This window comes from Rhizobium sp. R635 (assembly GCF_002211285.1).
Taxonomy (GTDB): domain Bacteria; phylum Pseudomonadota; class Alphaproteobacteria; order Rhizobiales; family Rhizobiaceae; genus Rhizobium.
The window spans coordinates 1-55,167 of sequence record NZ_LOKX01000035.1; the positions used below are offsets into that span (position 1 = coordinate 1).

At 61.2% G+C, this 55,167-nt stretch carries 58 protein-coding genes and 2 riboswitches (1 of these 60 only partly in view); of the genes, 28 read left to right on the forward strand and 30 right to left on the reverse strand.

The window, feature by feature from the left end; translation table 11 throughout:
- The coding region (locus tag ATY78_RS24490; protein ID WP_141105669.1) for a calcium-binding protein at window positions 1–1,052 on the forward strand (1,052 nt) is incomplete at its 5' end.
- Between the two features lie 308 nt (window positions 1,053–1,360).
- Here ATY78_RS24490 and ATY78_RS24495 read toward each other — a convergent pair.
- From ATY78_RS24495 to ATY78_RS24525, 7 genes are all read right to left on the reverse strand, one after another.
- Entirely contained in the window at window positions 1,361–1,759 is a 399-nt protein-coding gene (locus tag ATY78_RS24495; RefSeq protein ID WP_088684901.1) for a hypothetical protein, read from the reverse strand.
- Between the two features lie 79 nt (window positions 1,760–1,838).
- Complete coding sequence (gene purQ, locus ATY78_RS24500) at window positions 1,839–2,510, reverse strand: phosphoribosylformylglycinamidine synthase subunit PurQ (RefSeq protein WP_088684902.1); 672 nt, start codon at window positions 2,508–2,510, stop codon at window positions 1,839–1,841.
- Window positions 2,507–3,061: an RNA 2'-phosphotransferase gene (locus ATY78_RS24505; RefSeq protein ID WP_088684903.1), complete on the reverse strand. Its 555-nt coding sequence runs from the start codon at window positions 3,059–3,061 to the stop codon at window positions 2,507–2,509. The genes purQ and ATY78_RS24505 overlap by 4 nt, the downstream gene beginning before the upstream one ends.
- Window positions 3,062–3,104: 43 nt before the next feature.
- The gene (gene purS / locus ATY78_RS24510) at window positions 3,105–3,347 is read right to left on the reverse strand and encodes a phosphoribosylformylglycinamidine synthase subunit PurS (RefSeq protein ID WP_088684904.1); all 243 of its coding nucleotides are present in this window, start codon (window positions 3,345–3,347) and stop codon (window positions 3,105–3,107) included.
- A 15-nt stretch (window positions 3,348–3,362) separates the two neighbouring features.
- Complete coding sequence (purC, locus tag ATY78_RS24515) at window positions 3,363–4,127, reverse strand: phosphoribosylaminoimidazolesuccinocarboxamide synthase (protein ID WP_088684905.1); 765 nt, start codon at window positions 4,125–4,127, stop codon at window positions 3,363–3,365.
- A 252-nt stretch (window positions 4,128–4,379) separates the two neighbouring features.
- Window positions 4,380–6,680, reverse strand: coding sequence for an EAL domain-containing protein (locus ATY78_RS24520; protein WP_088684906.1), 2,301 nt, complete (start codon window positions 6,678–6,680; stop codon window positions 4,380–4,382).
- A 96-nt stretch (window positions 6,681–6,776) separates the two neighbouring features.
- Window positions 6,777–7,331 (reverse strand): alpha/beta hydrolase, encoded by a 555-nt coding sequence (locus ATY78_RS24525; RefSeq protein ID WP_088685134.1) that lies wholly within the window; start codon window positions 7,329–7,331, stop codon window positions 6,777–6,779.
- A gap of 173 nt (window positions 7,332–7,504) precedes the next feature.
- On the opposite strand from ATY78_RS24525, the gene ATY78_RS24530 reads away from it, so the two are divergent.
- Both ATY78_RS24530 and ATY78_RS24535 read left to right on the forward strand, forming a co-directional pair.
- A complete protein-coding gene (locus tag ATY78_RS24530) occupies window positions 7,505–8,308 on the forward strand; it encodes a DUF2189 domain-containing protein (protein WP_088684907.1) in 804 nt (267 codons plus the stop codon).
- Between the two features lie 108 nt (window positions 8,309–8,416).
- The gene (locus ATY78_RS24535; RefSeq protein ID WP_088684908.1) at window positions 8,417–8,842 is read left to right on the forward strand and encodes a low affinity iron permease family protein; all 426 of its coding nucleotides are present in this window, start codon (window positions 8,417–8,419) and stop codon (window positions 8,840–8,842) included.
- Window positions 8,843–8,851: 9 nt separating this feature from the next.
- On the opposite strand, the gene ATY78_RS28320 is transcribed toward ATY78_RS24535, so the two are convergent.
- The 6 genes from ATY78_RS28320 to ATY78_RS24560 form a co-directional block, all read right to left on the reverse strand.
- Window positions 8,852–9,148 carry a hypothetical protein gene (locus ATY78_RS28320; protein ID WP_141105670.1) on the reverse strand — a complete coding sequence of 99 codons (297 nt, stop codon included), beginning with the start codon at window positions 9,146–9,148 and terminating at the stop codon, window positions 8,852–8,854.
- 162 nt (window positions 9,149–9,310) lie between these two features.
- On the reverse strand, window positions 9,311–10,618 hold the full coding sequence (gene purB / locus ATY78_RS24540) for an adenylosuccinate lyase (protein ID WP_088684909.1): 1,308 nt from the start codon (window positions 10,616–10,618) through the stop codon (window positions 9,311–9,313).
- Window positions 10,619–10,747: 129 nt separating this feature from the next.
- A complete protein-coding gene (locus ATY78_RS24545) occupies window positions 10,748–11,233 on the reverse strand; it encodes a hypothetical protein (RefSeq protein WP_088684910.1) in 486 nt (161 codons plus the stop codon).
- Window positions 11,234–11,250: 17 nt separating this feature from the next.
- Window positions 11,251–11,976 (reverse strand): DUF2259 domain-containing protein, encoded by a 726-nt coding sequence (locus ATY78_RS24550; protein WP_088684911.1) that lies wholly within the window; start codon window positions 11,974–11,976, stop codon window positions 11,251–11,253.
- Complete coding sequence (gene rpe, locus ATY78_RS24555) at window positions 11,973–12,650, reverse strand: ribulose-phosphate 3-epimerase (protein ID WP_088684912.1); 678 nt, start codon at window positions 12,648–12,650, stop codon at window positions 11,973–11,975. The genes ATY78_RS24550 and rpe overlap by 4 nt, the downstream gene beginning before the upstream one ends.
- A gap of 63 nt (window positions 12,651–12,713) precedes the next feature.
- Window positions 12,714–13,796, reverse strand: coding sequence for an ABC transporter substrate-binding protein (locus ATY78_RS24560; RefSeq protein WP_088684913.1), 1,083 nt, complete (start codon window positions 13,794–13,796; stop codon window positions 12,714–12,716).
- Window positions 13,797–13,976: 180 nt separating this feature from the next.
- On the opposite strand from ATY78_RS24560, the gene ATY78_RS24565 reads away from it, so the two are divergent.
- The 5 genes from ATY78_RS24565 to ATY78_RS24585 all read left to right on the forward strand — a co-directional run bounded on the left by ATY78_RS24565 (window position 13,977) and on the right by ATY78_RS24585 (window position 17,381).
- Complete coding sequence (locus tag ATY78_RS24565) at window positions 13,977–14,471, forward strand: flavin reductase (RefSeq protein ID WP_088684914.1); 495 nt, start codon at window positions 13,977–13,979, stop codon at window positions 14,469–14,471.
- 32 nt (window positions 14,472–14,503) lie between these two features.
- Window positions 14,504–14,821 (forward strand): TfoX/Sxy family protein, encoded by a 318-nt coding sequence (locus ATY78_RS24570; RefSeq protein ID WP_088684915.1) that lies wholly within the window; start codon window positions 14,504–14,506, stop codon window positions 14,819–14,821.
- Between the two features lie 171 nt (window positions 14,822–14,992).
- Window positions 14,993–15,346: a hypothetical protein gene (locus ATY78_RS24575; RefSeq protein WP_141105671.1), complete on the forward strand. Its 354-nt coding sequence runs from the start codon at window positions 14,993–14,995 to the stop codon at window positions 15,344–15,346.
- Between the two features lie 119 nt (window positions 15,347–15,465).
- A complete protein-coding gene (locus ATY78_RS24580) occupies window positions 15,466–16,662 on the forward strand; it encodes a YcaO-like family protein (RefSeq protein ID WP_190237520.1) in 1,197 nt (398 codons plus the stop codon).
- On the forward strand, window positions 16,659–17,381 hold the full coding sequence (locus ATY78_RS24585; RefSeq protein ID WP_088684917.1) for a TfuA-like protein: 723 nt from the start codon (window positions 16,659–16,661) through the stop codon (window positions 17,379–17,381). The genes ATY78_RS24580 and ATY78_RS24585 overlap by 4 nt, the downstream gene beginning before the upstream one ends.
- Here ATY78_RS24585 and ATY78_RS24590 read toward each other — a convergent pair.
- From ATY78_RS24590 to ATY78_RS24610, 5 genes are all read right to left on the reverse strand, one after another.
- On the reverse strand, window positions 17,350–17,796 hold the full coding sequence (locus ATY78_RS24590; protein ID WP_088684918.1) for an NUDIX domain-containing protein: 447 nt from the start codon (window positions 17,794–17,796) through the stop codon (window positions 17,350–17,352). The genes ATY78_RS24585 and ATY78_RS24590 overlap by 32 nt on opposite strands.
- A gap of 7 nt (window positions 17,797–17,803) precedes the next feature.
- On the reverse strand, window positions 17,804–19,303 hold the full coding sequence (locus tag ATY78_RS24595) for a DEAD/DEAH box helicase (protein WP_088684919.1): 1,500 nt from the start codon (window positions 19,301–19,303) through the stop codon (window positions 17,804–17,806).
- A gap of 157 nt (window positions 19,304–19,460) precedes the next feature.
- Entirely contained in the window at window positions 19,461–20,777 is a 1,317-nt protein-coding gene (locus ATY78_RS24600; RefSeq protein ID WP_088684920.1) for a M23 family metallopeptidase, read from the reverse strand.
- Between the two features lie 105 nt (window positions 20,778–20,882).
- Window positions 20,883–21,710, reverse strand: coding sequence for a ferritin-like domain-containing protein (locus ATY78_RS24605; RefSeq protein ID WP_088684921.1), 828 nt, complete (start codon window positions 21,708–21,710; stop codon window positions 20,883–20,885).
- On the reverse strand, window positions 21,707–22,177 hold the full coding sequence (locus ATY78_RS24610) for a peroxiredoxin (RefSeq protein ID WP_088684922.1): 471 nt from the start codon (window positions 22,175–22,177) through the stop codon (window positions 21,707–21,709). The genes ATY78_RS24605 and ATY78_RS24610 overlap by 4 nt, the downstream gene beginning before the upstream one ends.
- A 124-nt stretch (window positions 22,178–22,301) precedes the next feature.
- Between ATY78_RS24610 and ATY78_RS24615 the strand changes: the two genes are divergently transcribed.
- Both ATY78_RS24615 and ATY78_RS24620 read left to right on the forward strand, forming a co-directional pair.
- Entirely contained in the window at window positions 22,302–25,706 is a 3,405-nt protein-coding gene (locus tag ATY78_RS24615; RefSeq protein WP_088684923.1) for a DUF3971 domain-containing protein, read from the forward strand.
- Window positions 25,707–25,834: 128 nt separating this feature from the next.
- A complete protein-coding gene (locus tag ATY78_RS24620; protein WP_088684924.1) occupies window positions 25,835–26,119 on the forward strand; it encodes a hypothetical protein in 285 nt (94 codons plus the stop codon).
- A 78-nt stretch (window positions 26,120–26,197) separates the two neighbouring features.
- Here the strand turns inward: ATY78_RS24620 and tyrS are convergent, their stop codons facing one another.
- Entirely contained in the window at window positions 26,198–27,454 is a 1,257-nt protein-coding gene (gene tyrS, locus ATY78_RS24625; protein ID WP_088684925.1) for a tyrosine--tRNA ligase, read from the reverse strand.
- A gap of 128 nt (window positions 27,455–27,582) precedes the next feature.
- On the opposite strand from tyrS, the gene ATY78_RS24630 reads away from it, so the two are divergent.
- Window positions 27,583–28,701, forward strand: a complete 1,119-nt coding sequence (locus ATY78_RS24630) for an anhydro-N-acetylmuramic acid kinase (protein WP_088684926.1) — start codon at window positions 27,583–27,585, stop codon at window positions 28,699–28,701.
- 167 nt (window positions 28,702–28,868) lie between these two features.
- Here ATY78_RS24630 and ATY78_RS24635 read toward each other — a convergent pair whose 3' ends face one another.
- The 3 genes from ATY78_RS24635 to ATY78_RS24645 all read right to left on the reverse strand — a co-directional run bounded on the left by ATY78_RS24635 (window position 28,869) and on the right by ATY78_RS24645 (window position 32,304).
- Window positions 28,869–30,143 carry a hypothetical protein gene (locus ATY78_RS24635; protein WP_088684927.1) on the reverse strand — a complete coding sequence of 425 codons (1,275 nt, stop codon included), beginning with the start codon at window positions 30,141–30,143 and terminating at the stop codon, window positions 28,869–28,871.
- Between the two features lie 171 nt (window positions 30,144–30,314).
- On the reverse strand, window positions 30,315–31,481 hold the full coding sequence (locus ATY78_RS24640; protein ID WP_088684928.1) for an acyltransferase: 1,167 nt from the start codon (window positions 31,479–31,481) through the stop codon (window positions 30,315–30,317).
- A 145-nt stretch (window positions 31,482–31,626) separates the two neighbouring features.
- Window positions 31,627–32,304, reverse strand: coding sequence for an alpha/beta hydrolase (locus ATY78_RS24645; RefSeq protein ID WP_088674274.1), 678 nt, complete (start codon window positions 32,302–32,304; stop codon window positions 31,627–31,629).
- A gap of 218 nt (window positions 32,305–32,522) precedes the next feature.
- Here ATY78_RS24645 and ATY78_RS24650 point away from each other — a divergent pair, with 218 nt between their 5' ends.
- From ATY78_RS24650 to sufA, 8 genes are all read left to right on the forward strand, one after another.
- The gene (locus ATY78_RS24650) at window positions 32,523–33,689 is read left to right on the forward strand and encodes a cysteine desulfurase family protein (protein WP_088684929.1); all 1,167 of its coding nucleotides are present in this window, start codon (window positions 32,523–32,525) and stop codon (window positions 33,687–33,689) included.
- A 167-nt stretch (window positions 33,690–33,856) separates the two neighbouring features.
- A complete protein-coding gene (sufB, locus tag ATY78_RS24655) occupies window positions 33,857–35,326 on the forward strand; it encodes a Fe-S cluster assembly protein SufB (RefSeq protein ID WP_088684930.1) in 1,470 nt (489 codons plus the stop codon).
- 60 nt (window positions 35,327–35,386) lie between these two features.
- Entirely contained in the window at window positions 35,387–35,728 is a 342-nt protein-coding gene (locus ATY78_RS24660; RefSeq protein ID WP_088684931.1) for a GIY-YIG nuclease family protein, read from the forward strand.
- 102 nt (window positions 35,729–35,830) lie between these two features.
- Window positions 35,831–36,586 carry a Fe-S cluster assembly ATPase SufC gene (sufC, locus tag ATY78_RS24665; protein WP_085737360.1) on the forward strand — a complete coding sequence of 252 codons (756 nt, stop codon included), beginning with the start codon at window positions 35,831–35,833 and terminating at the stop codon, window positions 36,584–36,586.
- Window positions 36,587–36,610: 24 nt separating this feature from the next.
- On the forward strand, window positions 36,611–37,885 hold the full coding sequence (sufD, locus tag ATY78_RS24670) for a Fe-S cluster assembly protein SufD (RefSeq protein WP_088684932.1): 1,275 nt from the start codon (window positions 36,611–36,613) through the stop codon (window positions 37,883–37,885).
- Between the two features lie 12 nt (window positions 37,886–37,897).
- Window positions 37,898–39,139 (forward strand): cysteine desulfurase, encoded by a 1,242-nt coding sequence (locus ATY78_RS24675; RefSeq protein ID WP_088684933.1) that lies wholly within the window; start codon window positions 37,898–37,900, stop codon window positions 39,137–39,139.
- A 12-nt stretch (window positions 39,140–39,151) separates the two neighbouring features.
- The gene (locus ATY78_RS24680) at window positions 39,152–39,532 is read left to right on the forward strand and encodes an SUF system Fe-S cluster assembly protein (RefSeq protein ID WP_088684934.1); all 381 of its coding nucleotides are present in this window, start codon (window positions 39,152–39,154) and stop codon (window positions 39,530–39,532) included.
- A 107-nt stretch (window positions 39,533–39,639) separates the two neighbouring features.
- Window positions 39,640–40,023 carry a Fe-S cluster assembly scaffold SufA gene (gene sufA / locus ATY78_RS24685; protein WP_088684935.1) on the forward strand — a complete coding sequence of 128 codons (384 nt, stop codon included), beginning with the start codon at window positions 39,640–39,642 and terminating at the stop codon, window positions 40,021–40,023.
- 60 nt (window positions 40,024–40,083) lie between these two features.
- Here the strand turns inward: sufA and ATY78_RS24690 are convergent, their stop codons facing one another.
- From ATY78_RS24690 to gcvT, 5 genes are all read right to left on the reverse strand, one after another.
- A complete protein-coding gene (locus ATY78_RS24690; RefSeq protein WP_088684936.1) occupies window positions 40,084–40,386 on the reverse strand; it encodes a flagellar basal body protein in 303 nt (100 codons plus the stop codon).
- Between the two features lie 154 nt (window positions 40,387–40,540).
- The gene (locus tag ATY78_RS24695; protein ID WP_088684937.1) at window positions 40,541–41,581 is read right to left on the reverse strand and encodes a GH25 family lysozyme; all 1,041 of its coding nucleotides are present in this window, start codon (window positions 41,579–41,581) and stop codon (window positions 40,541–40,543) included.
- A 293-nt stretch (window positions 41,582–41,874) separates the two neighbouring features.
- Window positions 41,875–44,739, reverse strand: a complete 2,865-nt coding sequence (gene gcvP, locus ATY78_RS24700; RefSeq protein WP_088684938.1) for an aminomethyl-transferring glycine dehydrogenase — start codon at window positions 44,737–44,739, stop codon at window positions 41,875–41,877.
- Window positions 44,739–45,101 carry a glycine cleavage system protein GcvH gene (gene gcvH, locus ATY78_RS24705; RefSeq protein WP_088684939.1) on the reverse strand — a complete coding sequence of 121 codons (363 nt, stop codon included), beginning with the start codon at window positions 45,099–45,101 and terminating at the stop codon, window positions 44,739–44,741. The genes gcvP and gcvH overlap by 1 nt, the downstream gene beginning before the upstream one ends.
- 27 nt (window positions 45,102–45,128) lie before the next feature.
- Window positions 45,129–46,265, reverse strand: coding sequence for a glycine cleavage system aminomethyltransferase GcvT (gene gcvT, locus ATY78_RS24710; RefSeq protein WP_088684940.1), 1,137 nt, complete (start codon window positions 46,263–46,265; stop codon window positions 45,129–45,131).
- A gap of 77 nt (window positions 46,266–46,342) precedes the next feature.
- Window positions 46,343–46,423: riboswitch (glycine riboswitch) on the reverse strand.
- A gap of 3 nt (window positions 46,424–46,426) precedes the next feature.
- Window positions 46,427–46,515: riboswitch (glycine riboswitch) on the reverse strand.
- Between the two features lie 158 nt (window positions 46,516–46,673).
- Here gcvT and ATY78_RS24715 point away from each other — a divergent pair.
- Both ATY78_RS24715 and ATY78_RS24720 read left to right on the forward strand, forming a co-directional pair.
- Window positions 46,674–47,054, forward strand: coding sequence for a hypothetical protein (locus ATY78_RS24715; RefSeq protein ID WP_088684941.1), 381 nt, complete (start codon window positions 46,674–46,676; stop codon window positions 47,052–47,054).
- Between the two features lie 73 nt (window positions 47,055–47,127).
- Complete coding sequence (locus tag ATY78_RS24720) at window positions 47,128–48,147, forward strand: DUF1775 domain-containing protein (protein ID WP_088684942.1); 1,020 nt, start codon at window positions 47,128–47,130, stop codon at window positions 48,145–48,147.
- 62 nt (window positions 48,148–48,209) lie between these two features.
- Here ATY78_RS24720 and ATY78_RS24725 read toward each other — a convergent pair whose 3' ends face one another.
- Window positions 48,210–48,476 carry a hypothetical protein gene (locus tag ATY78_RS24725; protein ID WP_088684943.1) on the reverse strand — a complete coding sequence of 89 codons (267 nt, stop codon included), beginning with the start codon at window positions 48,474–48,476 and terminating at the stop codon, window positions 48,210–48,212.
- A gap of 119 nt (window positions 48,477–48,595) precedes the next feature.
- Here ATY78_RS24725 and crcB point away from each other — a divergent pair, with 119 nt between their 5' ends.
- The 7 genes from crcB (at window position 48,596) to ATY78_RS24765 (ending at window position 54,335) form a co-directional block, all read left to right on the forward strand.
- Window positions 48,596–48,973, forward strand: coding sequence for a fluoride efflux transporter CrcB (gene crcB, locus ATY78_RS24730; RefSeq protein ID WP_088684944.1), 378 nt, complete (start codon window positions 48,596–48,598; stop codon window positions 48,971–48,973).
- An 87-nt stretch (window positions 48,974–49,060) separates the two neighbouring features.
- Complete coding sequence (locus tag ATY78_RS24735; RefSeq protein WP_088684945.1) at window positions 49,061–50,059, forward strand: RluA family pseudouridine synthase; 999 nt, start codon at window positions 49,061–49,063, stop codon at window positions 50,057–50,059.
- A 202-nt stretch (window positions 50,060–50,261) separates the two neighbouring features.
- The gene (locus ATY78_RS24745) at window positions 50,262–50,915 is read left to right on the forward strand and encodes an HAD-IA family hydrolase (protein WP_088684947.1); all 654 of its coding nucleotides are present in this window, start codon (window positions 50,262–50,264) and stop codon (window positions 50,913–50,915) included.
- A 9-nt stretch (window positions 50,916–50,924) separates the two neighbouring features.
- Window positions 50,925–51,710, forward strand: coding sequence for an ATP12 family chaperone protein (locus ATY78_RS24750; RefSeq protein WP_088684948.1), 786 nt, complete (start codon window positions 50,925–50,927; stop codon window positions 51,708–51,710).
- 66 nt (window positions 51,711–51,776) lie between these two features.
- The gene (locus tag ATY78_RS24755; RefSeq protein WP_088684949.1) at window positions 51,777–52,235 is read left to right on the forward strand and encodes a hypothetical protein; all 459 of its coding nucleotides are present in this window, start codon (window positions 51,777–51,779) and stop codon (window positions 52,233–52,235) included.
- Between the two features lie 34 nt (window positions 52,236–52,269).
- On the forward strand, window positions 52,270–53,802 hold the full coding sequence (locus tag ATY78_RS24760; RefSeq protein WP_088684950.1) for an acyl-CoA carboxylase subunit beta: 1,533 nt from the start codon (window positions 52,270–52,272) through the stop codon (window positions 53,800–53,802).
- A 140-nt stretch (window positions 53,803–53,942) separates the two neighbouring features.
- Window positions 53,943–54,335, forward strand: coding sequence for a DoxX family protein (locus ATY78_RS24765; RefSeq protein WP_088684951.1), 393 nt, complete (start codon window positions 53,943–53,945; stop codon window positions 54,333–54,335).
- 46 nt (window positions 54,336–54,381) lie between these two features.
- Here ATY78_RS24765 and sugE read toward each other — a convergent pair whose 3' ends face one another.
- Both sugE and ATY78_RS24775 read right to left on the reverse strand, forming a co-directional pair.
- Window positions 54,382–54,696 (reverse strand): quaternary ammonium compound efflux SMR transporter SugE, encoded by a 315-nt coding sequence (gene sugE, locus ATY78_RS24770; protein WP_088684952.1) that lies wholly within the window; start codon window positions 54,694–54,696, stop codon window positions 54,382–54,384.
- Between the two features lie 165 nt (window positions 54,697–54,861).
- Window positions 54,862–55,167, reverse strand: partial view of a YaiI/YqxD family protein gene (locus ATY78_RS24775; RefSeq protein WP_088684953.1) — the 3' portion only. 162 nt of this gene lie beyond the right edge of the window; only the last 306 of its 468 coding nucleotides appear in the window; the start codon falls outside the window, past its right edge; it ends in the stop codon at window positions 54,862–54,864.

Consider the following 55,167-nt stretch of genomic DNA (forward strand, 5'->3'; position numbering starts at 1 on the left):
CCGGCAATGCGCTTGCCAACGCGATCGTCGGCGGTGCCGGCAACGATCTGCTGGACGGCGGCGCCGGCGCCGACAGTCTGCGCGGTGGCGCGGGCAACGACATCTATGTGGTCGACAATGCGGGCGATGTGATCGTCGAGGCGGCGGGCGGCGGCACTGACGAATTGCGGACGGTGCTTTCAGCCTACTCGATCGCTACGCTGACCAATGTCGAGAACCTGAGCTACATGGGATCCGGCAACTTCACGGGCACCGGCAATGCGCTGGCCAACATTATCACCGGCGGCGCCGGCAATGATGTGCTGAATGGCGGGTTTGGCGCCGACAGCCTGATCGGCGGAGCGGGTGACGACACCTATGTCGTCGACAATGTCGGCGATATCGTCATCGAGAACGCCGCCGCAGGAACGGACACGGTCTGGACGAACCTGAGCACCTACACGCTTGGCGCCAATGCCGAGAACCTCATCTCCTTCGGCACGGGGGCGTTTACCGGAACCGGCAATGGGCTCGACAACGTTATCACCGGCGGAGCGGGGATCGATACGCTGAAGGGCGGGGCGGGCGACGACACCTATGTCATCTCCACCGGTGACGTCGTCGTCGAGAATACCGGCGAGGGTATCGACACGGTTCGCACGGCACTGGCAAGCTATATGCTCGGCAGCAATGTCGAGAACCTCACCTATATCGGCACGGCAGCGTTTACCGGAACCGGCAATGCGCTCGACAACGTTATCGTCGGTGGCAATGGCTCCAACACGCTAACAGGCGGCGCCGGAAATGATACCCTGAGTGGTGGAGCGGCGGCAGACGTCTTCATTTATTTGCCGAACTGGGGCCATGATACAATCACAAACTTTGTGGCAACCGGCAGCGCACATGACATGATCAGGATCGATCACAGCATTTTTGCCGACTGGGCGTCGCTTCTTGCGGCAAGCGGTCAGTCTGGTGATGATACGATTGTTACAGCCGATGCAGACAATACCATCACGCTAAAGAATGTGCTTCTATCAAGCCTTCATTCAGGGGACTTCCTGTTTGCGTGATCTTCGCCCGCACTTTGGTGGTTCGGCGCCTGCTGGAGAGCCAAAGTCTGTTGTTGTGACGGCGCCGCGCATCAGTAATGCGTCGCGCGCCGTTATTGGTTCGATGCCGTCGGTCGCGAGATCGAGATATTGGAGACCTTAAAGCGCATCGCGTTCGACTTGATGCATGCGACGCGCTTTAGCTCTTTTGTTTTACGCACGTCGTTACCCCGCCGCCCGCTTCCGGGCGACGCGGTAGCATGCTGCTGAAGAACCCAGCGGCTTTGTAAACGTAATACGATTTCCAGTAGGCTGTCAGGTCGCAGCGATCAGTTGCAGGCCTTGTTGCCGGATGACCAGCGATTGACGTCGCCGGCGATGCGTCCTGCTACCGGTTCCTGCATCATTGGCCCGAAGGCCTGGAGGCGTGCCGGGCTGCCTTCGGCCTGGACGACGAGGAGCGGCCGGCTTTCTGGGCTGCCCTTGTGAACAAGCAGGATGCGGGGGCGGCCGGTGAAGGAATTGAGTTCCGGTGCGAGCTTGTAGGCCGCAAAAGCGGGATCGCCTGATTTGAACCAGCAGGCGTTGGCTCCAAGTGCCACCCGTTCCATCGTCGGCAGCGCGGCACGGTTCGGATTGGCTGCCGGCGCCGCCGACTGGCAGGCTGCAAGCATGGCTGCGAGAACAGTCGACACGGCAGCGTTTGCGACAGTGAGGCGAGGGCGCATTGGTCTTGCTCCAGGGATGAAGGCTTTGCATGCCGTTACCCGCGGCACGGCCCGCGGGCGGCATGCGTTCAGGGCGGACTCAGGCGGCGATGACGTCGAGCGCCGAGGCGAAGAGGCCGCGGCCGTCAGAACCGCCGTGAGCGGCTTCAATCAGATTTTCGGGATGCGGCATCATGCCGAGCACATTGCCCTTTTCGTTCATGATGCCGGCAATGTCATTGATCGAGCCATTGGGATTGGTGCCCTCGGCATAACGGAACACGACCTGGCCGTTGCCTTCGATCTTCGCCAGCGTCGCTGCGTCGGCGAAATAATTGCCGTCGTGATGGGCGACCGGGCTGCGGATGATCTGGCCCTGCGCATAGGCGCGGGTGAAATCGGTATCGGCATTGGCGACTTCGAGCTTAATCTCGCGGCAGACGAATTTCAGCGAGGCGTTGCGCATCAGCGCGCCCGGCAGCAGGCCGGCCTCGACGAGGATCTGGAAGCCGTTGCAGACGCCGAGAACCTTCACGCCTTTTGCAGCCTTGTCGATGATCGCCTGCATGACCGGCATGCGGGCGGCGATCGCGCCGCAGCGCAGATAATCCCCATAGGAGAAGCCGCCCGGGATGACGATCAGGTCGACATCGGGGATCTCGGTTTCCGTCTGCCAGATCGTCACCGGCTTGTGGCCGGAGATCTTGGTCAGGGCTGCGATCATATCGCGGTCACGGTTGAGGCCCGGAAGTTGAACGACGGCTGATTTCATGGGGTCCCTGCGTCTAGCGAAAGATATTGAACTGGAACGCTTTCGGCGAGCCATACTCCATTGTCGGAGACAAAGAAAGAATGGCCCTTAGAAAACATGGCGGCTGCGTCGACACGCAGGATGATATAGTCGCCCTTGCGGCGCGTGGCGACGGTTTTCGCGGTTTCGATATCCGCTGAGAGATGGACGTGGTGCCGCTCCATCTTCTTCAGGCCTTCGCGCTCGATCGAGGGCCAGCTTATCCTTGACGTGCCGTGAAAGAGCACGTCGGGCGGCTGGACCGCCTTCAATGCCAGATCGACGCCGACGCTGTGGCCTTGATTGGCGCGAATTCTGTCATCGACGAGCGCAAAGCGTTTCTTCGGACTGTTCTCGATGATCTCGAGGATATCAGCGCGGGACACGCCGTATTTCGACGCCACCGCCTTTTCGAGCGCATCGAAGGATACCCATCCTTCGACATCGAGCGTCAGGCCCGCGGCATCAGGCGCATGGCGCAAAACATAGCTCATGAATTTCGAGACTTCCGTCTCCAGCTTTGCTTCCACCATGACGCTTGGTCCTCAAGGCCTGTGCGGGGCAGGCCCGCGATCGTCAGTCGATCGCGATCGCGTAGTTCTCGATGACCGTGTTTGCGAGAAGCTTCTCGCACATGGCCTTGAGGTCAGCCTCGGCCTTGGCCTTGTCGGCGCCTTCCAGTTCGAGGTCGAAGACCTTGCCCTGTCTTATATGGCCGACGCCGGAGAAGCCGAGGGCGCCGAGAGCGCCTTCGATGGCCTTGCCCTGCGGATCGAGAACGCCGTTTTTCAGCGTGACGGTGACACGAGCCTTGATCACTTTGTCTTTCCTGCCTTACTTGACGAGAACCGGGCCGGTGCCGCGCACAGGCTCGTTTTCATTGATGATGCCGAGACGGCGCGCAACTTCGGAATAGGCTTCGAGCAAGCCGCCGAGGTCACGGCGGAAGCGGTCCTTGTCCATCTTCTCATGGGTTTCGATATCCCACAGCCGGCAGCTGTCCGGCGAGATCTCGTCGGCGAGGATGATACGCATCAGATCGCCTTCGAAGAGGCGGCCGCATTCGATCTTAAAATCGACGAGCTGGATGCCGACGCCGAGGAAGAGGCCGGTCATGAAGTCGTTGACGCGGATGGCGAGCGCCATGATGTCATCGAGTTCGGCCGGATTGGCCCAGCCGAAGGCGGTGATGTGCTCTTCGGAGACCATCGGATCGTCGAGCGCGTCGGATTTGTAATAGAATTCGATGATCGAGCGCGGCAGGACGACGCCTTCCTCGATGCCGAGGCGCTTGGCGAGAGAACCGGCGGCGACGTTACGCACGACGATCTCCAGCGGGATCATCTCCACTTCCTTGATCAGCTGTTCACGCATGTTCAGCCGGCGGATGAAGTGGGTCGGGATGCCGATCTTGTTCAGATGGCTGAAGATATATTCGCAGATGCGATTGTTGAGGACGCCCTTGCCGTCGATGACTTCGTGTTTCTTCTTGTTGAAGGCGGTGGCATCGTCCTTGAAGAACTGGATCAAAGTGCCCGGCTCGGGGCCTTCATACAGAATCTTTGCCTTGCCCTCGTAGATACGGCGGCGACGGTTCATCGTGGTTATTCTCTGTTGTTGGCGCTCTTGGGATAGCGCGAGTGGATCGATCTCTTGGCGTCCCCTTAAAGGAAAAGAGAGTGTTTCACAATCCGCCTGTCGCTCCTTCCCCGGTTTCAGATTTTCATGGCTCCGGCTTCCGGATTTTACGGAAGGCCGCCAAGAGAATCGAATGAATTCGCGAGACGAGTTTAGCGTCTTTTCCTCTACGGTGGAATGAAGGCGAAATGGCGGGACGCTTATACCGGTTTTTTATTTGGCGGCCCTGCCGGTAAGCGCGCGGCGAAGCTCAGCCCGCGCGATGCGGGCTGCGTTTTCCCCGTGGCGCCAGCTTCCGGCGCGGATGAAGGAGGGGATCTGCATGGCCGGTATCGGCCGGGCGAGCGCATAACCCTGCAGCATATCGCAGTCGAGTTCTTCGAGAATGCGGATATGGTCCGCCGTCTCCACGCCCTCGGCGATGACGAGGATATCAAGCGAGCGGCCGATGTCGATGATGGAGCCTACGAGTTTGCGCTGCTCGGCCGATTGCGGCAGCATCCGGATCAGCTCCTTGTCGATCTTCAGCGTCTTCGGGCTCAGGCGCAGCAGGCTGACGATCGAGGCGTGGCCGGTGCCGAAATCGTCGATCTGGATGTCGATGCCGAGCTTGCGCAGCTTTTTCAGGTTTGCCGTTACCGCCTCGTCGCAATCGTCGAGCGAGATCGATTCCAGCAATTCGAAGGAGATGGTGCCGGGCGGGATCTTCAGGGCGCGAAGCTTCTTGCCGAGATCGGGATCGGCGAGCCGTCTGGCGGAGACGTTGACCGATATTTTCGGGACCGGCAGCCCATCGGCGAGCCAGGCTTTGCGGTCGGCGAGGGCCTTCTCCAGGATCAGGGCGTCGATGGTCGAGACGACGTCGAGATCTTCGGCAATGTCGAGGAAACGGTCGGGCGTCAGCAGCCCGTGCGCCGGATGCTGCCAGCGGGCAAGGGTTTCGACACCTGTGACATCGAGCGTGCGGGCATCGAACTGCAGCTGATAGAACGGCACGAATTCGTTGCGCTCCAGGCCGATCAGGATCTCGTCGGCAAGCTGCTTGGCGGAGACGATGTCGCGGCGATCCGATGCCGAGAAGAATTCGAAACGATTGCGGCCGAGACCCTTGGCCCGATAGAGCGCGATATCGGCATCGAGCAGCATCTGCTTGGCGTCGAGCTCCGGCCCGCTGTCGACGGCGATGCCGACGCTGGCGCCGAAGCGGCAGTCGTGCCCTTCATATCTGACAGGTTTGCGCAATTCACGGATGACGCGCTCGGCAAGGCCGACGACCTTCTTCGAGGCCGCATCGACGGCGCAGAGGATGACGAATTCGTCGCCGCCGATCCGGGCGACGAAATCGGCGGCGCGGACGGAATTCCGCAGCACGCCCGCGACATGCCTCAGCATGGCGTCGCCGGCCCGGTGGCCGAGTGTGTCGTTGATCTGCTTGAAGCGGTCGAGATCGATATGCAGGATGGCCAGCGCCAGGCCTTTTGCACGGCATTCGACCGAGCGTTCGTCCAGCATCTTGTCGAGATAGCGGCGGTTCGGCAGGCCGGTGAGGTAGTCGTGCAGGGCCAGGTGCTCGATGCTCGCCTTGGCGGCCTCGAGCTCGCGGTTGCGTGCCTCGGCCAGATCCTTGGCGCGCTGCAGTTCGTTGCGCAGCGCGACTTCCTCGGTCACATCCCAATTGGCGCCGACCACTTTGCGGCGGCCGTTGCCGTCGATGAAATAGGCGGAGCTGGCGCGGATGATGCGCTCGGTGCCGTCGCCGCGGATGATACGGTATTCCTGCTGAAAATTGCTGCCGCTCGCGACGCTGCGGTCGACCAGGCCGAGCACGCGCTCGCGATCATCGGGATGCAGGCTTTTCGCCCAGATCTCGCCGGCGTTCCGGCGCGAAATGCCCTTCAGCCCGTAAATGGCCATGAGCCGTTCGTCCCACTCGACCATGTTCTCCTCGATATCGGCCTCGAAGACGCCGATGCGGGAAATATCAAGCGCCAGATCCAGCCGGCGCGAGAGGCGCGACAGCGTCTCCTCGGCCTGTTTGCGGGCGGTGATATCGGTGTCGGTGCCGACGATGCGCGTGGGAACGCCGGCCTCGTCCCATTCCACGCAGGCGCCGCGGCATTCGATCCAGATCCAGCGGCCGTCCCTGTGGCGCTCGCGATACTCGAAGATCTGATAGTCGGGGTCGCCGGCATTCTGCCGATCGATGGCATGGACGACGAAATCGCGATCATCGGGATGGACGAGCTGCAGCCAGGCGTCGTAGTCCCCGGCGGCTTCTTCGTCCGGCGCCATGCCGCGCATCGTCTTCCACGTCTCGGAATAATACTTCCGGTCGAGACGGTAATTGTGATCCCAGACACCGAGGCTGGAGCCGACGAGCGCATAGTTCCAGCGGCTCTCCCGTTCGGCCAGATCGGAATCGTCCGCCGCCGTCCCGTTACCGACGCCTGCCTCTGCCGCTGCGGCATCGCCATGCGGATCATCGGCCTCTGGATGGGCTTTCTTCACGGGCATTCTCGCTCATTTCGTTCGACGCAGTCTGCGGTCATTCCATTAAGAAAGACTTAGAAAAGCAATCACTCAATTAGCGAGTTGGCAAGTTTTCCTCAATCAGATGGAGAGTCGGCTGAGGAACTGAGCAAAGACCATAGTCCCTTCGGGCCAGGGGCCATGACCGGAATCGGCATTGATATGACCGGCCTCGCCGGCATCGACGAGGAAGGAGCCCCAGCTGCTGGCGATATCGTCGGCATGCTCGTAGCTGCCGAACGGATCGTTGCGGCTGGCCACCGTGATCGAGGGGAAGGGCAGCGGATCGCGCGGATAGGGGCCGAACGTCATCAGATGTTTCGGGCGGATATCCGGATTGGCGACATCGGGAGGGGCGACGAGGAAGGCGCCGGCCACCCGATTGCGGAAATGCGGAATAGCATGGATCGCCGATGGGATGCCGAGCGAGTGGGCGACGAGGACGACGGGGCGCGTGGAAGCGTTCACTTCCTCGGCGATGCGGGCGATCCAGTCTTCACGGACCGGCTTCGTCCATTCGGCCTGTTCGACGCGCCGCGCCGTGCTGAGCTTTGCCTCCCAGCGGCTCTGCCAATGGCCGGGGCCTGAATTGGTATAGCCGGGGATGATGAGAATATCTGCGTCTGAGGCTTTCATAGTGCCGCCGATGTGAGAAAGCTCGGCCAAGATGTCAAGAGGCACTCCAAGGGAGAGAGCGACACGGGCGCCGAAACTTGCTATATAGTGTGAGTGCCGGTTGCGGATTTCGTATCGGCTTGCCGCCGATGCTTGTCCGCCGCCGACCGATCTCGGCTGAGGAGGAGAAAGCCATGGCGGCATTTCATGTCATGACGGGTGCCAGCGAAAACATCTCGTGGCCCGTGGTCAATCGCATCAGTATCGCCGACGTCTTCGACGCGCTGAAGCGCGGGCTCGACGATTTTAGTGAGAAGCCTTCCCATTACGTGTTCCTATGCCTGATGTATCCGATCGCCGGCGTCTTCCTGACGCTATGGACCTCCGGCGCCAACCTTCTGCCGATGGTCTTTCCGCTGATGTCCGGTTTCGTGTTGATCGGCCCGATCGCGGCGATCGGCCTCTATGAGATCAGCCGCCGCCGCGAAGAGGGTCTCGACACCTCTTGGACGCATGCGCTCGATGTGCGCCATTCGCCGGCGCTGCCGTCGATCGTCGCGGTCGGGCTGATGCTCTTCGGCCTCTTCGTCGTCTGGCTGGTGACGGCGCAGACACTCTACGGCAACCTGCTCGGCGACGTGTTTCCGCGCACCATGGCGGATTTCACCCGCCAGGTCTTCGGCACGGCACAAGGCCTGCAGCTGATCATCTGGGGCAATCTCATCGGCTTCGTCTTCGCGCTCGTCGTGCTGGCGATATCCGTCATCACCTTTCCGCTTCTGCTCGACCGCGACGTCGGAGCGGTTGCCGCCGTCGTGACCTCGATCCGCGCGACGGTCGCCAACCCGGTGCCGGTGCTGCTCTGGGGCCTGATCGTCGCAGCACTCCTCGTCATCGGCACAATCCCGGTCTTTGCCGGCCTTGCCGTCGTCATTCCGATCCTCGGCCATGCGACCTGGCATCTCTATCGCAAGCTGATTGCTCGGCAAGCCGTGTAATCATGGCTTTCTCCCGGGATCTCAGCTTGGCTGAGGTCCCCCAGGGGAACATTCGAACCTGCCTCGGCGTTTTTAGCGTAGACTTCGAGGAGGATTTCAGACGTGACGATGAAGCATCTGTTTGCCCGTTTCGCAACCAAGGCATCGGAATGGGCGGGCAAGCCCGTCGTCTTCATCCTGGCGCTGGCGGTCGTCGTCATCTGGGCGGCGCTCGGGCCCTTCTTCGGCTATTCCGAAACCTGGCAGCTGATTATCAACACCGGCACGACGATCATCACATTCCTGATGGTCTTCGTGCTGCAGAACGCCCAGACGCGCGATACGCGAGCGATCCAGGCCAAGCTCAACGAAATCATCCTGACGAGCCACGCCGAGAACCGCTTCATCGGCATCGAGCACCTTGATGAAGAGGAGCTGAAACGGCTCGATCAGCTTGTGGCCAAAGCGGCCGAGGGCAGGGCCGGGGCGGAGGCTTGCAGGACGGCGGAGGTGGAGAAGGCGGAGACGCCGAAGAGGGGGCCCGTTATTAAATAAAATCGAAATTTACTGCGAAAAAAGAATTGCGGCAAACACAATCAACAGCGTTAAAAACAATAAAATAAGCAATGGCATCGTATATAAAACTCTAGATCTATTTGGGATAATATCTTCTTCCTCGGCTGACTCTCTTTTGTACATCTTTGATCCGATTTTACTATCTAATTCAAAATCCCATTTATTTTTCTTGTAAAATATAAGCTCTTTCACTTCTGTTGTGACTAGAAAAATTATGGCTAAGGATAGGACTGCTATGGGGGTGATTGCCCCATAGGTATCCAGATGATTTTCTAACGAAGCCACGCGTTATCCCCTGCGGTGCCTTATGTGTTTTGTAATTTATTGTACGCGCGGAAAATAGCGAGCGGTTTTATGCCGTGTGCTCCTGTGGCAGTTCTTTGCGCAGGCAGATATGAAAACGACGCCCTTAGGGGGCGTCGCCATATTGTTGATTCCCGAACCCGCTCACGCCTTGCCAAAGACACGCCGGAAGATCGTGTCGACATGCTTGGTGTGATACCCAAGATCAAACTTCTCCCGGATATCCTCTTCCGAAAGCGCGGCACGGACCTCGGCATCGGCCAACAGCTCTTCCAGAAAATCCTTGCCCTGTTCCCACACCTTCATCGCATTGCGCTGGACGAGGCGGTAGGCGTCCTCGCGGGAGGTGCCGGCCTGGGTGAGCGCCAGGAGGACACGCTGGGAGTGGACGAGGCCGCGGAACTTGTTGAGGTTCTTCTCCATGTTCTCAGGGTAAACCAGCAGCTTTTCGATGACGCCGGCGAGACGCGAGAGGGCGAAGTCGAGCGTGACGGTGGCGTCCGGGCCGATCACGCGTTCGACCGAGGAGTGGGAGATATCGCGCTCGTGCCAGAGGGCGACGTTTTCCATGGCGGGCAGAGCGTAGGAGCGGACCATGCGGGCGAGGCCGGTCAGGTTTTCGGTCAGGACCGGATTGCGCTTGTGGGGCATCGCCGAGGAGCCCTTCTGGCCGGGCGAGAAATATTCCTCGGCTTCCAGCACCTCGGTGCGCTGCAGGTGGCGGATTTCGGTCGCCAGGCGCTCGATCGAGGAGGCGACGACGCCGAGGGTGGCGAAATACATGGCGTGGCGATCACGCGGGATGACCTGGGTCGAGACCGGCTCGGCTTTCAGGCCAAGGGCCTCGGCGACATGTTCCTCGACGCGCGGATCGATATTGGCGAAGGTGCCGACGGCGCCCGAGATGGCGCAGGTCGCGACTTCCTCGCGGGCGGCGACGAGACGCTGGCGGCAGCGCTCAAATTCGGCATAGGCGAGCGCCAGCTTGACGCCGAAGGTGGTGGGCTCGGCGTGGATGCCGTGCGAGCGGCCGATGGTGACGGTGTCCTTGTGTTCGAAGGCGCGGGTTTTCAGCGCCGTGAGCAGCCGGTCGAGATCGGCGATGAGGATATCGGTGGCGCGAACCAACTGGACGTTGAAGCAGGTGTCGAGCACGTCTGATGAGGTCATGCCCTGGTGGACGAAGCGCGCATCCGGGCCGACGATTTCGGCGAGGTGGGTGAGGAAGGCAATGACGTCATGTTTGGTGACTGCCTCGATCTCGTCGATGCGGGCGACGTCGAAGGTGGCCGCGCCGCCTCTTTCCCAGATCGTTTTTGCCGCCGATTTCGGGATGACGCCGAGTTCCGCCAGCGCGTCGCAGGCATGCGCCTCGATCTCGAACCAGATGCGGAACTTGGTTTCGGGAGACCAGATGGCGACCATTTCGGGCCGGGAGTAACGCGGGATCATGGGCGGCTGCCTTCACTTCAAGAGGTTTAAGCGTCGAAGATTTGGTTTTACGCAATTTCGGACGCAAAACCGCTGGGCACTTTTGCTGAAATTGCTTTAGCGCCCCTGTAGCAAAGACGGGCGGCAATCTCAACGCATGCGTTTGGCAAGATGATAACTGCTTGCGACAAGGCAGACGAGGCCGAGCGGCAGGAAAAGGCGAAGGCCGATCACCAGGAACTGGTAGACGGCGCTGATGCTGGTGAAGACGAACTGGAAAGCCCAGACGATGCTGCCGAAGGGTGCGTGCCAGCGCGAATAGAAGATCCGGTATTCCATGGCGAAGAGGAAAGCGGTCATCAGGATCGTGGCCGCCGTCAGCGTCACGAAAAAAGCGGCGAACCGCGCTTCCGGCGGCCTGTTATAGGCAAGGAAGCGGGCGACCGGCAGGGCGAAGGGCCAGGAGAGCAGGCCGCCGAGGAAATAGAGTGCTGCGACCTCGGCAAGCCGGCTGGTCTGCAGGCCGTTGCGGAGATAGAGGCCGAGCATGGCGGCGGCCAGCATCTGCATGCCCCAGAGCAATGCACCGACAAAGAGATCGGAGTAGGGCGGCTTCGCCGCCCGAAGGCGATCCATCCTGGGGCGATCCTCGCTCAGGGATGGACAGGAACGGCGATCCAGCGTCCGTTCCTCTCGGCATCGAAGGCCAGGACGAGAGCGACGTGAACCGGGTTTCCACCTTCCGGCTGGTAGACCATCGCGCCGCCGATCCGGTATTCCACCGAACATACGCGCTCGGCCGGGACAGTGGTGGCCTGGCGGGCCGCCTGCCGGTTCGGGGCGCCTTCCTTCTCGATCATCTGCAGGCTGAAGCCGATGACGCGCTTATCGACCGCGGCGCAATCCTTCGGCGTCGGCACCGGCATCTCGCCAAGCGAGAGCGTATAGGGCGATTTCGGCGGTCCGTCGGTCGCAAGCGTCGTGTAGCGAAGCGTCTTCGAGGGGGAGCCGAGCTCGGTCGGCGGGTTGAACGCGGCGATCAGGCCGGGATTGGTCAGGAGATCGTATTTGTCCATCTGGCCGCGCGCCGCCGTCAGGTTCTGCCGCCGCGCCTTGGAGAGATTGGCGTCCTTCTCGGTCAGTTCAGTGCGGAAAGGCGTGCCTTCGAGATACTGGCCGTTTTCGGTATCGATGAAATAGGTGTTGGAGTAGGGGGCGTTGCCGTCACCCTCGATGCCGAATTCCTGAAACGCGAAGACCTTGCCGTCGGCGGAAAAGCCGATCGGCTGGATGCTGGCGATGTCTCCGGCCAGTGATATGCCGGGCAGGCCGGCAATTGCGGCGGCAAGCATGCCGCCCATCATCAGACGCTTCTTCATCCTCGTGCCCCTTCGGCTGCCTGACGCAGACCGGCGACGGTCTTGCGGTAATCCTCGACGGTATCGCCTTTGAAAATCGCCGATCCGGCAACGAGGACGTTGGCGCCGGCGCGGGCGATATCAGGCGCCGTTTCCACCGTGACGCCGCCGTCGACCTCGAGTTCGATCGGGCGGTCACCGATCAGTGACTTTGCGGCGGCGATCTTGGCCGTCATCGCCGGAATGAATTTCTGGCCGCCGAATCCGGGGTTGACCGACATGATCAGGATGAGATCGATATCATCGAGCACGTTCTCGATGGCGCTGAGCGGCGTTGCCGGATTGATCGTCACCCCGACCTTCTTGCCGAGATTGCGGACGGTTTGCAGCGAGCGGTGCAGATGCGGCCCGGATTCGGCATGGACGGTGATGCGGTCGCAGCCGGCCTTGGCGAAGGCTTCGAGATAGTCGTCGACCGGCGAGATCATCAGGTGGCAGTCGAAAGTGGCCGAGGTATAGGAGCGCAGCGACTTGATGACATCGGGACCGAAGGAGATGTTGGGCACGAAATGGCCGTCCATGACGTCGAGATGGATCCAGTCGGCGCCGGCGGCCGTCACGTCGCGCACCTCCTCGCCGAGCCTGGCGAAATCCGCCGCGAGGATCGAAGGGGCAATGCGAATGGGCAGCGTCATCAGGTTCTCACTCCGTAGGAGGCGCCATGACCGCGGCGCCCGAATTCAAGGCTCGCGGCGTGCTTATTGCGTCGGCGCGGCAGGTGGAAAAAAGCCGCTGCCTCGCCATTCGAGCAGACGGTAGGGATTTTGCGAAAGTTCATGCCCGCCGGTGAAGGCGACGGCGCCGATCGGCGTCTGGAATGTGGTGCCGGCAAGCGTCTCCTGGAGCGGCTTGCCCGCCTGGGCGGCGGCTTGCGCAGCCTGGCCGGCGATGAGGGCTGCCGCCATCGAGGGCAGGACATAACCTTCCGGCTCGACGCCCTTGGCACGCAGGGCCTCGGCCGCAGCCGCGCCTTCCGGCAGCACTGCATATTCGGGCAGCGTGACGGCGCGCACGCCGTCCGTGAGCGGCAGCGGCTGATTGGCGGCGCGCATGGCATCGCCGCCGAGAATGGAGAGCGGGATGTTCTCCGCCTTGGCATCGCGGGCGATGACGGAGACGTCGTTGCGGTCGCCGCCGATGAAGACCCTGGTGGCGCCGGCCCGTTTCAGGCGGCGCACGAGAGCGATCTGCTGCTCCTGTCCCGGGCGATAGGTGTCGGTGAAAACAGGCTTCAGACCGTTCTGCTCCAGCGCGTTGCGCACGGCTTCCGTCAGTTCGCGGCCATGGATGGTGCCGTCCTCGATCAGGGCGATCGGGTCTGCCGCCCAGTTCTTGAGGATCACCTCGATGATCTTTGCCGCTTCGGCGCCGTCGGCGGGCGCAAGGCGGAAGAGCGGCCAGCCGTTTTTCAGCGCATCCTCCATCAGGATGCGTGAACGTACCGAGACGGTGATCGCGACAATATTGGCGTCCTTCAGCTTCGGCAACGCGTCTTCCAGCGTCTCGCTGCAGAGAAAGCCGACGGCTACCTGAACCTTGGCATTGACGAGCGCATCGGCAACCGCCGCGCCGCTATTGTCCTCGCAGGTCTCATTGATGGCGACGAGCGTATTTCCGGATTGCTGGATCTCGGAACCGGCGCCGGCGGCGATCTGTGCGCCGAGAAGCGCGAGCGGGCCGCCCTGGGGAGCGACGACGCCGATCGTCACGCCGGCCGCATGGCCTTGCGCCGCCGCTACCAGCAGCGCCAGAAAGGCTGCTATGCCACGCAGGTTGATCATGAAAGGCGGAGATCCCTAGCCATCGTCCATGCCCTTTTATCCGCAAGGCCGCGATCGTCAAAGAAAAACAAGCGCAACACGGTGCTTTTCACTGATCCTATTGTAGAAAACGTAACCGATGCTCGCCATATTGGCGCGATAGCAAGACGAACCAGGCATAAAAGCGGACGGGAGAAGCAGGTGTTGAACAGGCAGCATATCGACCCTGGCCTTTATCGCGATGCCATGAGCCGTTATGCCGGCCATGTGCAACTTGTGACCACGGCGATGGAGGGTATGCGCCGCGGCGTCACCATTACCGCCGCCTGCTCGGTTTCGGACAATCCCGCATCGGTGCTGATCTGCCTCAACAACACCAACCCGAAGAACGAGATCTTCTTCCGCAGCGGCATCTTCGTGCTCAATACGCTCGGCGCCCAGCATCAGGGCGTTGCCGACGCCTTTTCCGGCCGCACGGCGCTTGCCGATCACGACCGTTTCGCAAGCGCCCGTTTCGACACGCTCCTCACCGGCGCGCCGGTTCTCGCCGATGCACTGGCCGCCTTCGATTGCCGTGTGACCGACATCAAGGAAATGCCGACGCACAATGTCATCTTCGGTGAGGTCGCCGCCGTCCGCTTCAGCGAAAAGCACCCGGCGCTCATCTATATGAACCGGGATTATCATACGCTCTGATAGGAACGGCCTGGATTTCGAGGGGATAGAGCATGGACAATGCCGGGATCGAGGAAATGTTTCAGGGGCTCGGGCCGGTCACGATCAAGCGCATGTTCGGCGGCAAGGGCATCTATCATCTCGGGCGGATCATCGCCGTCGAAGTGCGCGACGAGATGCTGCTGAAAGCCGACGAGACGACCGCCCCGGAGTTTGCCGCCGCCGGGGCCACGCAATGGGCCTATGAGGGCAAGAAGGGCAAGCCCGTGAAAATGCCCTACTGGTCGATCCCCGAAGAGGCCTACGACGATCCCGATCTGATGGCGAAATGGGTGCGGCTTGCCTATGAGGCAGCGCTGCGCGCTGAATGACTACTCCATCCGTGGCCGCCTATTACGCCTTCCCGCGGCATTTTGCCTTGGTAATTTCACACATTCGGCGGCGCTTTGTAATCGCACGGCGCAATGATATGGTGCGCCGTCAATGCCGTATTTCTTATTGTTCCAGTCTATTTGATGCCATCCCCTTAGAGGAGAAATTGCATGTCTAAAATGATGATTCTGGGCGTAAAAGGTGAAGCCGGTCTTTGGCTGGTCGACTTCGAGGCAGGCACCGTCACCGCGATGGACGGTAACCGCGAAGATTATATCTCCGCCCGCGACAACGCCGATAAATTTGAAACGGATCTTGACGTCGCCGTCGGCTTCGAACGGAAGGAGGTCGCCTTCTCCGGTCATTACTACAAAACCCCCGATGTGGACGTCGCTGTAGCCTTTGAGCCGAAAGACGCTGCCTTCTCCGGTCATTACTACAAGACCCCCGATGTGGATGTCGCTGTAGCCTTTGAGCCGAAAGACGGCGCCTTCTCAGGGCATTACTACAAAACTCCGAGATAAATGTCGCGGTCCGCTCGGAACCGAAGGACGTCGCCCTTTCAGGTAGGCTGCGCGTGGAATGATCGACCCGTCGCGGGCCGCGAAATGTTCGCAGTCCGGTCCGGTTTCGGTCGAGCCGCATGATGTCTGACGAGCCGTTGACGTCTTACTCAGATCGCAGTTGTTCTCCGAACGAGACGATGGCGCGGATTGCGCCATCGCTTTCCAAGCATGGAATAACACGCCTTGCTCGCCTGACGGATCTCGACAGGATCGGCATTCCCGTCTGGAACGCCATTGCGCCCAATTCACGCTCCATCGTCATCAATCAAGGTAAGGGGATTGACGACATAGACGCCAAGGTGTCGGCGGCCATGGAGGCCTTGGAGCGAGCTGTCGCCGGAAATCCGCAAATCGAGGCCCGGCTGACAAGCATTCGGCAATTGGCATTCGAAGGTTTTTCAGCCGATCCTCTGGCCGGTCTTCTTTCGGCTGGCGGGCACGAAATACAGCCCGACGAGACGATTGCCTGGATGTCGGGATACGACCTGATCGCCGAACATGATGTCTGGGTTCCTCGTGAAGCCGTCGTGCTGGACGATACGAGAGCGAACAGATTCTGGCAGTCATCCGACGGTCTGGCGTCCGGCAACATACTCCTGGAAGCGACTTTCCACGGCTTGCTGGAGCGCATTGAGCGCGATGCCGAAGTGCTCTCGCAGTTCTCCTCGAAGGAGGAGAAAGGAAGTCGCTGCATCGATGTCGATTCGATTGGCGATCCTGTTCTCAGCGGCCTTGCCCAGCGGGTACGCGATGCCGGTTTTCGGCTTCAGATGTTCGACACGACAAGCGATGTCGGCGTTCCCTGCTTCGAAGCCTTCATGGCCCCAACCGCGCCGTCCGAAATTGCATTACGCTATATCGAGGTGACATATGGAGCCGGGGCGCATCCGAATCCGGTACGCGCAGCGATAAGGGCCGTCACCGAAGCGGCCCAGTCGCGGCTGACCTATATCAGCGGCTCCCGTGACGACATCCATCCCGACACATTTGCGCGGCCGCTTCCAGACCACCTGCATGACGCGCTCCTCCTGGAACCGAACAACTATACTCCGCCGCAGAATGTGATGGTGGGAACGCTGAACGACATGCTGCAGGGCGTCATCGGCAAGCTGAAAGCGGTGGGAGTGAAGTCGGCAATCGTCGTCCACCTCAATCCGGGAGAGAATGATTTCAGCGTTGCGAAAGTCCTGGTTCCTGAGCTGGAAAATCCAGATGGGAGACGCAAACGAAGGTTCGGCCCCCGCGCGCTGAAGAGGATCATGAAATCAAGATGAAGGTGATCTTCGCAGGTCCCACGCTCTATGGCGCACATCTGCCGTCAAACGCAGACTACCAGCTGCGTCCGCCCGCCAGGCAGGGAGATTTTCATAAAGCCATTCAGGATGGCGCTACCGTCATCGGGCTTGTCGACGGGGTTTATGAATACGTTCCCGCCATCTGGCATAAGGAGATCCTGTTTGGGCTGGCCCAAGGCGTTCACATCTTCGGGGCCGCAAGCATGGGGGCTTTGAGAGCGGCGGAATGTGCCGCATTCGGCATGGTGGGTATCGGTGAAATCTTCGACAGCTACATGAGCGGCGCTCTGGAGAACGACGCCGATGTCGCACAATCCCACGCGCCGGCTGAAATGGGTTTCCTTCCCCTCAGCGAACCTCTCGTCAATGTCCGTGCGACCCTTTCGAGATGCTTGCATCTCTCGTTGATCACGGCTTCCGAGCATGACCAGCTGCTGGCGGCCGCCAAGGCGATCTTCTTCAAGGAGCGGACCTACAGGCAGCTGGTGATGTCATCCATTTCGGATGAAGTCCGGGCATTAGAGGTGCTGGCCGTGCTGCGCGCAAATGCGGTCAATCAGAAGCTGCTCGATGCGCAGCTCCTTGTCGAAGCCGTCATAGGGGCAGCCGATCGACGCTTCGTTCCTCAATTCAACTGGACATTCGAGGCAACGAGCTTCTGGGATTTCACGTTTCCCCGCTTGCAGCCAAAATCCTAGCATCGGCGGCCGGCAAAGCCGCTATCGCCGCCTTGGTGAAAGCCGACAGCGGTTGCGGCAAATCCGTCAGGGCAAACCAGCCGAAATCGGAAAGCTTGTCGGGTTCGGTCAATTGCGGCTCGCCCTCGACGTCGCAGGCGAGATAGAGAAGTGAAATCCAGTGCTGGCGGTCGGTATCGATGATCTGTTCGGTCATGCCGATTCGCTCGATCCGTCCGATTTTGAGGCCGGTTTCTTCTTCGGCCTCGCGGCGCGCCGCTTGCTCGGCCGGCTCCATATGATCGACCTTGCCGCCGACAATGTTCCAATAGCCGGCTTCCGGCGCTTTCACACGTTTGTAAAGCAGAACCTTGGTGTCGCGCAGAATCACCAGGCCGACGCCGAAGCCCGGAAAATCGAGACCGGGCTTGCCCATCGGATGCTCAGACCTTGGCGCTGCCGGCGATCAGCATGAAGGCGGGGATATCGTCGCCGAAGCCGACCGGGGTCGGGCCGTCGTCGTGATCGCGATGACGGCGGCGGTCGCGGCTGTCATCGTTTGCCGGGTAAGGCCGGTTGTTGCGCGCATTGTTTTGCGGCTTCTGCTCTGCTTTGCGCTCGTTTTTCACGACTTCGGCCCTTGCTGGTGCTGCTGCGATCACTTGGACGTCATTATCCTGTATGTCGTTGTCAGATTTATGACTCGCACCATTGTGCTTGCCGCGTCCGCGACCGCGATCCTTGTCGCCACGGTCACGCCCGTTGCGGCGCGGACGGTCGCTGTCCTTACCTTCTTCCACTGGCGGCAGCGAGGTCAGGTCGCCGTTCAGCCATTCGACATTTTCGCCGATCAGCTTTTCGATCGCGTCGACGAATTTCGTATCGCGCTTCGTAACGAGGGTGAACGCGGCGCCCGAGCGGCCGGCGCGGCCGGTGCGGCCGATGCGGTGGACGTAATCTTCCGAATGGATCGGCACGTCGAAATTGAAGACGTGGCTGACATCGGGAATATCGAGGCCGCGAGCAGCGACGTCGGAGGCGACCAGAAGCTGGAGATTTCCGTCACGGAAGTTCTGCAGCATCGTCGTGCGGGAACGCTGATCCATGTCGCCGTGCAGGGCGCCGACGGAGAAGCCGTGGCGCTCGAGCGAACGGAAAAGATCGGCCACATCCTTCTTGCGGTTGCAGAAGATGATGGCGTTCTTCAGCTCGGTCTGGGCGCGGACGAGTTCACGCAGAACCGCGCGCTTTTCGTAGTCCTTGCTGTGAGAGGCGACGAAACGCTGCGTCACGGTCTTTGCGGCCGAGGCGGGCTTTGCCACTTCGATGCGTTCCGGATTCTGCAGGAAGCGATCGGCGAGCTTCTGGATCTCCGGCGGCATGGTGGCCGAGAAGAACAGCGTCTGGCGGGTGAAGGGGATGAGCTTGGCAATGCGCTCGATATCGGGAATGAAGCCCATGTCGAGCATGCGGTCGGCCTCGTCGATGACGAGGATCTCGACGCCGCTCATCAGCAGCTTGCCGCGCTCGAAATGATCGAGCAGGCGGCCGGGTGTGCAGATCAGCACGTCAGCGCCGCGTTCGAGCTTGCGATCCTGGTCCTCGAAGGAAACGCCGCCGATCAGCAGGGCGACGTTGAGGCGGTGGTTCTTACCGTATTTCTCGAAATTCTCGGCGACCTGCGCAGCGAGTTCGCGCGTCGGCTCGAGGATCAGCGTCCGGGGCATGCGCGCGCGGGCGCGGCCCTTTTCCAGAAGCGACAGCATCGGCAGAACGAAGGATGCCGTCTTGCCGGTGCCGGTCTGCGCGATGCCGCAAATATCGCGGCGTTCGAGCGCAAAAGGAATGGCTCCCGCCTGAATAGGCGTGGGGATCGAATAGCCCGCATCGGCAACGGCCGATAGCACTTTTTGGCTCAAGCCAAGGTCAGCGAATGTCGTCAAAGGGAAAACTGTTTCCGTTCCGGTTCGGCCGAGCTCTGAGCGAGTCGGCGGGATTGCATGCCGCAATGCAGCGCGACATAGCCCCGAATGGCCGGCAAGTCAAGAAATAGAGAGGCCGCACCCCATGCAGAGTGAAGCTTTGGTTACCGGGCGGGTATTACTTGATATAGGTGGCGAGTTTAAGGCCGGCATTCATGAAATATACTGGATCGATGGCCCGGCCATTCTGGCGCACTTCATAATGCAGATGCGTGCCCGTCGAACGGCCGGTGCTGCCGGCAAGGCCGATGACGTCGCTTCGGCCGACAGTATCGCCCACCCTGACCAGGACCTCGGACATGTGACCGTAACGCGTCGATATGCCGTTGCCATGGTCGATCTCGACCATATTGCCGTAACCGCCTGTCCAGCCGGCTGATATCACCTTGCCCGGCGCCGTCGGGCGGATCTTTTCGCCCGGCGCAAAACGGAAGTCGATGCCGGAATGGAGCGCCAAACGGCCGAGGAAAGGATCGCGCCGGTTGCCGAAGGGGCTCGTCACTTCCTTGCCGACGGCGGGATTGCGGAAGGGCAGGGATTCGGCGGTGCTGCGCACGGCTTCGAGCCTCGTCAGCGCGCCGTCGAGGGCGACCAGCGAATTGTTGAACTCGTCATTGCTCTCCGGCTCGACATAGGGGCCGCCGACGGCGCTGTCATCCTCGTCGTCCTGCTTGGCAGCCGCTTCGGGCATGGGGATCTTGAAGCGGGTCAGCACGCTCTCGATGGCGTTGGCGGCGTTGCCGGCGTCGCTCGTCAGTTGCTCGACGCGGTTTCGCTGGGCCTGTTCGACATCCTTCAGCGACAGCGTCACCTTGGAGAAGATGCGGTCGGCGCGATCCCCCACAGTCTCGGTGGCGGGCACGTAGGCAAGCGTCGTATTGTCGGGCGTGGCGTCGGCCGGTGCGCCGCTTGCCAGTTGCTTCTCGATCGCCTCGATGCCGCCGCGGTCGAGCGAAGCGCGCTTGTCCTTGATGGCCGGCGCATAGGATTGCACAGGCGAAGACGGCGCGCCGTCCTTATCCGTCAGCCCGGAGCTTTCGGCCCGGTCGAGCAGGTTGTCGAGCTTGCCGTGGCGTGAGGTGAGCGCCATCTGCTGCTCCATCAGCTTGTCGACTTTGTCTTCCACCACCTGCTGGTCGAGAAGCTGGCGCGACGTGATACGGTCGACCTGGGCGCGGAGCGCGGCGATGCGGTCTTCGTAATCGTGCTGCATGCGGGCCTGGCGGGCCATGGTCGCGCCGATCAGGTCGTCGCGCAGCACGAGATAGGATGTCGCCAGGAGATAGCCGATCGAGAAGACGCCGACGAAGCAGAAGGCAAGGGCGCCCATCCACGGCCGGACCGTCATGTGGCGGACCTTGTCACCGCTTGCCAGGATGAGAATGTGTTCCTGAGCCCGCTTGCCGAATACCCGGTGCTGATGTCCGCTGTTCACGCAGGCTCTCCCGATTGATGCTCTACGCCTCTTTCGGAAAATTAGACACGCTTATGGTTAATGAATGCTTTCGCGGTCGCCGATTACGTTAGAAAATCAATCACGTCAGGCGTGGCTGATCGAAGCCAATGAGCGGTAGAAGGACGGCGTTAGCCCGGCCTCAGCGCGGGCGAGATCGTTGAAGGGCGGCTTCAGCGGTCCGCGAAAATTCGCGCGCACCAGCTCCTGGAAGGCTTTTGCCGGATCGCGTTTCTCGCGGGCGCAGAGAAAGCGGAACCATTTGGCGCCGACGGCGACATGGCCTTTCTCGTCGTTATAGATGACATCGAGGACCGCGGCGCTTTCGAGATCGCCGGTCTCGCGCATCTTCGCCTGCAGCGACGGCGTGACGTCGAGGCCGCGGGCTTCGAGAATCAACGGCACGACGGCGAGCCTTGCCGTGAGATCGTTGCGGGTGGAATGGGCGGCTTGCCAGAGCCCGTCATGAGCGGGCAGATCGCCGTAGTCGGCGCCGAGGTCGTTCAGCCGGGCGCGCACCATGCGGAAGTGCTTCGCTTCCTCGAAAGCGACCTGCATCCAGCCGTCGAAAAAGGAATTCGGCACCTGTTCGCTGGCGAATCGTGCGACGATATCGAGCGCCAGATCGACGGCGTTGAGCTCGATATGGGCGATGGCGTGGAGCAGGGCGATCCGCCCTTTCAGCGTATGCAGCGAGCGCTTCTCCACTTGGGTCGGCGGCGTCAGTACCGGTTTTTCCGGCCGGCCCGGCCTTTCGGGCAGCGTGGCGTCGAGCGGCGAGCGCAGCGACACCCGGCGGGCAAACCAGCGGGTGGCGCTTTCCTGTGCAAGCGCCGTCTTGCGGTCGAGATCGGCGGCGCGGATGGCATCGATCGCGCCGCCGCGCAGCGAGGTTATCGCCAGCTCTCCGGTCACGCCAGGTTCCTCACCGCCTCGAGCACGGTCTCGGCATGGCCCTGTACCTTCACCTTCTGCCATATGGTGGCGATGGTGCCGTCCTGGCGGATGAGGAAGGTGGTGCGCTCGACGCCCATGAAGTTGCGGCCGTACATGCTCTTTTCCTTCCAGACGCCATAGGCCTGCAGCGTGGTCTTCTCCTCATCCGAGGCGAGCGCCACGGCAAGACGATGCTTCCTGACGAATTTGTCATGGCAGGCGGCCGAATCGGGCGACATGCCGATGACGGCAGCGCCTGCCGCTTCGAACTCGGGCGCGAGCGCGGTGAAAGCCAGTGATTCGGCCGTGCAGCCGGTGGTATCGTCCTTGGGATAGAAGAACAGCACGAGCGGTTTGCCGTGGAACTCGGCAAGCGAAACACGGCCGCCGCCATCGCGGGGGAGGTTGAAATCAGGGGCCATGGCACCGATGCCGGGAACCGCCATTATGAAAACCTTTCTTTTGCCGGGTTTGTGGATGACACACTCTCTCCCCGAATTATATATTGGACGGAAACCCGTCCAGCATGGCCGGGTTCAATTCTTCATTTAAGGGAGAGCCCGAGGGCGCATGTCAGCCATCCGCGGCGAAAAGGTCACGTTTCGCAAGAAGGATATCGTTGCGCTGGACCGCTTGCCGTCCGCCCAGGCCGAGGATCCGATCATCGTCCATTGCCCGCCGCCGCGCTCGCCGATGCGGCGCACGGCGAAGCTGACGTCGATATTTCTCGGACTGATTCTCCTCATTCTCGCTGCCATCGTCTTCACCGTCGAAAGCGGCATGTTCGACAAGCCGCTGTCGCAGCAGGCGCAGGCGGCACTGAACGGCGCGGCCGGGCCACGCTACCGCGCCGAGGTCGGTTCCACCGTCATCCGCTTCACCTCGGGCCTGCGGCTGGCGCTGGAAGCGCGCGATGTCAACATGATCGACAAGGAGAGCGGCCAGCACGTGTCGACGACGGGCTCGGTGCGCCTGGCGCTCGACCCGCTGCAGCTTTTCCGCGGCCGCATCGCCGTCACCGATATCGAGGCGGAGGATATCGCCCTAGATACGGCGCTTCTGCCCTCCGGCAATCCCGTCAAACTCGACGATCTGCGCATCGACGCCATGCCGGCGGCGATGGAGAGGATCTTCTCGCAATTCGATATGTTCGACAGCATCGTCACGCGCGGCTCGACGAGTTCGGTGCGGATATCAGGCATCGACATCAAGCTCGCCGACACCGCCAACGGACCGCTTTCGCTCGTCGTCGACAATCTCGTCTTTGCCCATGCCGGCCCGTCCTCACTGCAATTGAGCGGCGATGTCGCGCTCAACGGCGAGGTGGCGCAGATCGACGTGCTGGCCGAGAAAGTGGACGGTCATGTGTCGAAGGTAGTGGCGACGCTCAGGCATGCCGACCTCACGCCCTTTACGCTCAAACGCAACGATCAGGGCGTGATCCGGCAGGGGCTCAATACCTTTGCCGACCTGACGGTGTCGGCCACTAGGGCGCGCGATGGCGTCGAGCCGGCGCTCGCGGCGACGATCGGCGTCGATCCAGGGCTGATCTATGCCGACGGCGATCCGCAGGAACTGTCCGGCGGGCAAATCAATCTGACCTATGATTTCGCCAAGCAGACACTCGAGATCGGCAAATCGAGCATCCGGTTCGGCGCGACCACGCTTCCCCTCAACGGCGCGCTGATCGATCTCGACAAGCTCGATCCGCAGGCCGGCAAGGGCTTTGGCATCGACCTGCTCGTCAGCGGCGGCACGGCGGCCCCCAGCGGCTCCGGCGAGCAGCCGCTCTCCTTCGACATTCAGGCGACCGGGCGCTACATGGTCGCCGGCCGGGACTTCCAGTTTCCGAACATGACCGTCTCCAGCCCGCTCGGCGCGCTTTTCGGATCGCTGCATGTCAAGCTCGGCGACAAATCGCCGGAGATCAGTTTCGCCGGCCAATCGCCGCAGTTGCAGACGACGGCGATCAAGCAGCTCTGGCCATTCTGGATGGCGCCGAAGGTGCGCACCTGGGTGCATGGCAACCTCTTCGGCGGCACCGTCACCGACGCTTCCATCTCAGTCTTCATTCCCTTCGGCAGGCTGGATGAGGCTGCCGGCGGCAAGGGATTGAAGCTCGACGCCAACCAGATCCGTATCGGCTTCGACATTGCGGGGGCGCGGATGAACGTCGCCGGCGACATTCCGCCGTTGCGCGACACGGCGGCGCATTTTGACCTGATCGGCCCCGTCGCGACGATCGGGATCAAGAGCGGCACGTCCTATTTCCCTTCCGGCCGGTCCGTCGGTCTCGGCCAGGGAACGTTCGTCATACCTTCCGCCTACGACAAACCGCTGATGGCCGATATCGATCTTGCTGTATCGGGAGCGGCCGACGCCATCGGCGAACTCCTGACCTATAAGCCGATCCGGGTGCTGCAGCGCGCCGGTTTCACGCCCGACGATTTCAAGGGGCATATCGATGCGAATGTGAAGGCGCATTTCGGGCTGCTTTCGTCGCAAAACCCGCCGCCGGCCGAGTGGAAGGCTGCCATGAAGCTCGCTGACGTCGATCTTGCCAAGCCGTTTTCCGGCCGCACGATCAGCAATGTCAGCGGTGTGCTGAACGGCGATCCGAAACAGATCACGCTCGATGCAAAAGGCGAGATTGACGGCATTCCCGCCGATATCGATCTGACCGAGCCGGTCGAGGCATCCTCCGGCGTCGAGCGTCAGCGCGTGATCACGGCGACGCTTTCCGACGACCAGCGCAGCAAGGTGATGCCCGGGCTTTCCGATATCGTCAGGGGCAACCTGAAGATGGTGCTGACGCGGATAGACGACGACCGGCAGAACGTTCAGCTGGATCTCACCAAATCGATGCTCGACCTGCCCTGGATCGGCTGGTCGAAAGGCGGCGGCATTTCCGCTTCCGCCGAATTCGAGATGTCCGGCCCGCCCGAAAATACGCAGATTAAGAATTTCCGGCTGAAAGGTGACGGTTTCGGCGCCAGCGGATCGCTGAACGTTGGCAAGACCGGTCTTATCTCGGCGGATTTCGATAGCGTGCGGCTCTCCTCGCTCGACGATTTCGCCCTTTCGGTAAAGCGCAGCAAGGGCAGTTTCGACGTCTCCGTTTCCGGCGACAGCGCCGACGCGCGGCCGGTCATCGCGCGGTTGAAATCCGGCTCGGACAGCGGTGAGGAGGGCGATGGCGATGGCGACAACACCAGCGTATCGGTGCGCGCCAAGCTGAAAAACGTCATCGGCTTCAACGACGAGAAGGTCGGCAATTTCCAGGCGCAGGTGTCGCTGCGTGGCGACAAGCTGCAGACCTTGAATTTCTCCGGCATTACCGACAGCGGCGAAGCCGTGGTCAGCCAGATGAAGGACGGCGGCGTCATCAACATCACCAGCGGCGATGCCGGCGCGGTATCGCGTTTTGCCGATCTCTATCAGCATATGCAGGGTGGCCTCCTCAATCTCGCGATCCGGCTGGGGGCGCAGGGCGGATGGGATGGCTCGCTCGACGTCCGCCGCTTCTCGATCGTCAACGAACAACGCCTGCGTTCGATCGTCTCGACGCCTGTCGGCAATGAGCAGCGCAGCCTCAACGAGGCGGTGAAACGCGATATCGACACTTCGTCGCAGCGCTTCCAGCGAGCCTTTGCCCGCATCGTTTCACGCGGCGGCATGATCGGCATCGAGAACGGCGTGCTGCGCGGCGACCAGATCGGCGCAACCGTCCAGGGTGTGGTGCGCGACCGCAAGGGCAACATGGACATGACCGGCACCTTCATGCCGGCCTACGGCCTCAATCGTCTCTTCGCCGAACTGCCGCTGATCGGCGTCATCCTCGGCAACGGCAGCGACCGCGGCCTGATCGGCATCACTTTCAAGCTCACCGGCAAGTTCGACCAGCCGAACCTGCAGATCAACCCGCTGTCGATCATCGCGCCTGGCGTCTTCCGGCAGATCTTCGAGTTTCAGTGAGATAGGGAAGCGGGACGGAACGCGATTCCGAGCTGGCCGACAATTTCGTCATCGATGCCAGATTGTTTTAGTGAAATCTGATATAAGATGCTGTCTCGGCCTGGAAACGAGGGCCGGCGGAGAACGCCATGAAGTGCGCCCGGACAGTCTCTTTTGCATCGGCCGCCATGATCGCTGTCGCGATCAGTCAGCAGGTTTCCTATTCGGCGGAGAAGGGTGGGCGGCTGAAGCCGCCGGAAAGCATCCGCTCCGATCACATGCTGACGGTTCCCCTCGACGCAACGGTCACTGCGCCGATCTTCTCGATCAGCTGGTGGTCACGCGTGACGCCCGCGCCGGGCATCGATCCGCCAAGCCGGCTGTTGCGCGAAAGCGCGCCAAATGATGTGACCTACCGGCAGGGAACGCGGTAATTGCTTCACTGCGCATGCAAACGCGCCATTCCGGGATGGAAATGGCGCGTTGCGTATTTCAGCCTTGCGGCAACGCCCTTACGCCGCGCGGCGGATCAGGATGTGCTTCTTCTTGCCGAGCGAGAGCTTGATGACGCCGTCAGCGGTGATTTCGCCGCTGCCGATCAGGCGGCGTTCGTCGCTGACCGCCTCGTCGTTGATGCGAACAGCGCCACCTTGTACGTGGCGGCGGGCTTCGCCGTTCGAGCCGGCAAGGCCGGCGCGGACCATCAGCGAGAGCAGGCCGATGCCGCCATCGAGTTCACCTGCCGGGATATCGACCGAAGGCAGGTTTTCCGAAAGCCCGCCTTCCTCGAAGGTCTTGCGCGCGGTTTCGGCGGCCTGCTCGGCGGCCGGGCGGCCGTGCAGGATCGCCGTTACCTCGGTCGCGAGGATCTTCTTGACCTCGTTCAGCTCCGAACCGCCGATGGCCGAAAGCCGGGCGATTTCGTCCATGGGCAGGGTGGTGAAGAGCTTGAGGAAACGCGGCACATCCGCATCCTCGGTATTGCGCCAATATTGCCAGAAGTCATAGACGGGCAGCAGGTCGGCATTCAGCCAGACCGCGCCGGAAGCCGACTTGCCCATCTTGGCGCCCGAAGACGTCGTCAGCAGCGGCGAGGTCAGGGCGTAAAGCTGCGGCGTCCCCATGCGGTGACCGAGATCGATACCGTTGACGATATTGCCCCACTGGTCCGAACCGCCCATCTGCAGACGGCAGTCGTAACGCTTGGCCAACTCGACGAAATCGTAGGCCTGGAGGATCATGTAGTTGAATTCCAGGAAGGACAGGGACTGTTCGCGGTCGAGACGCGTCTTCACGCTGTCGAAGGACAGCATGCGGTTGACCGAGAAGTGGCGGCCGACATCGCGCAGGAACTCCAGGTAGTTCAACGAACGCAACCATTCGGCGTTGTTGATCATCAGGGCGGCGCTGCCGGGCTTGTTGTAATCGAGGTAATTCGAGAAGCAGCTCTTGATCGAGGCGATATTCTCTTCGATCGTCTCGATCGTCATCAGCTTGCGGGCCTCCTCCTTGAAGGAGGGATCGCCGACCATGCCGGTGCCGCCGCCCATCAGCGAAATCGGGCGGTGGCCCGTCGCCTGCAGCCAGTGCAGCATCATGATCTGCGTGAGATGGCCGACGTGAAGGCTGGATGCCGTCGGGTCGTAGCCGATATAGGCCGTCACGGTTTCCTTGGCGAAGAGATCGTCGAGGCCGCGTTCATCAGAGACCTGATGAATGAAACCGCGCTCTTTCAGCGTGCGGAGGAAATCGGACTTGAACTCTGACATGGCTTTCGTCTCTTGGTGTCTGCGCTGGCCCATGGGTTCGCGCAACTTCGTTGTTGTTGATCTGTCGCGGCGCGTTTAGCACTGTTTTTACAAAAGTGCATCCGGGAATCGCATGGGAGGCAAGCCTCATGGATGTCATCAGGACCGCGATCGGCCTGATGAGCGGCACGTCGATGGACGGAATCGACGTTGCGCTGATCAAGACCGACGGCCGCGGCTTCATCGAACGCGGGCCGTTTCTAGGCGTACCCTATGACGTTGCCTTTCGCGAACGGCTCAAACGGGCGCTGGAACTGGGGCGCCCGCTGAGCGACAGGAACGAAAGGCCGGCCGAGCTTCGCGAGATCGAGCTTGAGCTGACCTTGCGTCATGCAGCTGCCGTTACGGCATTCCTGGAGCGTTTCGGGCTTTCTGCCGATGCCGTCGATGTGCTCGGCTTCCATGGCCAGACGGTCCTTCACCGGCCGGACGAAGGATTGACGATCCAGATCGGCGACGGGCGGGAGCTTGCGGAGAGAACCGGCATATCCGTGGTCTACGATATGCGCGCCAACGACATGGCGCATGGCGGGCAGGGCGCGCCGCTGGTGCCGGCCTATCATGCTGCCCTTGCGGGAAAATTCCAGCAGGCGGGAGAGGCTGTCTGTTTCGTCAATATCGGCGGCATCTCCAATCTGACCTTCATCGGCACGGACGGCCGGATATCGGCCTTCGACAGCGGCCCGGGCAATACGCTGATCGACCAGTGGGTGGAGATGCAGACCGGCAGAACCTATGATCCAGGCGGTGAAATCGGCGGGCGCGGCAAGGTCGTCGCAGCGCTTGCGGCACGTTATCTCGAAAGCCCGTTCTTCCGCGGCAATGTTCGCCGGTCGCTCGATCGCGGCGATTTCGCGCCGCTTCGGCCTGATGAGGCGAGCCTCGAAGACGGCGCGCGCACGCTGGCGCATGTCGCAGCCGCATCGATCATCAAATCCGCAGGTTTCCTGCCCGAGAACCCGTCGATCTATATCGTCTGCGGCGGCGGGCGGCTGAACCGCACCCTCATGGCGGAGTTTTCGGCCATGGCCGAAGGGCGGGGATCGCGGGTGTTGAGCGCGGAGGAGGCAGGCTTCGACGGCGACGCGATGGAGGCGGAAGCCTGGGCCTATCTCGCCGTGCGTTCGCTGGACGGTCTGCCGTTGACATTTCCCGGCACGACGGGGGTGGGCGCCCCGGTCAGCGGCGGAGCGTTGGCAGCGCCATGACACGCGAGCAGGGCATCCTGAAGACGCCGCGCTAAGCCAAACCGTTGGGGCGAAATTAAAACCACTAGACAACCTTCGGTGCAACACCATTGCAGACCCTTTGGAAACGCACCGTGAAGCCAGCTACGCGTTATTGAGCTTGGTACATTGAGTGGCGTGAATAACGGTCAGCCTTGGTTGACGAGGAACTTATGAAAAATCTCGACAGCCGGTTTCAACCAGCCCATTCCTGGCAGCTTGTCATAGATTGATACCAGCCTGCCAGCATAGTCGAGTATTGCGGCCCCAAACCCTATGGCAACGGCCTTTGACCCGACAGAGATCAATTTACTCGCACTCTCGTCCACGAACTTAGCCGCGTACCCGAAGATACGGATGAAGAGGTTCTCGATCGTCCGTACAAGGGCGAAAGATACCCTCTTGCTGGCGCGAGCGGGATCTGAGATCGCGTGGCTAAGCAGGCGAATTGTTGTGGGGACTTCAGTACTGACGGTTTCCGGCATCTCATCGAACTTAGTGGCAATTTCGAGAGCGATCGATTGCGATCGTCGAACGTCAGCCTCATTCAATTCAACAGCAGCCGCGTTCTCGGCAAACCGAGCCCAGTCTTGGAACTGAGCGACATACATCGCGATCGTTCCGAAATGTGATCTAAGTTTGCTTGCGACGACCTCTGGGAGTTCGGCTTCGACCTGCCTGCGTTGATCTTCGCAGGAAATATTCAAGATCCCTAATTGAATGATGTCCTGAGAAGTTTCGAGCTTTTCCTGCAAAGCATTGACATCGGACAAAAAGCGACGGTCGCAATTCGATCGCCCAAGCTCATCCAGCACTTTCCGGCCCTGTTCAATTAAGGCTGTGCGTGCCGCAAAGATGTTATCGACATCCTCCAGCTTGGCCTTATTTTCGAAGTGCTCGATCTTCAGCACGTTATTTGAAATGTCGAAATGCACGGGGGAGATTTTTTGTTCTGGCACCACCTTCGCCAGATAGATCTTCGCAGACCGTGAAGGCTCGCCATCAAAGGCTAGCTGGATGTCTTTGGCATCGACCACGCTCAGCGGTGGGATTTCCTCAATAGTATTAACCAAGAAGTCTAGGAGGTCGTAGTTAGTCACTCCGACCTTTATGAACCTAGCTGAGGTCGTTCTGTCAGATTGTGAAATTGCAACCGCAGATATTGTGCTTAGGGCGGGTTGGCTGGCTACTAATTCTCGCAATTCTCGAAGGAGGTTAAGCAGAAGTGACAGTTCGTCTTTGAAGAAAAAACGGGATGTCCCCATTGACGACTGGCGAGCTACCACTCGAATGCGCTCGGCGGTCCCTGCTAATCGAACTCGGTCTTCCAATTCGAGAGGAGTAGCTTTTCGGTCGAACGTCAAACGAAGCGAACGAAGTCCGTCCATGATCTCGTTACGAAGTTCTCTCGGGGTCAGCGACATTCAACCGGTCCATATCTGACAATCTCTCAATCGGATAACTCGTCGTAGAGAGAATCGACAACCTCAAGAAACCTTGCACTGTTGCTACCGCGCTTTCAAAGCGGATTTATTGTGAATTGATACAAAAAATGGCCCCGTAACACAGGGCCATGAAAGTTTCGGATGTCGGAGCTAACTCTTGACGGCGATCGGCCGGACCCGTCCGCCCTGATTGCCATCTTCCACGCCCCTGACCTGGGCGATGAACGAGAACTTCTTGCGAAGCCCGAGGATCGGTTTCTCGATGAAATGCCAGGACAGCACCGCGACGGCGAGTGCCGACGGCAGGCCGACGAGGTAGAGCGCCAGCGCACCGTATTTCGGATAGAGAAAGACCGACGGCAACGAGCTGATCCAGATCTGCAGGAATGGATCATGGTAGAGATAGACGCCGTAGGAATAGTCGCCCTTCCTGAAAAAGGCAGGAATCGGAACCTCCGCGAGGCCGATGAAGATGGTGATGTAGACGAGGGCGGTGATGAGGATGGGCCGGTTGATCACCGACTCGACCGACCGGCCGTCGAGCGTGAAAATGGCGACGAGGCAGGCGAGGCAGGCGGCGGCGAACAGCCAGCGGGAATAGGGAATGACCGCTTTGAACTGAAAGACGGCAATGCCCATCAGAAAAGCCGTTATCAGCTGAGAGCCGCGGCTCATGAACAGGAAGCGGGCGACTGGCTTGATCGACCCCGGGAACAGATATGGCATCTTCTGCACGACGAGGCCGATGAAAACATACGCGATCAGCACGGCGACGAGCTTATAGCGCGTCTTGATGATGGCGGTGATCATCAGGAACGACATGATGATGTAGCAGAAGATCTCCCAGGGAACCGTCCAGAGGGCGCCGTTGACGCGTTGGCTCGGATTGTCCTGGAATACGCCCGGCAGCTCGTAGTGGATCCAGCCGACTATGTTCAAAAAGTATTTGAAAAACCGCGGGTCGGTAAAATATTCGGCGTGGTAGACGACCGTTACGATCGGCCCGATGATCAGCGAACAGACGACGATATCGACGGCAAGAGCCGGTACGATGCGCAATCCGCGATTGATCAGGAAGTTGCGCAGGCTCAGACGCTGAGCGCTGCCGGCGATCAAGAATCCGCTCAAAGCGAAAAACATCGGAACAAGAGCATATTCGGTAAACCAGAATACCGAGCCCCTGATGAAGGCATCATTCCTAGTCAGCAAAAAAGAATGAGTGAGTACGATAGAAAAGGCGAGTCCTATTCGAAGAAAATCGAACCCCGGACCGATACCCCTATACTTATCCAGGATTTCCCCGAACGACTTGGTCATTGCGGACCTCGCTTTAGTTAGGATTGCGAGGACCCTACCGCACTGCAACATGCATTGCAACACGGTAGATGATCTATTGTGGCACAGCTGTGCCGGTCGCGTCTTGGATCGCCTTCGCCGGGGATGGCGGGCTCGCGCTGTGGTGTCAGCGAATCCGCTTGGCGGCGGGCTCCGGCACCAGTTCACCGTTAAGGCGACGGTCGAGATAGTCCTCGCATTCGCCCATCAGCGTTTCCACCTGGCCGTTGAAGAAGTGGTTGGCGTTGGAAACGGTGCGATGGGTGATGAGAATGCCCTTCTGGGTCTTCAGCTTCTCCACAAGGCCGTTCACATCCTTTTCCGGCGCCACCTTGTCGGCCTCGCCGTTGATGATCAGGCCGGAGGAGGGGCAGGGCGCCAGGAAGGAGAAGTCGTAGGTATTCGGCTGCGGGGCGATCGACATGAAGCCTTCGATCTCCGGCCGGCGCATCAGAAGCTGCATGCCGATCCAGGCGCCGAAGGAATAGCCGGCGACCCAGCAGGTCTTGGAATCGGGGTGCAGGCTCTGCACCCAGTCGAGCGCGGAGGCGGCATCCGACAATTCGCCGGCGCCGTGGTCGAATTCGCCCTGGCTGCGGCCGATGCCCCGGAAATTGAAGCGCAGCGTCGTGAACCCGCGCTTCTGGAACATGTAGAAGAGCTGGTAGACGATCTGATTGTTCATCGTGCCGCCGAACTGCGGATGCGGATGCAGGATGAGAGCGATGGGCGCGCTTTTTTCCTTGGAGGGCTGGTAGCGGCCTTCAAGACGGCCGGCTGGGCCGTTGAAAATAACTTCGGGCATTGGTACTCCGGGTTTTATTTCGCGTTCGCGCTGCGTTGGACGACAACATGACTTGACTCGGGTTGTCAGCTTTTCTAAAACGCAGTTTAGAACAATTCGAAACTTGCATGGCGATCCACGGCTTCGTGGAACGTGTCATAAGGCAAGCCCGGCGGAAATTTCAAGAAAAATGAGCCGCGGGTGTTGAAGCAAGCTCGTCAAGCGCAGGACTGAAGATCATGGCGCCGCCACGCCTTTATCTCGACTGGAATGCCACAGCGCCGCTGCACCCCGCAGCGCGCGAGGCGATCATGCGCGCCATCGACATCTTCGGCAATCCCAATTCCGTCCACGGCGAAGGCCGCGCCGCCCGCGCCGCCATCGAGGGCGCGCGGCGCAAGGTCGCGGCGCTTGCAGGCACGGATGCCGGCAATGTGGTCTTCACCAGCGGCGCGACCGAGGCCGCCAATCTGGTGCTGACGCCGGATTTTCGCATGGGCCGCACGCCGCTTCAGCTCGGCCATCTCTATTTTTCCGCCGTCGAGCACCTGGCAGTCCGGGAGGGAGGCCGGTTCCCGAAGGACCGCATGACCGAGATTCCGGTGACGGATGCCGGTATCGTCGATCTGAACGCGCTGGCCGCACTTCTCGATGCCCATGACAAATCGACGGGCCTTCCCATGGTGGCGATCATGTTCGTCAACAACGAGACGGGCATCGTCCAGCCTGTCGAAGAAGCGGCCAGGATCGTGCGCGCCCATGGCGGGCTCTTCGTCGTCGACGCCGTGCAGGCGGCCGGCCGTCTGCCGATCGAGATCGAGCGCATCGGCGCGGATTTCATCATCGTCTCCTCCCACAAGATCGGTGGGCCGAAGGGTGCGGGTGCACTGATTGCGCGCGGCGAGGCGCTGATGCCGAAGGCGCTGATCCGCGGCGGCGGGCAGGAGAAAGGTCACCGCTCGGGGACACAGAATTCGCTGGCTCTGATCGGCTTCGGAGCCGCAGCCGAAACCGTGCTGCAGGATCTCGGCGAACGGAACGCCGCGATCGCCGCGCTGCGCGACAGGCTGGAAGCCGGCATGCGCGCTGCCGCGCCCGATGTCATCATTCACGGCGCCGGTGGTCCGCGGGTCGCCAACACGATTTTCTTCACGCTTCCCTGCCTGAAGGCGGAGACCGGGCAAATCGCCTTCGATCTCGAAGGCGTTGCCCTTTCGGCGGGCTCCGCCTGCTCATCGGGCAAGGTCGGCGAAAGCCATGTGCTGACGGCCATGGCGCGCGACGCCAAGCTCGGGGCGCTGCGCATCTCGCTCGGTTTCTCGACGACCGAAGAGGATATCGACAGGGCGATTGCTGCCTTCGCGAAGATCGCCTGCCGGCGCAGGTCGGCCGGCGAGGCGGCCTGACCGCATCATAAACTTGCGGAAACGCAAATTTCTGCTTGCCAATCGGGCTGAAAAGTCCCTTTTGGCCTCTTACATCAGGGCAAGACAGTTGCCCGACATCAGGGCAAGAAGTTGCCTCATACGCTACAAGCTGCCGGACCTTGTATCCGGCGAGATTGGAGAATGAAATGGCTGCCGTGCAGGAAACGATCGACCAGGTACGCCTGATCGATGTGGACCAGTACAAATACGGTTTCGAGACCGTCATCGAGATGGACAAGGCGCCGAAAGGCCTGTCCGAGGATATCATCCGTTTCATTTCGGCCAAGAAGCAGGAGCCGGAATGGATGCTGGAATGGCGCCTGGAAGCCTACCGGCGCTGGCTGACGCTGGAAGAGCCGACCTGGGCGCGCGTCGATTATCCGAAGATCGATTTCAACGACATCCATTATTACGCCGCGCCGAAGAGCACGCCAGGCCCGAAGTCGCTCGACGAAGTCGATCCGGAACTGCTCAAGGTCTATGAAAAGCTCGGCATTCCGCTGCGCGAACAGGAGATCCTCGCCGGCGTCGAGAAGCCGAAGATCGCCGTCGACGCCGTCTTCGACAGCGTCTCGGTCGTCACCACCTTCAAGGCGGAGCTGAAGAAGGCCGGCGTGATCTTCATGTCGATCTCGGAAGCGATCCGCGAGCATCCCGATCTCGTGCGGAAATATCTCGGCTCGGTCGTGCCGACCTCGGACAATTATTACGCTACGCTGAATTCGGCTGTCTTCACCGACGGTTCCTTCGTCTTCGTGCCGAAGGGCGTTCGCTGCCCGATGGAGCTTTCCACCTATTTCCGCATCAACGAAAAGGGCACCGGCCAGTTCGAGCGCACGCTGATCATCGCGGAAGAGGGCGCCTACGTCTCTTATCTCGAAGGCTGCACGGCGCCGCAGCGCGACGAAAACCAGCTGCACGCAGCCGTGGTCGAGCTCGTGGCGCTCGACGATGCCGAGATCAAATATTCCACCGTCCAGAACTGGTATCCGGGCGACAAGGAAGGCAAGGGCGGTATCTACAACTTCGTCACCAAGCGCGGCGATTGCCGCGGCGACCGCTCGAAGATTTCCTGGACGCAGGTCGAAACCGGCTCGGCGATCACCTGGAAGTACCCGTCCTGCATCCTGCGCGGCGACGACAGCCGCGGCGAATTCTACTCGATCGCCGTGTCGAACGGCCATCAGCAGATCGACAGCGGCACCAAGATGATCCATCTCGGCAAGAACACGTCGAGCCGCATCGTCTCCAAGGGTATTGCGGCCGGTGTTTCCAACAACACCTATCGCGGCCAGGTTTCGGCTCATCGCAAGGCATCGAACGCGCGCAACTTTACCCAGTGCGATTCGCTCCTGATCGGCGACAAGTGCGGCGCTCATACCGTGCCCTACATCGAGGCGAAGAATTCGACGGCGCAGTTCGAACATGAAGCGACGACCTCGAAAATCTCCGAGGACCAGCTGTTCTACTGCCTGCAGCGCGGCATCCCCACCGAAGCGGCGATCGCGCTGATCGTCAACGGCTTCGTCAAGGAAGTCCTGCAGGAGCTGCCAATGGAATTCGCCGTCGAGGCGCAGAAGCTGATTAGCATTTCGCTGGAAGGGAGTGTTGGCTAAGCGGTTTTCCGTCATCCTCGGGCTTGTCCCGAGGATCTAAGCACGTCTGCGGAGGATGGGATGAGCGGGTTTGTCTACATGATGTCCGACAAACCAAGAGGTGTAATTTACACTGGCGTCACCAGCGATCTGCAAGGGCGAATATGGGAACACCGCAGCGAAATCCATAAGGGTTTTACGGAGAAATACAGAGCGAAAAACCTCGTCTGGTTTGAGTATCATCCCAACATTGTGTTGGCGATCCAGCGAGAGAAGTCGCTGAAGCGCTATTTGCGCGAATGGAAAATGAAGCTCGTCGAGGAGCTCAATCCGACCTGGATGGACCTCTACGAGCGCATCGACGAAATCGAGAATGTCTATCGGCCGCATCCGAATACGCGGGAGTGGAGCAACTACAATTGAGGGTTTAGATCCTCGGGACAAGCCCGAGGATGACGGATCGAGACCGGTAAGAATGGTCAATTGGGCGGCACTTGAACCCGCTTTATGAACAGGAAGAACGAAATGCTTGAAATCAGAAACCTCCATGCTCGCATCGCCGAAGACGGCACCGAGATCATCCGTGGCCTGAACCTGACGGTTAAGGCCGGCGAAGTCGCCGCGATCATGGGGCCGAACGGCTCCGGCAAGTCGACGCTCTCCTATGTGCTGTCCGGCCGCGAAGACTATGAAGTGACCGAAGGCGACATCCTCTATAACGGTGAGAGCATTCTCGAGCTCGATCCGGCCGAACGCGCTGCCAAGGGCATCTTCCTCGCTTTCCAGTATCCGGTCGAAATCCCGGGCGTCGCCACCATGCAGTTCCTGAAGGTGGCGATGAACGAGCAGCGCAAGGCGCGCGGCGAGGACGAGCTGACGACGCCGGATTTCATGCGCCGCGTCAAGGAAGCTGCGGCCAAGCTGCAGATCAACACCGAAATGCTGAAGCGCCCGCTCAACGTCGGCTTCTCCGGCGGGGAAAAGAAGCGCGCCGAGATCCTGCAGATGGCGCTGCTCGAGCCGAAGCTCTGCGTGCTCGACGAAACCGATTCCGGCCTCGATATCGACGCGCTGAAGATCGTCGCCGATGGCGTCAACGCGCTGCGTTCTCCGGATCGCGCCGTCGTCGTCATCACCCACTACCAGCGCCTGCTCGATTACATCGTGCCTGATACCGTCCACGTTCTCTACAAGGGCCAGGTGATCAAGTCGGGCGACAAGACGCTGGCGCATGAGCTGGAAGCCAATGGTTACGCCGACATCATCGGCGCGGCGGCCTGAGTTCGGGTGGAAAGGACGACGTCCATGAACATGCAGACGACGAGCCGCCTGACCGTGGCCGAAGCGGCGCTGATCGAAGCCTTCAACCAGCAGATCGGCGATCTGCCGGGCAACGGCGCGGTGACGGCGTTGCGCGACCGGCTTCTCGACGACCTCAAGCAAGCCGGCCTGCCGACGCGCCGCATCGAAGCGTGGCATTATACCGACCTCAAGAATCTTCTGCGCACCGTTCCGCCGCAGGCCGGTGATGCCGGCTCCGAGGCTCTGGAGCCGCTCGTTGCCGATTCCGCCGTGCTGGCGGTGATCCAGGGCCATTCCAACCAGAAGGCCGCTGCCGCCGGCCTCGGCATTTCGACCTATTCCGAACGTCTGCTCGACGGCTCCGCCGCGGAAAGGCTCGATGCTCTCGGCAGCGACGACGCGATCGGCCGCATCAATGGCAGCTTCGTGCGCGACGGCTATGTCGTGGATGTGCCAGCCGATACCGAGCTCGAAAACCCGCTTGAAATCCAGTTCGTTCACGCCGGCGGCCAGACGCATACGCGCCTTCCCGTTTCCTTCGGCGCCAACGTCAAGGCGACCGTCATCGAGCGTCACCGTGCGGTGACCGGCGATTCAGCGCTGGTGTCCCACATCAGTGACATCACGGTCGGCGAGGGCACGGAGCTGACCTGGATCATCCTGCAGCAGCAGGGCGCCGAGGATACGCATCTCGGCCAGATCCGCGTCGATCTCGGCACCAACGCCAAGCTCCGCCTGTTCGTCATCAATGCGGGCGGTAAGCTGGTGCGCCAGGAGCTACACATCAAGGTGACGGGCGAGGGTGCCGATCTGACGCTGCGCGGCATCAACCTGCTCGGAGCCGAAAGCCACACCGACGTGACGATGGTGCTCGGCCATGACGTGCCGCATACCGGCTCGACCGAGGTGATCCGCAACGTTGTCTTCGACCGTGCCAAGGGTGTCTTCCAGGGCATGATCCGGGTCGCGCCCGATGCGCAGAAGACCGACGCCAAGATGGCCTGCAATACGCTGCTGATGTCCGACGATGCCGAGTTTTCGGTCAAGCCCGAGCTCGAAATCTTCGCCGACGACGTGCAGTGCGGCCACGGCGCGACAGTGACCGATATCGACGCCAACCATCTCTACTACCTGATGGCGCGCGGTATTCCGGAGAACAAGGCGCGGGCGATGCTCGTCAATGCCTTCGTCGCCGAAATCGTCGAGGAACTGGAAGACGAAGCCTTGGTCGAAGCGCTGGAAAGCGTGATTTCGGCCTGGCTCGAAAAGCACGCCTGATCGGATATATCGATGGACAAGATAGCAGCGGCCACTGAATACGACGTCGAAGCCATCCGCCGGGATTTCCCGATCCTGGCGGAGAAGGTGCACGGCAAGCCGCTGGTCTATCTCGACAACGGCGCGTCGGCGCAGAAGCCGCAGGTGGTGATCGACGCCATTTCGCATGCCTATTCACATGAATATGCCAATGTGCATCGCGGCCTCCACTACCTCTCGAATGCCGCAACCGATGCCTACGAGGCGGCGCGCGAGAAGGTCCGCCGTTTCCTCAATGCGCCTTCGGTCAACGACATCGTCTTCACCAAGAATTCGACGGAGGCGATCAACACCGTCGCTTATGGCTGGGGCATGCCCAAGATCGGCGAGGGTGACGAGATCGTTCTGACGATCATGGAGCACCATTCCAACATCGTGCCGTGGCACTTCATCCGCGAACGGCAGGGCGCCAAGCTCGTCTGGGTTCCCGTCGACGATGAAGGCGCCCTCCATATCGAGGATTTCGAGAAGAGCCTGACGGAGCGAACCAAGCTGGTCGCCATCACTCATATGTCGAATGCGCTCGGTACGATCGTTCCCGTCAAGGAGGTCTGCCGCATCGCTCACGAACGTGGCATTCCCGTGCTGATCGACGGCAGCCAGGGTGCCGTGCATCTGCCCGTCGACGTGCAGGACATCGATTGCGACTGGTACGTGATGACCGGGCACAAACTCTACGGTCCGTCGGGCATCGGTGTGCTCTACGGCAAGAAGGAACGGCTCTCCCAGATGCGCCCCTTCCAGGGCGGCGGCGAGATGATCTTCGAGGTCGCCGAGGACGCCGTCACCTACAACGACCCGCCGCATCGCTTCGAGGCCGGCACGCCGCCGATCGTCCAGGCGATCGGGCTCGGCTACGCGCTCGACTATATGGAGAAGGTCGGCCGGGAGGCGATTGCCCGCCATGAGGCCGATCTTGCGGCTTACGCGGCCGAGCGCCTCAGATCGGTCAATTCGCTGCGGATGTTCGGGACGGCGCCCGAGAAGGGGAGCATCTTCTCCTTCGAACTCGCCGGCATCCATGCCCATGACGTTTCGATGGTGATCGACCGGCAGGGGGTCGCGGTGCGGGCCGGCACGCATTGCGCCATGCCGCTCTTGAAACGCTTCGGCGTCACCTCCACATGCCGAGCATCGTTCGGCATGTACAATACCCGCGCCGAGGTCGATGCGCTGGCCGATGCGCTTGAATATGCGCGCAAGTTCTTTGCCTGAGGAGTGTCCGTAATGAGCCTGGACGAAAGCGAACAGAAGATCGACGTGCGCGAAGGCATCGTGCATTCGAGTATCCCGGCCGAGGAACTGGCGCGGCTCAGCGACGACGTCATCAGCGCGCTGAAGACCGTCTACGACCCGGAAATCCCGGCCGATATCTTCGAACTTGGTCTGATCTACAAGATCGACATCGAGGACGACCGGATGGTGAAGATCATGATGACGCTGACCGCGCCCGGCTGCCCGGTCGCCGGCGAGATGCCAGGCTGGGTCGAAAATGCCGTCGGGGCCGTCGAGGGCGTGTCGGGCGTCGAAGTCGAAATGACCTTCGACCCGCCGTGGACGCCGGACCGTATGTCGGAAGAGGCGCAGGTTGCCGTCGGCTGGTACTGAGTGGCCCTGGTCCAGTGCCGAGGTATTGATCCGTTTACCTCGGACGACTACATTTTGAATCACGAAGCGCCGGATCTTGACCCCGGTTGCGGAAGGAGAAAAAGCCGATGGGCTTTGCAGTGATGAGCATGACGGATGGGGCTGCGGCCCGCGTCAAGGCGATCGTCGAGAATTCCGGGCCGGAAGCCAAGGGCATTCGCGTCGGCATCAAGAAGGGCGGCTGCGCCGGGATGGAATATACCATCGACCTCGTGACCGAGCCGAATGCCAAGGACGACCTGATCGAGCACGAGGGCGCCAGGGTCTGGGTCGAACCTTCGGCCGTGCTCTATCTGCTCGGCACCGAAATGGGCTTCGAGCAGACGACGCTGCGCTCCGGCTTCACCTTTACCAATCCGAACCAGACATCGGCCTGCGGCTGTGGCGAATCCGTCGAACTGAAGCCCGCCGATCTCGCCGCACAGCGCCAGAGCGAGCCGGCGCACTCCTGACGGCCGTCCAGATCAACGGAAAATTCTCTGCCACTAATCGCTGGTGAAGAACCGGTGTGCTCAGTCGCGCTTGATGCTCATGAGCATTTCCCACATGTCGGCGCCGGTCTCGAAGACCACGGCATTTGCCTTGTAGCTCTGCTCGGCGTCGATCAGGTCCGTCAGTTCGGTAGCGGGATCGACATCCGAATCCGTCGGGCTGACGATGGCCTGGACGCCTGATACGGTGGAGGTGAGGCTGGTGTTCAGCTTGGCATAGCCCGGCGTGCCGCTGTTTGCGATATTGTTGGCAATCGCGCTTACCCGCGTCGTCTGCGCCTGCATTCCCGAAAGAGCAATGTTGGTGATGCCGGATATGCTCATCAGCCGTGTCTCCAGATCTGAATAGAACGCTTTTACCCGCTATGGCTTAGGGAATGCTGAAAGCGTTGCGTTAGCAAAGACCTATCGGCGCGCGCATCGTGCTGCGCACCTGTTCCGAACTGAAACGGGAAGGTGGCTGGCGCGCGGCGGCTTCCTATCGCGACGCCACCCAGTCGTGCCAGTCGCTTTCGTTGCCGTTGAAGACATTGAGGTCGATCTTGCCGTCGACGCCGTCGGAGAGGCCGGAGCCGGAATACTGCCAGAAGACCCACTTGCGGCCGGGATAGACCTTGGAGGGGTGGGCGGCGACCGAGCGCAGCCAGAAGGGATAATTGAGCAGTTCGCCCTTCAGATTGTCGCGGTAGAAGTCCGGTGCGGTGTAGATGATCGGGCGCTGGCCATAGTGGCGTTCCACCTTGTCCAGGAACACCTGCATCTTCTCCAGAACGCGCTTGCGGGAGATTCTTTGGCTGCAGCTCGACTCACCGTTCCATTCGACATCGATGACGGGCGGAAGCGCGTTGGCTTCCCTTGGAACGTTGCGGATGAACCAGTCGGCCTGTTCGCCGGCTGTCCGGCACCAGTAGAAGAAGTGATAGGCGCCGTGCTTCAGGCCGGCTTCCCTGGCGCGGCGCCAGTTCTTCTTGAACATCGGATCGAGGTGATCGCCGCCGTCCGTCGCCTTGATGTAGACGAAGTTGGCTCCCTGCTGCCGCAGCGTCTCCCAATCGATCTCGCCCTGCCAGCGCGACACGTCGACGCCATGTACGGCAAGCTTTCTCGGCGAAGTCCTGCCGAAGTTGATCGGCTTGGCATCACGGAAACGGTGGCCATAAATGCGCGAGCGCGTCGGGGATTTCGGGCCCGCATCCGGGTCGATCCCCGGATTCTCAGGCATGAGCATCGCGACCGGCCTTTCCGTCGGCATCGGCATGCCGACGGCCCCGTTGGCCGGCACGAGGGCCTGCGGCTCCGGAACAGGTCCGGTCCAGCTCAGCGCTTCCTGCCGCGGGCTGGTTTGTGGCGCGGGATCGCCCACGGCCGCAGCCGGTATCGGGCCGCTCGGCTTAGCGATGGCATTGGTGGTTTCCGACGACGCCACAGGGGTGAGCACATCTTCGGCGCCGGAGCTCGTTGAGCATCCCGACAGGATCAGGGCGGCGAGGAGAATTGCTGGTACAGCCGATGGACGCATGAGAACCTGCACGCAAAACAAAGATCGATGGCAACATTCCTACCGGAGAAAAATCGCCCATTTTGAATTGCTAACAGAGACTTGCTAAGAAAGGTTAAATTTGAACCTTGTGCCGTGAAGTAGCTGCCCCTCACCCTAACCGTCTCCCCGTTAGAACGGGGAGAAGGTGGCGGCAGCCGGATGAGGGGCAAGCGTCGGCGATCAATACGCAGCAGATCCTCGGCACAAAAACGAGGACGAAGTCATCAACAAGCTGAAATCCCTCCCAAATTGTGGGAGGGGTTTGCCGAATGTTACTCCGCAGCCTCCGCATAGCTTTCCACCGGCGGGCAGGTGCAGATGAGGTTGCGGTCGCCGTAGACGTTGTCGACGCGGTTGACCGGAGACCAGTATTTGTCGACGCGGAAGGCGCCGGGCGGGAAGCAGGCCTGTTCCCGGCTGTAGGGCCGGTTCCATTCGCCGACGAGGTCTTCCACCGTATGCGGGGCGTTTTTCAGCGGATTGTCGAGCTTGTCCATGCGGCCTTCCTCGATGGCGCGGGCTTCCTCGCGGATCGCCAGCATCGCCTCGCAGAAGCGGTCGATCTCAGCCTTGGTCTCGCTTTCCGTCGGCTCGATCATCAGCGTTCCGGCGACCGGCCAGCTCATGGTCGGCGCATGGAAACCGCAATCGATCAGGCGTTTGGCGACGTCGTCGACGGTGACGCCTGCGCTGTCGACCAGCGGGCGGGTGTCGATGATGCATTCATGCGCGACGCGGCCGGTCTTCGACTTGTAGAGCACGTCATAGGCGCCCTTCAGCCGGGCGGCGATGTAGTTGGCGTTGAGGATCGCCACCTTGGTCGCCTGGGTCAGGCCTTCGCCGCCCATCATCAGGCAGTAGCTCCAGGAGATCGGCAGGATCGAAGCCGAGCCGAAAGCGGCGGCCGAAACCGCGCCCGACCGGCCATCGGTTTCCGGGTGGCCGGGCAGGTGGGGCGCCAGATGCGCCTTGACGCCGATCGGGCCCATGCCGGGGCCGCCGCCGCCATGCGGGATGCAGAAGGTCTTGTGCAGGTTGAGATGAGACACGTCGGAGCCGATGTCACCGGGGCGGGACAGGCCGACCATGGCGTTCATGTTGGCGCCGTCGAGATAGACCTGGCCGCCATTGACATGCACGAGGTCGCAGATTTCCTTGACCGTTTCTTCGAAGACGCCGTGCGTCGAGGGATAGGTGATCATGCAGCAGGAGAGATTGGCCGCATGCTCCTCAGCCTTGGCGCGGAAATCGTCCATGTCGATGTCGCCGTTCTCGCGCACCTTGACGACCACCACCTTCATGCCGACCATCTGGGCCGAGGCCGGGTTGGTGCCGTGCGCCGAGGTCGGGATCAGGCAGACGTCGCGATGGCCGTCGCCGTTGGCGATGTGGTAGTTGCGGATCGTCAGCAGGCCGGCATATTCGCCCTGCGCGCCGGAATTCGGCTGCATCGAAAAGGCGTCGTAACCGGTAACGGCGCAGAGCTTCTCCGTGAGATCGTCGATCATCTCGCGATAACCGAGCGCCTGGTCGGCCGGCACGAAAGGATGAATGTCGGAAAACTCCGGCCATGTGATCGGCAGCATTTCCGCCGTCGCATTGAGCTTCATCGTGCAGGAGCCGAGCGGGATCATGGCGCGGTCGAGCGCCAAGTCGCGGTCGGAGAGCCGGCGGATGTAGCGCGTCATCTCGCTTTCGGCGCGGTTCATGTGGAAGATCGGATGCGAGAGATAGTCGCTGGTGCGCAGCAAATCCCCGGGCAGCCGGTAGGAGGGCTCGAAATCGGCAATGGCGAAATTGCCGCCGAAGGCGCGCCAGACGGCTTCCAGCGTTGCAGGCCGTGTGCGCTCGTCGAGCGACATGCCGATCTTCGTCTCGCCGACCTTGCGCAGATTGACCCCTTCGGCGACGGCAGCGCGCAGGATGAGGCCCTGCATATGGCCGACATCGACGGTGATCGTATCGAAGAAGCTTTCCGGCTCGACCTTATAGCCGAGTTTTTCCAGGCCCTTGGCCATCAGCACGGCCTTCTGGTGGACCTGCTGGGCGATCGCCTTGATACCCTTCGGGCCATGGAAGACCGCGTACATGGAGGCCATGACGGCGAGCAGAACCTGGGCGGTGCAGATGTTCGAGGTCGCCTTTTCGCGGCGGATATGCTGTTCGCGGGTTTGCAGAGACAAGCGATAGGCGCGGTTGCCGCGGGCATCGACGGACACGCCGACGAGACGGCCCGGCATGGAGCGCTTGATGGCATCTTTCACAGCCATATAGGCCGCATGCGGGCCGCCGTAACCGACCGGGACGCCGAAACGCTGCGAGGAGCCGATGGCAATGTCGGCGCCCATTTCGCCGGGCGATTTCAGCAGCGTTAGCGCGAGAATATCGGCGGCGACGACTGCTATGGCGCCGGCCTGGTGCAGCCGCGCGATCAGGCCGGTGAAATCATGCACATGGCCGTGCGTGCCGGGATACTGGAAGATCGCACCGAAGACGTCGACCGGATCGAGATCGGTGAAGGGATTGCCGACGATGACGCTCCAGCCGAGCGGCTCGGCGCGGGTGCGGATGAGGGCGATGGTCTGCGGATGGCAGTCGGCATCGACGAAGAAGGCCTTCGCCTTCGACTTGGAGACGCGCTCGGCCATGGCCATGCCTTCGGCGGCGGCGGTCGCCTCGTCGAGCAGCGAGGCATTGGCGACGTCGAGACCCGTGAGGTCCGAGATCATCGTCTGGTAATTCAGCAGCGCTTCCAGGCGGCCCTGGCTGATCTCCGGCTGGTAGGGTGTGTAGGCCGTGTACCAGGCGGGGTTTTCCAAAATATTGCGCTGAATGACAGGCGGGGTGATCGTGCCGTAGTAACCCTGGCCGATCAGCGAGACCAGCACCTTGTTCTTGTTGGCGGTTTCGCGCAGCTTGTCGAGCGCCTCGCGCTCGGTCATCGGCGCGCCCCAGACGAGCGGCGCCTTCTGACGGATGGCGGGCGGCAGCGTCGCGTCGATCAACCCGTCGAGGCTGTTATAGCCGATCACCTTCAGCATATCGGTCATTTCGGACGGCGAGGGGCCGATATGACGGCGATTGGCGAAATCGTAGGGCTGGTAGTCGGTGAACTGGAATTCGGTCGGCGTCGTCATTACGCGATGAGCTCCTTGTAGGCGGCCTCGTCGAGCAGGCCATCGGCATCGGCGGGGTTCTTGAGCTTCAGCTTGAAGAACCAGCCGGCGCCCTGCGGATCGGAGTTGATGAGGGAAGGATCGGCGACGATCGCCTCGTTGACCTCGGTGATCTCGCCGTCGAGCGGACAATAGACCTCGGAGGCGGCCTTGACGGATTCGACGGTTGCTGCGTCGTCGTTCTTGGCGAAGCTCTTGCCGACTTCGGGCAGTTCGACGAAAACGAGGTCGCCCAACTGTTCGACGGCAAAGGAGGTGATGCCGACGGTTGCGACATCGCCGTCAAGCTGGAGCCATTCATGTTCAGCGGTAAATTTCAGCATGGAAATATCCTCTCGGAAAACAGGGTTTCAGCGTTTGTAGGTCGGCGTAACGAAGGGCAGGGCGGAGACGGTGACGGGCAGGAACTTGCCGCGTACCTCTGCATAGACAAGGGTTCCCACCGCGGAATGGGAAACAGGCACGTAGCCCATGGCGACGGGGCCTTCGACGGAGGGGCCGAAGCCGCCTGATGTGACTTCGCCGACTTCGACCGTGCCCTCGGCATCGGCATAAAGCTTGGCATGGCCGCGCACCGGCGCCTTGCCTTCCGGCTTCAAGCCGACGCGGCGGCGGGCGGCGCCGTTTTCGAGTTCGGAGAGGATGCGGCCGGAGCCGGGGAAACCGCCGGCGCGTGCGCCACCCGCGCGCCGCGCCTTCTGCATGGCCCATTCGAGGGCTGCCTCGACCGGCGAGGTGGTGGTGTCGATATCGTTGCCATAAAGGCAGAGCCCGGCTTCCAGGCGCAGGGAATCGCGGGCGCCGAGGCCGATCGCCTGGACGTCGGGATGCTCGAGCAACCGCATGGTGACATCCACGGCCTTGTCCGATGGAACCGAGATTTCGAAGCCGTCCTCGCCGCTGTAGCCCGAGCGCGAGACCAGACAGGAAACATCGTGCAGGCGGCAGTGGCGCACGTCCATGAATTTCATTGCCGCCACATCGGCCCAGAGTTCCGCCAGAACCTCGACGGCGCGCGGTCCCTGCAGCGCGATCAGGGAGCGGTCCAACAGGGTGATGTCGCACCGGTCGCCGATATGGGTCTGCAGATGGAGGAGATCTGCCTCCTTGCAGGCAGCATTGACGACGACGAACAGATGGTTGTCGAGATGGGTGATCATCAGGTCGTCGAGAATGCCGCCGGTCTCGTCGGTGAAGAAGCCGTAACGCTGGCGGCCTTCGGCAAGGCCGAGGATATCGACGGGGACCAGGCTTTCCAGCGCCAGGGCGGCATCCTCGTAGCTGCCGGATTTCGCCTTCACGATGACTTGGCCCATGTGAGAGACATCGAAGATGCCGGCTGCGGTGCGGGTTTGAAGATGTTCCTTCATGACGCCGGCTGGATATTGCACCGGCATGTCATAGCCCGCGAACGGCACCATGCGGGCGCCGAGCGAAAGATGCAGGGCATGCAGCGGGGTTTTCTTCAGGGCAGCAGTATCGTCCAAAAGACGCCTCCGGGGTTTGCGCCTTTTCACGAAGGCGCGGGCTCAAATCTGAAGGGCGCGGCTGCGCACTTCTCTCCTGAGCCCCCTCTGTCCCTTTGCCTGAGATTGTTATCCCTTCGGCGAGCGTTTCGAGAACGCTTCTCTCCAGAGTTCCGTCTGCCCCTTGCTGGTCCTTTTGCCTGAGAGTTTCCGGGGCGGTTGCTCCTTCGGCACCGGTGGCGAAAGCACCGGATTCTCCCAACATGGTTGGCGCAATTATCCGGCGGGCTAGGCGCTTGGCAAGACCAAATGTCGTGACCTGACAAATTTTTGTCGCCATAGTCAGGGAACGGCGGCAACCTGCGGCAAATCTGCTTTTGCATTCGGCAGGGAAACCGGCTATCGCGACATGCTGTTGAAGGGGATCTCATGCGGCGGACCGGACTGAAAGCGACGCTCTTCCTGCGCATGCTTTGCGCATTGAGCCTGCTTTTTCTCGGCTTTGCCCATCAGGCGCCGCAGGCTGTCGCTTCCGAAGGTTATGACGCAGCCGCCTATATGCTGCCGGACGGCAGCTTTGCCTCCCTCTGCGTGACGGTAAAGGACGACGACGGCAAGACCGTCGCCTTCAAGCCCAATTGCGAAGCTTGCCGGCTTTCGGCCTCGGTCATCCTGCCGATGCCGGATGCGGGCTCCTGGCTCGCGCGCAAACTCGCCTCGCTGAACAACGCGCCCAATGAGACCGCCGCGATAGCCGGCGCCAGCGCCGTCAGCCGGGCAAATTCCCGCGCGCCTCCCATCCCCGTCTGATCTTCCTCCGCAATCTGAATGCAACATGCCGGTCCGCCTGAGAGAAGTGCTGCGGCCGGCGAGGAGATATCCGATGAAAACGATCAAGACGCAGACTATCAAGACTTTGGGGCTTGCCGCTCTTCTTTCCGCCGCCGCCATTGCCAGTGCCGAGGCCCATGTGAGCTTCCTCGACAAGCAGGCGACGCAGGAGAGCACCATTCTCGCGACGCTGCAGGTGCCGCATGGTTGCGACGGCAAGGCAACCACGGAAGTGCGGGTCAAGCTGCCGGAAGGCTTCGTCTTCGCCAAGCCGCAGCCGAAGGCCGGCTGGGAGCTCGAGGTGATTAAGGGCGATTACCAGAAGACCTACGACAATCACGGCGACAAGGTGAAAACAGGCACGGTCGAGATCCGTTGGAAGAACGGCAATCTCTCCGACGATTTCTACGACACCTTCGTCATCCAGGGGAAGGTTTCCGGTATCGAGGCCGGCACCTCGCTCGCCTTTCCGGTGACGCAGATGTGTGGCGATGCGGTCCAGGCGTGGGATCAGGTCGCGAAAGAAGGCGGTGATGCGCACGGCCTGAAAAGCCCAGCGCCGGTCTTGAAGATCGTTGAGGGCGAAGACCATGGCCACAACCATGACGACATGGCTGGGATGGACATGACCGGGAAACCCGGCATGGACATGTCAGCTATGGCGGCTGCCGCGCCGGCGGGCGAAGCGGTGAAGGCCGGCGATCTCGAAATCTCCGGCGCCTTCGCCAAGGCGATGCTGCCCGGCCAGCCGGTCGGCGGCGGCTTTTTCACGGTGACGAACAACGGCAAGACGGATGACCGCCTGGTATCGGTGTCGTCGCCTGCATCGGGCGAGGTTCAGATCCACGAGATGGTGACGAAGGACAATGTCATGCGGATGCGCCAATTGAAGGACGGCATTGCCATCCCTGCGGGCGAGACCGTCAAGCTCGAGCCCGGCAACCTGCATCTGATGTTCCAGAAGGTGAAGACGCCGTTCAAGCAGGGCGATACGGTGCCGGTGACGCTGACCTTCGAGAAAGCAGGCAAGGTCGACCTGGTGCTGCAGGTACTTTCCGCTCAAGGCAAGTGAGCACGGGCAGGTTAAGACAGAAAAGCCCGCGATGCGGGCTTTTCGCTGGAAGGGCTGCGGCCTCAGACGTCCTCGTAGGATTGCAGCGCCTGCTTCAGGCCGGCCTGCGGCTGGCGATTGCCCTTCTCCATCAGGTCGAGTGCCACTTCGGTCGATTGGATGATGCTGGAGGGATCGTCGATTCCTTCGCTGCTCTCGGCCTTCAATTGCCGGTCGGCGAGACGACGCGACTCGCGCGCGGCGGTGCTCGTGGCGACGCGCTGCGGTATTCTCAGCGTTTCCAGGGCAATGGCGGCGGTGCTTGCCGAAATGGACAGGAGCTGGGTCATGTCGGCACAGTATCGGCAGGATCTTGGCGCCAGCATAAGAAAACGACTGGCATTTTATTGAATTATAAGAATTTATTCCGTCACGATTAAATGCGCTCTCAAACTCGGATGTTCCGCCCATGATCCAGGCTCTGCTCGTCGCCGTCGGCGGCGCTATCGGTTCCGTCCTCAGATATTATGTCGGCCAATGGACGCTGAGGCTTCTAGGCCCGGCCTTTCCCTGGGGCACGCTCGCCGTCAATGTCGTCGGCTGCTTCGTCATCGGCGTCCTTGCCGAACTGATTGCGCGAAAGTTCAACGCCTCGATGGAATTGCGCTTGCTGCTCATCACCGGCTTCCTCGGCGGCTTCACCACTTTCTCGGCCTTTTCGCTCGACGCCATCTCACTGTTCGAGGGCGGCAATACCGTCGCCGGCGGTGTCTATATCGCAGCCAGCGTCGGCCTTTCGATGGCGGCGGTGTTCGCTGGGCTCGCCATCATGCGCGCTTTGGTCTGATTCTGGTTTCCGTTTTGGAAGAAAATGCTCTAAAGGCTGCGGAAAGAACGCCGGCTCGGCCGCGCTGCAATTTCCGAAAGACCATTCATGGCTGGCATAGAACATATCAAGGTTGAACCTGACGAGGCGGGCATGCGGCTCGATCGCTGGTTCAAGGTGCATTTTCCCGGGCTCGGCTTCGGGCCGCTGCAGAAGCTCTTGCGCTCCGGCCAGGTGCGCGTCGACGGCGGACGTGTGAAGTCGGATGCGCGCGTGCAGCCCGGCCAGATGGTGCGCGTGCCTCCGCTCGATGTCGACGCCAAGCTGAAGACCGGGCCGATCGCCGGCAAGGATCTCAAGCATTCGACCGATTTCGAGCTTCTGTCGCGCATGGTGCTGCACGAAGACGACAAGGTGATCGTGCTCAACAAGCCGCCCGGCCTTGCCGTGCAGGGCGGCTCCGGTGTCGCCAGGCATATCGATCAGATGCTCGAAGCCTGGACCAGCCCGAAGGGCGAAAAGCCGCGTCTCGTCCACCGCCTCGACCGCGATACATCAGGCGTGCTCGTCATCGCCCGGACGCGTGGCGCCGCACAGAAGCTGACGGCCGCCTTCCGCGAGCGTGACACCAAGAAGACCTATTGGTCTCTCGTGAAAGGCGTACCGCGCAAGCGTGAGGACAAAATCTCGACCTGGCTCGTCAAGGAGCCGACGGCCGACGGCGACCGCATGCGTATCGCCAAGCACGGTGAAGACGGCGCCGATCATGCGGTGTCCTACTACCGCATCGTCGAGACGGCGGCGCAACGTCTCGCTTGGCTGGAGATGGAGCCGTATACTGGGCGCACCCACCAGCTTCGTGTCCATGCTTTGCACATTGGCCATCCGATCATCGGCGATCCTAAATATTTCGATGATGATCCGAACTGGGATTTTCCGGGCGGTATTCAGAAGCGGCTGCATCTGCACGCCCGCCATATCGATATCCCGCATCCCTCGGGCGGCCGCCTGCGCGTCACCGCGCCTTTGCCGCCGCATATGGTGCAGAGCTGGAACCTGCTCGGCTTCGACGAAAACTCAGCTCCGATCCGGGGTGACGAAGAATAGGACGGCCGAAGGTCATGGATCCAACATACGTTGTTATATTTTCTATACTTTTTCTCTTTCTTTTTTTCTCCTACCGCGCCCGAAAGGAGATAAAGAAAGTTGGCATGGACAATACCGCTGCGGTTCGGGAAAACACTGAGGCAGTTCGGGAACACACGGAAATTCTGCGCCAGTATCTTATTCAGAAAGCATCCGGGTCCAAATGAAGCTTATCCTTTTCGATTGCGACGGCACGCTGGTCGACAGTGCCGGGCTGATTCACGAAACCATGCGCCGCACCTTCGACAAATTCGGCAAGGCGGAACCGCGGTTTGAGGACACCAAGGCCATTATCGGCCTGTCGCTCGATATCGCCATCGCCCGCATGCAGGGCAGGCCGCATGTCGAGCAGGAAGACATCGAGATGACGGCGCATTACAAATCGCTGTTTTCGGTGGTGCGTCAGGATCTCGACTACAGGGAGCCGCTGTTTCCCGGCATTCGTGAGATGATCGACACGATCAGCGGGCGGGATGATCTGCTGATCGGCGCGGTGACGGGAAAATCCAGGCGCGGGCTGAACCTCGTGATGGAGACGCATGGCTTCGACCCCTATTTCGTCGTTGCGCGCACCGCCGACGACTGCCCCTCGAAGCCGCATCCGGCCATGGTGACGGAATGCTGCGACGAAACCGGCATGAATGCCACAGACACCATTGTCATCGGCGATGCGGTTTACGATATGCAGATGGCAAAGGCTGCCGGCGCCAAGGCGATCGGCGTTGCCTGGGGCTATGCCAGCGTGGATGAGCTGATCGCCAACGGCGCCGATGCGATCGCCTATCATCCGAACGAGATATTGCGCCATTTTTCCTGAGGTGACGCCATGCGCGATCTTCTGAACGATCTTTCCGAAGGCTTGAGCCATCCCGATCCCATCCGCCGCGCGCAGATCCAGATGAAGAAGCCGCTGCCGAAGCGTTTCTATACCGAAGTCGCGGTCGCCGAACACGAGGACGGTTTTGCGATCATGCTCGACGGCAAGCTGGTGCGCACGCCGGCACGGCTGGTTCTCGCCGTGCCGACTGAGGCGCTTGCCCGGCTCGTCGCCGCCGAATGGGACGCGCAGGCCGAGGTCATCGACCCTGTCACCATGCCGGTGACGAGGCTCGTCAACACCGCAATCGACGGCATCGCCACCAATACGCAGGCGATCTTCGAGGACATCCTGCGTTTTTCCTCAACCGACCTGATCTGCTACCGCGCCGAAGGGCCGGAACGGCTGGTCGAGCGCCAGGCTGAACGCTGGGATCCCATTATCGACTGGGCCGCTAACGATCTTGGCGCCCGCTTCATCCTCGTCGAAGGCGTGATGCATCACGAACAGCCGCGCGAGGCGACCGCCGCCTTCGCCGTCACGCTTGCGCGACATCAGAGCCCGATGGCACTTGCAGCCCTTCACACGATCACGACGCTGACCGGCTCGGCGATCCTGGCGCTCGCCTTCGCCGAGGGCCGGGTGACGATGGAGGAGGCATGGTCGCTTGCCCATCTCGACGAGGACTGGACGATCGAGCATTGGGGGAGCGACGAGGAGGCCGAGGAGCGGCGGGCCAAGCGCTTTGTCGAGTTCAAGGCCGCAGCGGATGTTTTTTTCTCCCTAAGCGCCTGAAACATATTGCCTTCCCAGGCATTATGACGAAATCTGCGACTCCAACGGGGAGTGCGGGATTTTGCAATGAATTGGCTGAGGTCGTGTTTTTGCCGGGCCGCACTCGTTTGTATGGCGCTTACGGCCTGTGTCAGCCTCTCGGCCAACAAGCCGGAGACACCGCTTTACGATGTGCGAAGCGCCGTCGTTCTCTCAGGCCCGAACATGCCGGCCGAATTGCTTTCTGGTATCAATGACCGCGTCAACGCCGCAATCAACGCCACCGTGCGCGACACCGTGCTGCCGCGGGTGGTGCTGACGATCCGCGTGGTTTCGATCCAGAAGGGGCTTGGCTTTCAGAAAGACCGCAACGTCGCGAAGATCAGCATTGACGCCGCCTCGGTGGAGGACGGCTCGGTGATTGCCGTCAGCGCTTTCGACGTGACCAGCATGGCCGCCGATCCCCAACTCGCCGACGACATCATGGCCGAGGATGTCGCCGCACGGATACGCTCGGTTTTCTCGCTCAGCGGACGCAGCCGCTAAAACATCTCGAACATTTAGGGCGAGGGGAGATCACATGAAGGAAATTCTCGAAGAACTGGAACGGCGCCGTGACGTCGCCCGCCTCGGCGGCGGCAAGGAGCGCATCGAAGCCCAGCACAAGCGCGGCAAGCTGACGGCGCGCGAGCGGATCGATCTCTTCCTCGACGAAGGCTCCTTCGAGGAGTTCGACATGTTCGTCGAGCATCGCTCCACCGATTTCGGCATGGACAAGAGCCGGATCGCCGGCGACGGCGTCGTGACCGGCTGGGGCACGGTCAACGGCCGTACCGTGTTCGTCTTTGCCAAGGACTTCACCGTCTTCGGAGGCTCGCTTTCGGAAGCGCATGCCGAGAAGATCATCAAGGTGCAGGACATGGCGCTGAAGAACCGCGCGCCTGTTATCGGCATCTATGACGCCGGCGGTGCGCGCATCCAGGAGGGTGTGGCCGCGCTCGGCGGTTATGCCGAAGTCTTCCAGCGCAATGTGCTCGCCTCCGGCGTCATTCCGCAGATTTCCGTCATCATGGGGCCGTGTGCGGGCGGCGACGTCTATTCGCCCGCCATGACCGATTTCATCTTCATGGTGCGCGACACCTCCTACATGTTCGTGACCGGTCCCGATGTGGTGAAGACCGTCACCAACGAGACTGTCACGGCGGAAGAGCTTGGCGGCGCAACAGTGCATACGACGCGCTCGTCGATTGCCGACGGCGCCTATGACAATGACGTCGAGACACTTCTGCAGGTACGCCGGCTCATCGATTTCCTGCCGAAATCGAACACCTCGCCGGTACCGGAAATCGAATGTTACCAGTCGGTGACCGACACCGACAATTCGCTGGATACGCTGGTCCCGGCCAATGCCAACAAGCCCTACGACATAAAGGAGCTGATCCAGAAGGTAGCGGACGAGGGGGATTTCTTCGAGATCCAGTCAAACTTTGCCAAGAACATCGTTTGCGGCTTCGGGCGCATCGAAGGCTCGACGGTCGGCTTCGTCGCCAACCAGCCGATGGTGCTGGCCGGGGTGCTCGACAGCGACGCCTCGCGCAAGGCGGCGCGATTCGTGCGCTTCTGCGATTGCTTCAACATTCCGATCGTCACCTTCGTAGACGTGCCGGGCTTCCTGCCGGGCACGGCACAGGAATATGGCGGTCTCATCAAACATGGCGCCAAGCTGCTCTTCGCCTATGCGGAGGCGACTGTGCCGAAACTCACCGTCATCACCCGTAAGGCCTTCGGCGGCGCCTATGACGTGATGGCGTCAAAGCATCTGCGCGGCGACCTGAACTATGCCTGGCCGACGGCGCAGATCGCCGTCATGGGCGCCAAGGGCGCGGTCGAGATCATCTTCCGCAAGGATATCGCCGATCCCGACAAGATCGCCGCGCATACGAAAATGTATGAGGACCGGTTCCTCTCGCCCTTCGTGGCCGCCGAGCGCGGTTATGTCGACGAGGTGATCATGCCGCATTCGACCCGGCGGCGGCTGGCGCGCGGATTGAAGATGCTGCGCAACAAGGACCTTACCAATCCCTGGAAGAAACACGACAACATTCCGCTCTGACATTTGGCGCCGAATAAAACGATCCGGTCGCGTGTTTACCTGCTGTCGAAAAAGTGAACGGCCGTCAGCGATCCGTGTGTTCAATCCCTGACGAGGACGGGCTAACGCTCGGCTCTTATACTTTTTAAAGGAGAGGTTTAATGTCAAGTTTCGAGCGTCTTTCTGCCTATCGCCCCTATGGGCTGGCCGCTCTCAGAATCATCGTTGCACTGCTGTTCATCGAACACGGCACGATGAAGCTTTTCGCCTTCCCGGCTGAGCAGATGCCGGGCTCACTGCCGCCGCTGATGCTTTTCGCCGCGCTTCTCGAGTTGGTCGGCGGCATCCTCATTCTCATCGGCCTGCTGACACGCCCTGTCGCCTTCCTGCTGGCCGGTGAAATGGCGGTCGCCTATTTCATGGCGCATGCGCCGAAAAGCTTCTACCCGGCCCTCAATCAGGGCGACGCAGCGATCCTGTTCTGCTTCGTCTTCCTCTATCTGGTCTTCTCGGGTCCCGGCGCTTTTGCCGTCGACAGCCGCAAGTCGGCCTAAGTGCATATCGGCTGCGGGGCGCCTGGCGTCCCGCAGCCTTTTCTAATCAGGCGGTGAGCTTGAGGCCGGCGATGCCGGCGACGATCAGCGTGATGCAGGCAAGTCGGGTGACACTTGCCGCATCGCCGAGCAGCCAGATGCCGAGAATGACCGTTCCGACCGTGCCGATGCCGGTCCAGACCGCGTAGGCGGTGCCGATCGGCAGGTGCTTCACCGCAAGACCGAGCAGCACGATGCTCACCACCATTGAAATAACAGTCAGCGTCGTCGGCAGCGGCCGCGTGAAGCCCTCGGTGTATTTAAGGCCGATGGCCCATCCGCATTCAAAAAGACCGGCGAGAAAAAGCAGAAACCAGGCCATGCGACTCTCCTTGTTCAAGAGCGAGGCCGTCCCCGCGACGTTGCATCCTCAGGACGCCGCAGTCGTCTGCGATGGTGCTTATATGCGTGAGGAGACGGCTGTCTTCAAGGTAGAAATCGGCATGGCTGCCATGCCACCCGTTTCTTGCCGCCTCCGCGGCGAGCATCATTTCTGCCCGCCGGCCTCGCTCAAGAGGTTCTTGGCGCGTCGGCAGAGGCGGTCGAAGGTTTCGAGGAAGCGGGAGCGGTCCTTGGGGCTGAAGGCCGCGTTGTAACCTTTGCTCTCACCGGTTTCGCGCAGGTGCGCGCCGAGATCGCGCATGGCGCTCGCCAGGCCGATATTGGTCTCGTCGAAGACGCGCCCGGTCGGACCGCTGACGAAGGCGCCCCCAGCGACGCAGCGCACGGCGAGCGGCACGTCGGCGGTGACGACGACATCGCCCGCGCCGGCGCGCTCGGCAATCCAGTTGTC

Excerpts from the sequence above, each read along its gene's own strand:
- ATY78_RS24495 (WP_088684901.1), bottom strand. The coding sequence starts at position 1,759 with ATGCGCCCTCGCCTCACTGTCGCAAACGCTGCCGTGTCGACTGTTCTC.
- purQ (WP_088684902.1), bottom strand. The coding sequence starts at position 2,510 with ATGAAATCAGCCGTCGTTCAACTTCCGGGCCTCAACCGTGACCGCGAT.
- ATY78_RS24505 (WP_088684903.1), bottom strand. The coding sequence starts at position 3,061 with ATGGTGGAAGCAAAGCTGGAGACGGAAGTCTCGAAATTCATGAGCTAT.
- purC (WP_088684905.1), bottom strand. The coding sequence starts at position 4,127 with ATGAACCGTCGCCGCCGTATCTACGAGGGCAAGGCAAAGATTCTGTAT.
- ATY78_RS24520 (WP_088684906.1), bottom strand. The coding sequence starts at position 6,680 with ATGCCCGTGAAGAAAGCCCATCCAGAGGCCGATGATCCGCATGGCGAT.
- ATY78_RS24525 (WP_088685134.1), bottom strand. The coding sequence starts at position 7,331 with ATGAAAGCCTCAGACGCAGATATTCTCATCATCCCCGGCTATACCAAT.
- ATY78_RS24530 (WP_088684907.1), top strand. The coding sequence starts at position 7,505 with ATGGCGGCATTTCATGTCATGACGGGTGCCAGCGAAAACATCTCGTGG.
- ATY78_RS24535 (WP_088684908.1), top strand. The coding sequence starts at position 8,417 with ATGAAGCATCTGTTTGCCCGTTTCGCAACCAAGGCATCGGAATGGGCG.
- purB (WP_088684909.1), bottom strand. The coding sequence starts at position 10,618 with ATGATCCCGCGTTACTCCCGGCCCGAAATGGTCGCCATCTGGTCTCCC.
- ATY78_RS24545 (WP_088684910.1), bottom strand. The coding sequence starts at position 11,233 with ATGGATCGCCTTCGGGCGGCGAAGCCGCCCTACTCCGATCTCTTTGTC.
- ATY78_RS24550 (WP_088684911.1), bottom strand. The coding sequence starts at position 11,976 with ATGAAGAAGCGTCTGATGATGGGCGGCATGCTTGCCGCCGCAATTGCC.
- rpe (WP_088684912.1), bottom strand. The coding sequence starts at position 12,650 with ATGACGCTGCCCATTCGCATTGCCCCTTCGATCCTCGCGGCGGATTTC.
- ATY78_RS24560 (WP_088684913.1), bottom strand. The coding sequence starts at position 13,796 with ATGATCAACCTGCGTGGCATAGCAGCCTTTCTGGCGCTGCTGGTAGCG.
- ATY78_RS24570 (WP_088684915.1), top strand. The coding sequence starts at position 14,504 with ATGGACAATGCCGGGATCGAGGAAATGTTTCAGGGGCTCGGGCCGGTC.
- ATY78_RS24575 (WP_141105671.1), top strand. The coding sequence starts at position 14,993 with ATGTCTAAAATGATGATTCTGGGCGTAAAAGGTGAAGCCGGTCTTTGG.
- ATY78_RS24580 (WP_190237520.1), top strand. The coding sequence starts at position 15,466 with ATGATGTCTGACGAGCCGTTGACGTCTTACTCAGATCGCAGTTGTTCT.
- ATY78_RS24585 (WP_088684917.1), top strand. The coding sequence starts at position 16,659 with ATGAAGGTGATCTTCGCAGGTCCCACGCTCTATGGCGCACATCTGCCG.
- ATY78_RS24590 (WP_088684918.1), bottom strand. The coding sequence starts at position 17,796 with ATGGGCAAGCCCGGTCTCGATTTTCCGGGCTTCGGCGTCGGCCTGGTG.
- ATY78_RS24610 (WP_088684922.1), bottom strand. The coding sequence starts at position 22,177 with ATGGCGGTTCCCGGCATCGGTGCCATGGCCCCTGATTTCAACCTCCCC.
- ATY78_RS24615 (WP_088684923.1), top strand. The coding sequence starts at position 22,302 with ATGTCAGCCATCCGCGGCGAAAAGGTCACGTTTCGCAAGAAGGATATC.
- ATY78_RS24620 (WP_088684924.1), top strand. The coding sequence starts at position 25,835 with ATGAAGTGCGCCCGGACAGTCTCTTTTGCATCGGCCGCCATGATCGCT.
- tyrS (WP_088684925.1), bottom strand. The coding sequence starts at position 27,454 with ATGTCAGAGTTCAAGTCCGATTTCCTCCGCACGCTGAAAGAGCGCGGT.
- ATY78_RS24630 (WP_088684926.1), top strand. The coding sequence starts at position 27,583 with ATGGATGTCATCAGGACCGCGATCGGCCTGATGAGCGGCACGTCGATG.
- ATY78_RS24635 (WP_088684927.1), bottom strand. The coding sequence starts at position 30,143 with ATGTCGCTGACCCCGAGAGAACTTCGTAACGAGATCATGGACGGACTT.
- ATY78_RS24640 (WP_088684928.1), bottom strand. The coding sequence starts at position 31,481 with ATGACCAAGTCGTTCGGGGAAATCCTGGATAAGTATAGGGGTATCGGT.
- ATY78_RS24645 (WP_088674274.1), bottom strand. The coding sequence starts at position 32,304 with ATGCCCGAAGTTATTTTCAACGGCCCAGCCGGCCGTCTTGAAGGCCGC.
- ATY78_RS24650 (WP_088684929.1), top strand. The coding sequence starts at position 32,523 with ATGGCGCCGCCACGCCTTTATCTCGACTGGAATGCCACAGCGCCGCTG.
- sufB (WP_088684930.1), top strand. The coding sequence starts at position 33,857 with ATGGCTGCCGTGCAGGAAACGATCGACCAGGTACGCCTGATCGATGTG.
- ATY78_RS24660 (WP_088684931.1), top strand. The coding sequence starts at position 35,387 with ATGAGCGGGTTTGTCTACATGATGTCCGACAAACCAAGAGGTGTAATT.
- sufC (WP_085737360.1), top strand. The coding sequence starts at position 35,831 with ATGCTTGAAATCAGAAACCTCCATGCTCGCATCGCCGAAGACGGCACC.
- sufD (WP_088684932.1), top strand. The coding sequence starts at position 36,611 with ATGAACATGCAGACGACGAGCCGCCTGACCGTGGCCGAAGCGGCGCTG.
- ATY78_RS24675 (WP_088684933.1), top strand. The coding sequence starts at position 37,898 with ATGGACAAGATAGCAGCGGCCACTGAATACGACGTCGAAGCCATCCGC.
- ATY78_RS24680 (WP_088684934.1), top strand. The coding sequence starts at position 39,152 with ATGAGCCTGGACGAAAGCGAACAGAAGATCGACGTGCGCGAAGGCATC.
- sufA (WP_088684935.1), top strand. The coding sequence starts at position 39,640 with ATGGGCTTTGCAGTGATGAGCATGACGGATGGGGCTGCGGCCCGCGTC.
- ATY78_RS24690 (WP_088684936.1), bottom strand. The coding sequence starts at position 40,386 with ATGAGCATATCCGGCATCACCAACATTGCTCTTTCGGGAATGCAGGCG.
- ATY78_RS24695 (WP_088684937.1), bottom strand. The coding sequence starts at position 41,581 with ATGCGTCCATCGGCTGTACCAGCAATTCTCCTCGCCGCCCTGATCCTG.
- gcvP (WP_088684938.1), bottom strand. The coding sequence starts at position 44,739 with ATGACGACGCCGACCGAATTCCAGTTCACCGACTACCAGCCCTACGAT.
- gcvH (WP_088684939.1), bottom strand. The coding sequence starts at position 45,101 with ATGCTGAAATTTACCGCTGAACATGAATGGCTCCAGCTTGACGGCGAT.
- ATY78_RS24715 (WP_088684941.1), top strand. The coding sequence starts at position 46,674 with ATGCGGCGGACCGGACTGAAAGCGACGCTCTTCCTGCGCATGCTTTGC.
- ATY78_RS24720 (WP_088684942.1), top strand. The coding sequence starts at position 47,128 with ATGAAAACGATCAAGACGCAGACTATCAAGACTTTGGGGCTTGCCGCT.
- ATY78_RS24725 (WP_088684943.1), bottom strand. The coding sequence starts at position 48,476 with ATGACCCAGCTCCTGTCCATTTCGGCAAGCACCGCCGCCATTGCCCTG.
- crcB (WP_088684944.1), top strand. The coding sequence starts at position 48,596 with ATGATCCAGGCTCTGCTCGTCGCCGTCGGCGGCGCTATCGGTTCCGTC.
- ATY78_RS24735 (WP_088684945.1), top strand. The coding sequence starts at position 49,061 with ATGGCTGGCATAGAACATATCAAGGTTGAACCTGACGAGGCGGGCATG.
- ATY78_RS24745 (WP_088684947.1), top strand. The coding sequence starts at position 50,262 with ATGAAGCTTATCCTTTTCGATTGCGACGGCACGCTGGTCGACAGTGCC.
- ATY78_RS24750 (WP_088684948.1), top strand. The coding sequence starts at position 50,925 with ATGCGCGATCTTCTGAACGATCTTTCCGAAGGCTTGAGCCATCCCGAT.
- ATY78_RS24755 (WP_088684949.1), top strand. The coding sequence starts at position 51,777 with ATGAATTGGCTGAGGTCGTGTTTTTGCCGGGCCGCACTCGTTTGTATG.
- ATY78_RS24760 (WP_088684950.1), top strand. The coding sequence starts at position 52,270 with ATGAAGGAAATTCTCGAAGAACTGGAACGGCGCCGTGACGTCGCCCGC.
- ATY78_RS24765 (WP_088684951.1), top strand. The coding sequence starts at position 53,943 with ATGTCAAGTTTCGAGCGTCTTTCTGCCTATCGCCCCTATGGGCTGGCC.
- sugE (WP_088684952.1), bottom strand. The coding sequence starts at position 54,696 with ATGGCCTGGTTTCTGCTTTTTCTCGCCGGTCTTTTTGAATGCGGATGG.